Here is a 57,671-nt window from a genome sequence, read left to right on the forward strand (position 1 = left end):
TATATTTTAGTTCGTTTGTAACAACACTTTCGTTATTTTGGTTAACATACACCGTAGTTCCTAAATCTAAATCTTCACCAGCCGAAATACGATTGTCAAACGTAATTTCTACCGCTGAGGTTTCAATAGCATCAGAATCGTCTTTACACGATGATGCTAATATTAATGTGAATATTGAGAGTGAATATATTATCTTTTTCATACTTATTTTATTTTGATAATGAGTGCATCTTTGATGCCTTTATTTTGCGTGATATCGCCATCGTTGCTTTGTGTACTTCCTGCAATGACAAGTTTTTTATCATTGGTTTCTACAATTCCGAAAGCAATATCCAATTGCGATCCGCCAAAGTTTTTCTCCCACGTTAAGTTTCCTGTGTCTGTAATTTTTATCACCCAAAAATCATTCTGTCCGTAATTAGAATTTACATCAACATTATTGCTTTTTGCGCTTCCTACAATAGCAAATCCACCATCTTGTAACGGAGTAACGCCACGTGCCGATTCAAAATCGCTTCCGCCATACGTACGTTCCCAAAGCAATGCGCCATCTGTATCGCTAATTTTAAGTACCCAGAAATCTGCAGAGCCTTTCAAATTAGAAACGTTTCCGTCGGTACTTCTCGTATCACCAACTACAATATAATTTCCATCGTTGGTTTTGGCAATATCATAGCCAATTTCAATTCCAGTACCTCCATATGATTTTTGCCAAATCAAATCGCCTGTATTGCTTATTTTTACCACCCAAAAATCATAGCTTCCTTGACTATTGCTTACATCAAAATCATCACTTTCAGACGAACCTGCAATGATGAAATTGTTATCGTTGGTTTCTAAAGTCGAGTAGGAGCGATCGTTATTAGTTCCGCCAAAATAGCGACTCCAAACAATGTTTCCATTCGCGTCAAGCTTATGGCACCAATATTCGCCTACACCATGTTCAGGATTTGAAAAACTACCATTATTCGCATTTGGTTTTCCAAAACTTCCTTGTCCGCCAGAAGCGGTAATATCTAAAAATCCAGTAGTAAAATAACCGCCATCACTCGTTTGCATGATATCAAATGCTTGATCACTTCCAGAGAAACCAAAACTTTTTTCCCACTGAATATTTCCGCTAGCATCTAGTTTTACAATCCATTGATCATAAAATCCGCTGTTTGTGCTTACATCTTCATCGGCACTACGACTGTATCCAGTAATGATAAATCCGCCATCGGCAGTCGTTTTAATGGCTTCACCACGATCGTCCGCAGTTCCGCCATAGGTTTTACTCCAAAGTAAGTTTCCATCGATATCTAAACGCGCAACCCAATAATTGTTTTGTTCCGAAGTATTGTCGGTAATATCGCCATCAATACTTTCGGTAAAGCCAACAATAGCATAACCACCATCGGCAGTTATGGTAATATCTTGTGCGGTGTCTTCTTGTGTGCCACCAAGCGTTTTTACCCAGTCAATTTCTCCTTGAAAAACAATTGGATCTGTAGTATCATTTGTATCGCCTGCATTTCCATCATCCGAGGAACAACTTACTAAAAAGGCGAACACTATGAATAAAGAAAACGTATAATATGTTTTGTGTTGCATCATGAATTATTCATTGTTTTTACGGATGATAAATAATCCAGAATTGATGTCACTGATAATAATATTTTCACTTTCAAAGTACGGATATACATTCCAAGCACCTCTAAAAATGGCATCGTCATTTGCAGGATACGTATCAAAGAATCCTTCTTCCTGAATAACACTACTACCAATACTAGAAATATCTAACACGCGAATTCCCGCAGTGTAGTTTGCTAAGAAAAAAGTATCGCCTTTTGCATAACCATTATGGTCAATGGCAGCTGTTGGACCTGTATATGTCATTTGTAAGGCTGGATTGTCTAAATCTTCCAAATCAAATACAATACTGCGTGAATTATAACCAAAATTAAGTTCGTCCAATTCATCACCTAAAACAAAATAGCGTTGATCTTCTGTGAACCAACCTTGATGTGTATATCCGATGTTAGCATAGCCAATTCTAGATATTTGAATTGGATTGGCTTTATCAGAGATGTCAACAATAACAACTTCGTTTGTATTGCTCCCAATTAAAATTTCTTTTCCAATATGTTCATTGTCAGGACCGTTATAGGTAATGACTTGCGCATCGTGAGAATAGGCATCATCAGGATAACCGCCAGCAGCTACAGGATTTGTTGGGTTTTGAATGTTTACAAAATGTGGTCCGCCGTCAAAGGAAAAAATAGTATCATCAAGTGTCATGGCGCCAACGGCGTAGGCAAATCCGCTTTCTTCATTAATCACAATATTGTGCGCACTTCCAAAACCGTCATACCAAGCATCTGGTGTAAATGTTTCTGGTGGATTTGGAACGTTTCGCAAGCGTGTCAAATCGAATACTTGCATTCCGTGACTTGGTGCTTCACTTACAATAAATGCATGATTATTATATACTTTAATATCTCTCCAATTGCTAGATACAGTTTGTGTTGGCAAGTTCCCTAGGTATATTGGATTTGTAGGATCGGTAATATCTACAAAAGCAGCATTTGCATCTGTTCCAATCAGCGCATATTCACGATTGGTTTGCGGATCGGTCCAGCCCCAAGAATCATTTCCTCTTAATGCACCAAAGGTATTTAGAGAAATATGTCCCATTAAGTCATAACCATTACAAGGATATGGACCTGCAAAACCATTTTCACAAATAGAAGCATCTGGAAATGCTAATGAATTAGGAACTTCACCTGGTTGAATTGGATCTCTGTCATCATCTGCACAAGCGCAAATGGCTAGTGCTGCCACAAAGAGAAGGCATTTTTTTATCTTTTTCATATTCAATGTTTTTTTGCGTGATACAAAAACTAACTCTTTAATTTACAATTAATTTCTGAGAAGTAGTATCGTTTATTTTTACGACATACATACCTGAAGGAAATTTTGATACAGGTAGTTGAAATAGAATCTCGTTGATATTGGTATGTTCAGCAACTTTTTTTCCTAAGACATCGCGAACTTCTATTGTTTGGATCAGCATGTTTTCGCCAGCTCTAATCATGGTATGGTTTGAAGCAGGATTTGGATACATCATAAAATCGAAAGAAGGCGCTTCTACAGTACTTAAAGTGTTACTATCTCGAATTATGATTAAACCTCTGTCAATATCACTAATGATTAAATTTCCACTGGCAAAATAAGGATACACACTCCAAGCACCAAAAAAAGTGGTATTATTCGATTCTGGATGTGTGTCAAAAAAACCAATTTCAGTAACATTCATAGGATTGGTAATGTCTAAAATTCGCAATCCAGCAGTATAATTCGCTTGGTATAATTTGTTTCCTTTTACATAATAATTGTGATCAATTGCGCTAGAGTTTCCAGTGAATGAACTGATAAATTGTGGATTATCTAAATTCGCAAAATCAAATACTAAACCACGCGAATTGTATCCAAAATCAATTTCATCTTCTTCGTCTCCTAAATAAAAGTAACGATGATCTTCTGTAAGCCAACCTTGATGTGTGTATCCAACATCTGTATAATCAACTCTTGACAAGCGTACGACAGAAGATTTGTTTGAAACATCTAAAATGACAATTTCATTTTCGTTACTAGCAATCATAATTTCTTTTCCTTGATGCTCTACATCAGGACCATTGTAAACTACAATTTGTGCGTCGTGTGTGTATCCATCGGTTGAATATCCACCAGCAGAAACAGGATTCGCAGGATCAGAAAGATCTACAAAATGTGGTCCGCCACTAAAAGTATTACAACCCACGAGATACGCAAAACCAGTATCTTCATTAATTGCAATATTATGACAACTTCCTACATCGGTTAAAATGTTATCCGGAGTAAATGTTTGTGGAGGACTCGTCACATTGCGCAATCGTGTTAAATCAAACACTTGCATTCCATGACTTCCCACATTATCTGCTACAATATATGCGTAATTATTATATACTTTAATATCTCTCCAAAAACTTGTACCTGCATTGGTTGGAATGTTTCCTAAGTAAATTGGATTTACAGGATCGGAAACATCGACAAAGCAAGTTTTATCTTCAAAAGTAATTAGAGCATATTCTTTATTTGTGGTGGAATCTGTCCAGCCCCAAATATCACTTCCGTCTTCATTACTGAAGGTTGATTTTGGTACATTGGATAATAAATCATATCCGTCACAAGGAAATACACCTGCAAATCCGCCAGTACAAGGAACCATTTGGGCTATGGAAGGGGAAATACTAATAAGTGCAAGAACAAAGAGTAGGTTTCGTGCAATACGTGTCATTTTTTTGGCTAATTTTGCGTTTTTATAAGATCGAGGCTAAAAACTGCGGACTAAAATAATAATTTTAACTTAATAAATACTACTACGGCATGTTAAAAGACAAGGATGAACAGCGAACATCGTTAGCAAGTTTGGGAGAGTTTGGATTGATAGATCATTTGACAGCAAACTTCAAGATTACGCAAAAGTCTACAGTGAAAGGAATAGGTGATGATGCAGCTGTATTGGATTTTGAATCAAAAAAAGTGGTGGTTTCTACAGATTTACTGGTAGAAGGTGTACATTTTGATTTGAGTTATATGCCACTCAAACACTTAGGTTATAAAGCGGTTGTGGTGAATGTCTCTGATATTTATGCCATGAATGCGAAAGCTACGCAAGTCACGATTTCCATTGCAGTTTCCAATCGTTTTCCTTTGGAAGCTTTGGAAGAATTGTATGCAGGAATTCAACTGGCAGCCAAGATGTATAATGTAGATGTTATTGGTGGCGATACGACTTCTTCTACAAAAGGTTTGCTCATTAGTGTAACTGCTATTGGTGAGATTTCGGAAGAGAAAATTGCTTACAGAAATGGCGCTAAAGCGAATGACTTATTAGTAGTTACCGGTGATATTGGAGGTGCTTTTTTAGGATTGAAAGTGTTACAACGTGAAAAATCGGTTTTTGAGGTAAATCCGAACAGTCAACCAGATTTAGACATGTATTCGTATATCATTGAGCGTCAATTAAAGCCTGAAGCTAGAAAAGATATTCCGCCTTTATTGGAAGATTTGGAAGTGCAACCAACCTCTATGATTGATATCAGTGATGGTTTGTCGTCTGAAATCATGCATTTGTGCAAGCAATCAGGTGTTGGCTGTAATGTGTATGAAGATAAAATTCCATTAGATCCGCAAGTAATTTCTACCTGTGAAGAATTCAATTTAGATAGTACGATGGTTGCCTTAAGTGGCGGCGAAGATTATGAATTATTATTCACTATTAGTCAAGAAGACTTTCCAAAAATCAAAGCAAATCCAAATCTAACAGTGATTGGACATATGACGCAAGAAAGCGAAGGTATTCATTTGATAACAAGAGCAAACACAAAGATTCCGTTGCAAGCGCAAGGTTGGAATGCTATGGATCAATAGAAGTTTTGAATTAGAAACATATCAATACCTTAGATATTTCTAATTCAAATTCAATTTCAATTTTGAAAATTATTAAAACGCAGGATTTTTCTTTTTATGGAACGAAGTCAACGTTTCGTTGATATCTCTGAGTTGTGGTGTAAGTTGTGTAATTTTTCCTTTGTCGTCGGTAGTAGCTTCACAGTTACAAAGCATGCATTGGTATTCATTTACGTGTGCAGTAACTTTTTTGGTAACTCTGTAGCGATGACCGAATACGCTACAGTACATTTTTCCGAGTGAAAAAGTAGTTTTTATACTCATATTTTCCATTACAATAAGTAGGTTAAGTAAGTTTTCTTTTGGTTACTTCGAATATACATATTCCAATTTAAAAGTCCGATGAAAAGCTGCATTTTTTAGATGAAATGCATGTTAAGCTTAGGTGAATGGTATGTTAAAAATGATTTTTATGAAAATCAGAAGTTAAAATCTTATGTAGCAAAAATGTATTTTCTTACGTGAGTTTATCTAGACAACATATTTTTAAATCTGTTAAGATAAATTTTAGTGGGAATTGTCTAATTTCTTACAAATTTTTCTAGCGAAAATAATAAGTCTTCTTTATTTTCAATATGACTCATATGGCCATCAGGAAAAATATCAACATCGACTTCTGAGTTTTTTGTTTGATCGAGTAAATCGTCAAAATCCAATACAGGATCATGTTTTCCAATAATCATCATTTTTTTATAGGGCGAAAAATGCAACAATACTTCCCGATCTTCTCTAATTTTCATGCCTTCTAAAGCAGCGACAATTCCCTGTAAAGAAGTTGTCAAAGCCTCTTTTTTGACTTCCTTAATTTTTTGAGCAAAGATTTTTCGGTTTTTAGGCCGAAACAAATTTGCAATAGAAATACGTATAAATTGTTTGTGATTGTGTTTTACAGCTCTAATAGCACGATCGCGATTTACTTTCCGTACCTCACTATCTGCTCTTGATGTAGAATTGATTAAACATAAAGCTTTTACATAGTCAGGATACATTTCGGCGAAAGCCAATGCTACATAACCGCCCATAGAATGACCTATCAAATGCATTTTGCGTAATTTGAGTTCTTTTACGACTGCAAAAACCGTTTCTGCCATTTCTTCCATGGTGTGAATATATCCTAAACACGGTGTTTTTCCATGACCCAATAAATCTATTGTGATGACTTTGTGAGTTTTAGAAAAAACATCTATGTATGGCTGCCACATGGTACTGGTTTCTAAAAAACCGTGCAAAAAGACCAACGCATTTCCTTTGCCCGAAACTGTGTAGGCAATTTCTATATTTTTATAAGTCACAAACTGTTGCATGTCGCAAAAATATGTATCTTTCGCTAGCTGTAATACCAAAAATTAAAAATGTTATCATCCATTTTTCAAAAATTATCACCTGCTGCTGAGAAGAAGCTACTCATCTTAGCAATAGCTACTTTTATATTGGCAGGAAGTTGTATGGTGCATTTTGATACGTTACTTAAAAATGATGCAGCTCCTTTAGGAATTATTTCGTTCGAACTAGCCAAAACACTCGATTGTAGTACACAAATTTTAGACTCTTGGAAAACTACCACAGGAGCAATGCAATCGGCGGAATGGAGTTTATGGTTCGATTATATTTTTATCATTACATATACAGTTTTATTGTGCTTAGTAATTCATCGTGTGCGAAGAACTGTTTGGACAAATCGAGAAAGTTTAGCGTACAGATTCGGAATTGTCATGATTAGAGTAGTTGTTTGGGCAGGAATTTTGGACATGGTAGAAAACTTTGCGTTGCTTCAATTATTTTATGGCGATTTAGAACCGCACTGGTCTACACTTGCTTTTGTAACTGCGATGATCAAATTTATCTGTATCGGTTTAGGAATTTTATATGTTCTTATTGGTTTGCTAACTGCTGGAATTAAAAAAATCACATAATCAATGTCAAAAAATAAAGAACTTTTTGTTACTGCTTTCGCCTTATTCTCTATGTTTTTTGGTGCGGGAAATCTATTATTACCACCATTATTAGGATATCAAGCAACAGATCAATGGTTTTGGGTAACACTCGGGTTTATGATTACGGCGGTCATTATTCCGATTTTTGGAATTCTAGCGCATGCGCGATTGCAAGGAACTATGTACGACTTTGGAAAAAAAGTATCTCCCATATTTAGCACCGTATTTTGTATCATCATTTATATCATTTCAGTAGCCATTCCGTCACCGCGAACGGCAGCTGCTACACATGAAATTTCTATATTTCCCAATTTTGGAACCAGCGCCTTACTCACAAGTAGTATCTATTTTGCGTTGGTATTGGTTTTTGTGTTGAATCGTTCTAAGATTCTCAACTTTATTGGAAAATTTCTAACACCATTAATTGTGCTCATTCTATTGCTCATTATTGCAATTGGTTTGTTTATGCCGCATCAAGAAGTTGCAACTTCTATGATAGAAGGTTCGCCCATATTTACTGGATTGTTGGAAGGTTACCAAACTTTTGATGCCATAGGAGCCATTGTGATTGGTGGAGTGATTATTATTTCATTAAACTTAAAAGGAGACAATTCATTTGAGGAAAAGAAAAAACTCATTGCAAAATCGGGTTGGATTGCGGGTATTGGATTGTTTGTTATGTATGCAGGTTTGATATTGCTCGGTTCATATTTTAGTAATGAAATAGAAATTGATATGAGTAAGGGAAGCGATTATATTCGTGCAACTTTATTGCGTGGCATAAGTACAGAAACCTTAGGAAATATAGGAACTGCCTTTTTAAGTGTATTGGTTGCCTTAGCGTGTTTTACCACTGCTGTGGGAATCACCACAGGAACTGCCGATTATTTTAAAGGATTGTTTAAAGGTTCGCAAAACGCGTATATAATTACTGCAAATGTAGCATGTATATTAGGTGTTGGTGTAGGACAATTGGATTTTCACGATATCATTGTAATTGCTATTCCAATCTTAAAGTTTATTTACCCAATAGCAATTGTGTTGATCTTTTTAAATGTCATACCGCAAAAATTTGCAACACCATTAGTATTTAGAGCAGTCGTGTTGGTAACGTTTCTCTTTGGATTGGTAGACGCCATTAACTTCTTCTATCCAACCAATGAAATCATTGTTACCATACGAGAAAATGTTCCTCTAGGAACGGCTGATTTTGGTTGGGTATTACCTGCATTGGTTGTTTTTGTGTTGACAGTATTATTCTCTCAGCAGAAAAATGAGGAATATAAATCTTTAAGCTGAAATTTAGATTACTTCATTTTTAAAATAAAATTCTTACAAATTTTATGTAATTTACTATTGTCATATCGAGCGCAGTCGAGATATACACAAAACGTAAAATTTAATAGTATATCATCATAGTTTTAAACTCATGAACAAACTCATCATTGCAGGTAACGGATTTGATTTAGCCCATGGCTTGCCAACATCGTATAACAATTTTATGGATGCTTTTTGGCGGGATTTACCAGATTGGTATTTGAATGATTTAATTAAAGAGACTGTACATATAGATGAATTATTCAATGATTTTCTTTTTGGAATTCCATTTTTGAACTACAAAGAATTTATAAAAAGCATTAATTTTTATATAAATAAAAATGATTTTGAAAAGACAAATGTTGAATATGAAATTATTTATCCAGAAGACACTACTAATAAACATAAAATAAAAATCTTTGAATTTAAAAATCAATTTTTTAAAGAGTTGAATGAAATACAATCCATTCAAAACTGGGTAGATGTTGAAAATGAATATTATAAAAAACTTAAAAGTATAGTAAAAGCACCTGTAAGAAGTCGTGATCGTATTAGAATAAGAAGGAATAATGTATTAAAACTTCATAAAGAGTTTGAGCAGGTAAAACAATTATTAGAAAGATATTTACAAAAGAATGTAGTAGAGGCTTATGATTTTAGCTATGGAAATGATAATTTTATTGAAATTATAGAACCTGTTAATTACGAAGAGATGCATGAAAGTTTTATAAGAGAACTTTCATCAAAAAAAGATAAACTAGATTTTTTAGAATTAGAAGCGAAGAGAAGGGATTCTAATAATATATCAAAAAATAAAAGCCAAATTCTTAATTTTAATTATACAAATACTTTGAATAATTATGAATATAAGAGACTAGATGATAGAGGCAATTCACTAATTAAAATAAACCATATTCATGGGAAACTAGAAGAGAATATCGTATTCGGCTTTGGAGACGAAATGGATGATGACTACAAACTAATCGAAGATATGGACGATAATGAATATTTACGCTATTTTAAGTCGTTTCAATATGTGCAAAATTCCAATTACAAAGATGTATTGCGGTATATTGATTCAGAAAAGTTTCAAGTCATTATAATGGGACATTCTTGTGGTTTGTCTGATAGAACTTTACTGAATACTATTTTTGAACATGAGAATTGTCGTTCGATTAAAGTATTCTATTATAAAAATGGTGAGTATGATAATTATACAGAAATCATTCAAAATATTTCTAGACATTTTAACGATAAGAAACTCATGCGTACAAAAATCGTAGAGAAAACATTATGTGAACCTATGCCACAGATTCAGTTATCTAAGAAGAAATAGTTTCAAAATGTCAGTTCGATTTTTATGATATCAACAAACGATTTAGTAAAAAGTGAAGATAGTACCTTCTGACAAGTACATTAGAAAATATTCGTGAATTCGTGGTTAAAGGCTTTATAACTGAAAGTCTTTTTTATGAACTGTTTTTTGTCACGAATTCACGAATAGTGTGTAGATAACAATTAATTCTATAAATATTCACACCAATCGTCAGTTCGAGTGTTTTTATGGAGCAAAGCAAACATAAAAATGTATCGAGAACAGCTATGAATTTCAAATTACTTCTCGATACAATTTTTCTTCACTTCATTACGAAAAACCACTCGAAGTGACGTTAGAAAAAATCTAAAAGCGAAACGGTCTTATATCTAAAAGCATTAGCGTTCTAAAAGCATTGCAAATCTAATTTTTTACGTAAATAAACACTAACTTTTACGACCAATGTTACATCAATCTAAACTATAAAAGAAAAAATACAAATGGCAGTTCAAGATATTACAAACTATACGTATCAAGATACTTTTTCATTAAGTGTTGTGCAATTTGAAAAAGCCTGTGTTGTTAGTAAACCTGAACAAGTAGATTCATACACTATTTACTGGATTAAAGAAGGAAAAGGAACGTATCATATCGATTTTGAAGAATATACGTTTGAAGGAAATATTATTTTCTTTTTGTCGCCAGGACAAGTCTTTTCGGTAAGCTCAGAGAAAATTAAAGAAGCGTACAAACTTTCTTTTAAAAAAGATTTTTATTGCATTCAAACACACGACAAAGAGATTTCTTGTAATGGCGTGTTGTTTAATAATGTATACGATTCGCCTTATGTGATTCCAAAGCAAAAAGATATTCAGCGATTGAGTTTGTTGTTGGAAGACTTGATTGAAGAATTCAATAATGAAAACTCCGGACAGTATGATATGTTGCAAAGCTATTTGAAGCAATTCATCATTCATTCGGTACGTGTAAAGACAGCCGATTTTGTAGTGAAAGAAGAAACAGAAACCAAACTCTACAAAGATTTTAGTGTATTGGTAGAACAGAATTTCAAAAAAACGCATTCGGTTTCAGCGTATGCAGATCGTTTGGGAATTTCGCCAAAATCCATCACCAAGCATTTTCAAAAACTCGGAACAATTACACCGAGTGACTTCATTAAAAGTAGAATCATCTTAGAAGCCAAACGTCAATTATTATATTCAGAACATTCTGTAAAAGAGATTGCATTTGATTTAGGTTTTAACGATCCTGCTTATTTTACACGTTTTTTTACCAAAGCAACTCAGAAATCGCCACTTTCCTTTAAGGCGGAATATAAGAAGTAGATTTATCTAGATTGTTAGACCGCTTTCGCTATTAGATATTAGATCGCTTCGCTGTTAGATTTTAGACATGTTAGATACGTCTTTGCGAGAAACATAGTGACGTGCCAATCTGTTTCTTTTGTAATAGCATTTTCTTTGTTTTGCTTTTAAACTTGTTAGAAACCTCTTTTTTATTGTCAATATTACTTTTTTTGTGTTTGTAGGCACGAGTTTGAAACTCGCGCTACCTATAGATATTACTGTCTTTATTTTTTACAGAAAATATTATGAGAAGTTTCTCAATACTAATGCCTCACTACTCATAACTTTTTTTCACTTTTAAAATAGGTTTTACGTTTCCAGAAATGACAGTTTGAAACCCAAAACATCTCTAAAAAGTCTAAAAATCTAGCAATCTAACAGTCTCATTCCCATTTGTCCAATTCTTAGGAACTTTTGTCCATTTTTTGAAATGCCTTTCCGCCGCATCTTTGTACTGTTCAAATGAAACAACGCTTTTAATCAACATAAAATGACAAAAAGTTGAAGTTTTAAAAATTGAAAATAAAAGACCAAAAATTATGAAAAATATAGAAAACACCGTTTGCCCAAATTGTTGAGGATATCAAGAATACGACGAGCAATATCCAGAGAGACAAATCTGTGAATGCAAAAATTAAATTATAAAAAATAAAAACAAATAGATTCCTGCCTTTGCAGGAATGACAAACAAACAAAAAGACAAAATTATGAGCACAAGAATTGAAACATTAAACCCAGAAACAACTACAGGAGAAGCAAAAGAATTATTTAATGCTGTACAACAAAAATTAGGATTTATTCCAAACCTAATTAAAGTATTTGGAAATTCTCCAGCAACGTTAAAATCATACTTAAGTTTAGGCGAATTGACAGCTAGCGGAAACTTTAGCAACAAATTCAGAGAGCAATTGGCGTTGGCAATCGCAGAAGAAAATACATGTAATTACTGCTTGTCTGCACACACGGCAATCGGAAAAATGAACGGATTGACAGAAGAGCAAACAGAAGCAAGTCGTCAAGGATTGGCAAGTGATGCAAAAATTCAAGCTGGTTTACAATTTGCACAAAGCGTTACAAAGAATAGAGGACAAGTTACAGGTGAAGAAATTGCAGCAGTAAAAGCAGCAGGATACAACGACGGAGATGTTTTAGAAATTGTATTGAACGTAGTTTCTAACACATTGACAAACTATGTAAATCACATTGCAGAGACCGTAGTAGATTTTCCATCTGTAGAAGCTGGAAAGTTTACGGTAGCACAATAGCAATAATAAAGTGAATTTCCTGAGTTTTTAGGAAAAGATTCAGGAATTCACATTTAAATAACCAATAAAAAATGACCAATTATGGAAAACCAAATAAAGAATAATTTAAAACACGTTCACGAACTTTTAGCAAAAGGCGCTTTTATTGAAGCAATGGAAACATATTTACATGATGATGTAGAATTGAGAGAAGCCAATGGAACACCGAAAAAAGGAAAAAAGTTTAATGTAGATTTTGAACATGATTTTATAAACAATCAGTTAGAAGAGTTTGTAAGATATGATGTAAAAAACCTTGCCGTAAATGGAAATCATTCTTTCTATACAGCAGAAATGGAGTTGAAGTTGAAAGATGGAACTACGATGCTTTCAGAGCAAGCAGTTGCTACAGAATGGAAAGACGGGAAAATTTATAGAGAACGTTATTACCACGCATAAAAACAGTATTTAAAACTAGAATACAATTCAATAATCACACAAACATAAATTTTAAAAAGAAGAATTACAATGAAAAAATTAATCGCAATCTTAGTATTATTCGTAGGATTTTCAATGACTACGCAAGCACAAAACAAAATGATGAAGAAAAACGTGAAAACGGTTTCTTTAGAACAAACAAAAGGTGAATTCACACAAAAATCTATTACACTTTCAGAAGGAACATACGTTTTTGAAATTGCCAATACAGGAGTTGGACATGATGTAGGATTTGTATTAGCACCAAAAGGAAAAACAGATGCTGCAAACCATATTAAAAACGCATATGTAACAGAAGTAGTAAAAAATAACGCGACAGGACATTCAAAAGAAGTAAAACTTAAAAAAGGAGAGTACGTATACTTTTGCCCATTGAATCCTACGCCACAATATACCTTAATAGTAGAATAACTACTATTGTTTTTTCATGATTGATAGTGAAAAGCACGCCAATGGGCGTGCTTTTTTTGTATTCTATATTTTGATCAGCTTTTTAGTTGCCGTTTTTCCGTCTTTTGATTGTATAGTTATGAAATATACGCCACTTGCTAAATCGTCAATGGAAACATTGTTCTGTACTTGATTTTTTAACTTTACTGTCTTGATCATTTTTCCATTAATATCAACAATTGACATGCGTTCTAGCACAACTCTGTTGTTTGAAGCAATTGTAATTTCATTTTGAGCCGGATTTGGATACATGTTAATAAATGCATTCAAATCGGGGAATTCTGTAGTAGATAAAATGGTGTTTTCATAGATTTTTACATTTCTATAAAAAGAAGTAGCATCATTATAACTTCCGCCGCCAGGATAACTAAGGTATGTAAACGTATCGTTGAATAAGTCATTGTCAGCAGCAAAGAATAAATACGGTACATTTCCAGTATACAATTGTCCAATTGGAATGGCATAATGTTTATAGGTATACTTATCGCTATCTGTATATGTGTTAAAATCGAGATTAAAAATTGCCGAGCTTGTTACATTTTCAAAACCATATAATTTATAAGCTAACAATGGATTCAGTGCTAAATCATCATCAATTCCTATATAATGTATTTCGCCATCTATAGTACTCATAAAATCAAATTCAATGACTGTATTTGGAGTAATGTTGTAATTAATTTCAACAGCTTTCCATGCATTTACAGACAAATGTAAGGTTGCGCCATTATCGTACACAGCAGAAACTCCATTATCTTCTGTAGTATCATAACTTAAAATGGTTTCAGCGCTAAAATCAATGATTGGAAGTAAAGTATCACAAGCATCATTTTCATTTGGATTGGCATCTAAGTTTACATCAGGATAACCATTGCACTGATCAAGACTATCACAAACGCCATCGCCATCACTATCATTATTGATATCATTTGGACAATCGTCACAAGCATCAGGAATATTGTCTAAATCGGTATCCAATCCAGAAGTACAACCATATAAAGTAGTCAATACATTGTCAATAGACCACAAGTTATTTCTACTGGCAACGGAAGAGTTTAATGTAGCTTCCATACGTACTTTTTGTCCTTGCGTAAACATAGCGTATGTTGAAGCTGTATAATCCATCATATTTGTAAGATTGTCTACACTTCCACAATTTGTAACCATTCCAGGACCAGGATAATCATCTAAGTCAAGGATAGAGTTTCCTTTTGTGTTTGGAGTATCTCCAACAAAATCGTCAAAATTACAATACACATCATTTCCATTTCCATTAGCATCTGCCCAAATATGAAATACATTCAACCAATGTCCAACTTCATGAGCTAAATTATGATACCAAGTTTGGTACATTTCACCATGTTCACCAAAAGCCCAGGCAGACATTACATGGCCATCTAAATAAGCGTCATTTACAGAATATACATCTGGTGGAAATGTAGCGAAACCTGAAGAGTCTGAATACTCAAGAGCTTGGCGAACTACATAAATATTAAAATAATTTTCGCGTGGCCAATGATAATTTAGACGCATGAGTGAATTGTCTCCGCGTACTGTGTAAAAAGCATCTACATGTCTATCAATTCCGTTAGTAGGATTTCCTTGCGGGTCAAATTTTGCTAAAACAAATCGTAATTTTTTAGTATCAAATGCTCCACGTACGGAAAGAAAGCTATCATCAATATTTTGATCAAAAGCAGTAGTGCCTGAAAAGAAAATATTCAAAGATTCTATAGCTCTTTCTACAGCGGCATCTGAAATATTTTCAACACCATTGTTATGAATTATGTGTACAACTACTGGAATTATATAATCTGTTCCAATAGTAAGTCCTTCAACACCTGAAAAATCTTCGTTTGCTGGACTTGCTTGAAAAGTCTGTGTAAAGTCTTCCAATTCTTGAAATGCAGGATTGTTTTCTGGTCGTAATTCAGGACGTTCAGCATATAAGCGTTGTCGAACAATATCTTGCCCACACTGTTGTTGTGCATGGGAAAAAAAGATACTGCCAAGCAGGAAAATGAAGTGTAAATTTTTTTTCATATTTATGTGATAAATTCGATCTGCGCAAAAGTAGATTTTAGTAACACTAATTGATAAATTCCCTAAAACCGTTTTTGATTAGTGAATGTTTAATTGAATTTTAATAACGCAACAGAATATTCTAAAGTGAACTCTTAAAAAAAGGGGAATTCGTATGTTTTTATCCTTTAAACCTGATGTCTCAATCTACCTTAATAGTAGAATAACTACTTATGGTTTGTTCCGCAACATTGCGTTGTTCTGGTTTCTGCGCTACTATTTCCTTCTTTTATCTCTGAAGTTAAGATATACTTCTCTTCAAAATATTCGTTTTTATTATTAACGATGCTAAAATCTAACTATTCAAAAACTCTTGCAATACAGATTGTAAAAGTGCATGACTCTATTTCATATTCGTTACATCTAAAATATTTTATAACAAAAGAAGCTGTCTTTTTAGACAGCTTCTTCATAAAAATGAAAAGTGATTTTTTTGATTGAAATCAATACACAATACTAAAGAAAAACCTAGGAATTCTACTGTTCTTAAAAAATTATAATGACTTAATTTTCAATAAAAAGCTGAATGTCAAATCCGTTCAATTTTTTACGAATACCATCAATCTTTTCTTGTAATGTTGTTGGATTGATTGTTAAATCTGGAAATATCGTTGCATCAGGTTTTACAGTAAGTTTTGTATAATTTTTGTTTTCGTCGCTGCTGCAGATAGTTCTCGTTTCGGTTTTTCCTTCTTTAAATAAAAACTCCCCTTTTTCCCCGTTGGAATAAGTGTGAAGTGTACACCATTCGGAAGCAGCGTTGATGACCATCATGCCGACTTCACAAAACCTGCTGCCTACCGCTAAATGTTCTTTTAAATTATGACAAGCACGCATTTGCGTCATGATGATTTCTGCATGAGACATTTCAAACTCTCTCTTTAATGACATTCCTGCATCATATTCAATAGAAAAACGATCTGAATACAGTGTAACTTTAAGATAGCTACATTTTTTACTCATGAATTTATCAAAAGCGTGACAAGCAACTTCTAGTGGAAGTCTGTCCAAAGATTTTTCAGCGTATACTTTTTCAAAATATAGTTGCGGACGCAGGCGAACATGTACACGACTTTCTAATGATTGAATATCTGATTCTGTGTATTTTGGTTTTTCTTTCACAGGTTAAAAATAAATTAATAAGTATGAAAGATTATGTTTTTGAGATGTAATCTTTCATACTTATCGTTACGTAATTGAATTCAATATTTTTCTGATCAATTTGCTCTGAAAAATGAATAATAATTCCAGTAACAATTTCTCCTATCTTAGGATAATCCTCTATAGTAATGCTGCTTTCACTAATATATGGAGCTAGAACAATACCGTAAAAATCTTTATTAATATCTATATAAATACCATGCGGTTCTATCTTAAAGACTTTTCCAGAAATAATTTCTCCTATGTGTAATTCTTTTTTTAGTGCATTCCAGCTATTTATATTTCTTATCATTATCTAAACAATTTGACACGAAAAACCATTTAATTTTTCTTTAACAAAATCAATCTTCCTTTGCAATATTATTGGATGAATGTTTATTTTTTACCAAGATGTTCAGATAAAAGAATCCACATGTCCTGCTCTTTGATTAAAACACAAGTTCCTATTCCTTTTCCTTCCACGGATTTTTCATTGATAATACCTTTCCAAAAGAAATCAAACACATACATAGCCGTGGTTTCTTTTTTAAAAATCCACCTTGCATTTTTGATAGTGTATTCTTCATTTTTGATGAGTGAAAAGTTATGCTCAAAGGCTTTTTTTATATTTTTTTTGCCAATATGAACATCGCCATTGGAAAATATAACATTTGCATTTTCGTGAATTAAAGGCGCTACATTTTTCCAATTTTGTGTGGACAATGCTGTTTCGTAATCCTTAATGAATGCTTCAGGTTTCATTCGAATGTTTATAATTTATAAAATCGATTCTTGCTGTAAATAGTACTGAGTGATGAGAATTGAGATGTTTCAAAAGAACAAATCAATACTTTGACAAGCTCAGTGTAAAACAAATTCACAAATCAACAAAAACAGCTATCACATCGAGCGCAGTCGAGATGAATTAGCGATTCATCAAATCTTCAATTTCATCAGCTTCAATAGGAATATTACGCATCAAGTTAAATGGTTCGCCAGTTTCTTGAATTACTACGTCATCTTCTAAGCGAATTCCGAAACCTTCATCAGGAAGATAAATTCCCGGTTCTACAGTAAATACCATGTTTTTGACCATTGGTTCCGTTAAGATTCCGTAATCATGCGTATCCAATCCGATATGATGCGAAGTTCCATGCATAAAGTATTTTTTGTACGCTGGCCAATCTGGATCTTCATTTTGTACATCTGCTTTGTCAAGCAAACCTAAACCTAGCAATTCAGACGTCATGATTTTTCCAACTTCTACGTGGTAATCTGCCCAAATAGTTCCCGGAACTAACATTTTTGTCGCTTCGTCTTTTACGCGATTTACAGCATTATAGACTGCTTTTTGACGCTCAGAAAAACGACCAGAAACTGGAATAGCACGTGTCATATCGCTTGCATAATTAGCATATTCTGCACCAACATCCATTAAAATTACATCGCCAGCTTTGCATTGCTGATTGTTCTCAATATAGTGCAATACATTTGCGTTATTTCCAGAAGCTACAATCGGAGTATAGGCAAACTTTTTTGAGCGATTTCGTAAAAATTCATGCATCAATTCCGCTTCAATTTCATATTCCCAAACACCTGGCTTTACAAAGCTTAACAATCTGCGGAACCCTTTTTCGGTAATATCACAAGCTTGTTGCATTAAATCCAATTCAATCTGGTCTTTTACAGAACGCAAACGCTGTAAAATTGGATTACTCTTGGCAACACTGTGAGCAGGATATTTGTCTTTCAACCATTTTGTAAAACGGTCTTCACGAGTTTCTGTTTCTACGTTTGCACGGTAATGTTCGTTGGTGTTGATATACACGGTATCACATTGCGTCATGATTTCAAACATGATTTTTTCTAGGTCTTGCAACCAATACACCGTTTTAATTCCAGAGGTTGCTAATGCGGCTTCTTTCGTTAACTTTTCACCTTCCCAAATGGCAATATGTTCGTTGGTTTCCTTTAAAAATAAAATCTCGCGATGCTTTTCTTTAGGGCAATCTGGAAATAATACCAAAATACTTTCTTCCTGATCTACGCCACTGAGATAAAAAATGTCTCTATGTTGCTCAAAAGGCATCGTGCTATCTGCACTAATTGGATAAATATCATTCGAATTAAACACAGCCAAACTACTTGGTTTCATCTGTGCCATAAAGTTTTTTCTATTCTTGATAAATAAGTTGCGATCTATTGGATGGTATTTCATTTTGGTAATTTTAATTGATTTACCTCAAAAATAATCAAACCAAAAAGGAATCAAGTAGCCAAATGGCGTTTTTTTTGATTTGAAGATGTATCAATATGGTAATTTGGAAATGTAGTTATTTATATCTTTTATAGTGGTAATGTATACTCTGTAAAAGTTATTTTTATCATTAAGAAACACATCGCCGAAATCACTAAGACAATCATAATTAACATAGCTAGTCTAATTTTTGTAGGCGTTTCTTTATATTCTTTATAAAATATTAATCCAGATACAATAAGAGTAAAACAAGAGAATATGTAGTAGTAATTTATTAAATTATTTGATTCTCTTGTAGTGACTTTTTTTAATTTTTTACCCAAGACATAACCTTCTGCAAATACTTCACTTTTAGATGTTCCAGAATAAATAATTTGAAGTTCAAAACCAAATTTGGGATCAAAATAATCCCAGTTTATTAAAAGTTCATTATTATCGGATTTGATTCTAAAATTACTTATTTCAGGGTTCGTCTGATTTACAATCTTATAATCTAATATCTTAGCCTCACTTGATAAAAACACTTTAAATTTTTTTCTTACATCAGTTTTTCTTATTTCTAGATCCCCATCATTCCAAATGACAATATTAGAAACGTATACATTGTCGTTCACTACAAGCGAATCATTTGAGAGTAATTTAATTTTAGGAGTAGAATTTTCTTTGTCAAAAATCAAGGATGGTTCTTTTTTTAAAGCATAAACAGGTTCTCTTTCTTTGTTTGAATACTCATAGAACAAGATAGTTAGTCCAATTCCAAAAAATCCAATTATTATTGTCCAAAAAATTCCAGAATTAAGTAATTTTTTTATCATTTTTATTTATCAATAACTTTCTTGATATTACTTTCATTAAAAATAGGAAAAAACTTAATTAAATCGAAAATTATCTAATAAACAATCAGCTTTCCTTTTTTAATCTTATCGTTTGAACGAATATTGTATAAATATACGCCAGCACTCAAATCCCATTGTTGTGTTGGAATGGCTTTGTTGGTTTCCGTAAAAATAGTTCCGATTAACTTTCCTTGGATGTTGTATAAAGAGAATTTGATATCTTCATTATTTGTACTTTTTACAAACACAGCTTCGTTACTTTTTACTGGATTTGGGAAAAATGTAATCGCATCCGATGTTACTTCTTGAACACTTAATACACTTCCTAAGTTGATATTATCTATATATAACGCTTGTCCATATGCATTGACATTTCTAAACTTAACTTGTACATTTTCATTACCAATATAGCTTGTTAAATCAATAGATTCTTCACGCCATTGTGTTGCTGTAGGCACAAACTGTGCAGTTGTATTGGGCGCAGTAGCTAATACGTCTCCGTATTTACTATATACATTTGTCCACGTCATACCACAATCTGTAGAAATTTCAATTTCCAATCCGTCAGCATATGCCGCAGAATATAAAGCATAGGCAACATCAAAAGTGAGTGTAGCATCTGTGACATCTGTATTTGCCATATTGAGTGGCGCAATGATATCGCAATACGTTCCAACTTGAGAAATGACATAGTTATTTACAACCATAGAGTTGGTACTTTGTCCAAAACCGCCCACGGAATTTTCGTATGACCATGCATAATTTCCGGTAGATTCTTGTCGCCAACCTTCTGGTACAAAAGCGACTTCAAAGTCTTCTTCTAAGTTTGTATTTGACAAAGCTTCTACCGTAATACTAATAGAATCACTATCAGAAGCACCTGCGTCGTTGGTTACCGTTAGTGTCACTAAATGCGTTCCTGTAGTATTGAATGTTACTTGCGGATTTCGCAAAGAAGAGGTCGCAATATTAGCATTTTCAAAAGTCCAAGCCCAGGTTGCATTCGTATGATTTAACATTGAATAATCATCAAAACTAAAAACTTCTCCAGCACACGTTGCCGATAGTTTATCTACCATAATCTTCGCTACAGGTTTGGAAGGAGTTTCATATAAAGGACTTTCCCAAATACCTTTTCCGTAACTCGCCAAACGTATTTTTCCATCTCTATAAAATGGACGCAAGTCGTTTGCGCCAATTGTTGTTGGTAAATTGGCATTGTCTAATGTCCACGTCATAGTGTTATTTTTGTAAAATACAGACATTCCTGTAGCAACATATACGCCACCATCAGTTCCACCAATAGTTGTCAATACTTGAATAATTTGCCCATTCAACTCACTTGAAGTTTCATTGGCCCAAGAAGTTCCGCCATTGATACTTTTAAATACTTTATTGCCATTTGTACCACGCGGATAAGCCAACCAAATGGTTTGATCGTTTTCAGGATCTAAGCTAATTAAAGCTAAAGTTCCGTCGCCGCTTGGTAATGTAATTGTACTATTGGTAGCCCAAGCATCTGTAGTTTTTACCAAGTATGCGTTTCCAGAATTTGGACGTACTACAATGTACATGGTATCTGTATTGGAACGCGAAATTTCTATTCCTAATACTTCGCTATTTGCTGGAGCAGTATAAATAGCGTTAAAGCTTGCACCAGCATCTTCACTTTTAAATAGTTGATTGGAATTTCCTGTATATACATAATTATAGCAACTTGGGTGAAATTCCATTTCGGTAGATTGTGCAATCCAAGGAGCTTCATTTGGAGCAATTCCTAAAGAAGCATTTAAAACGGCGCCACTTAAGGTTGTCGGAATAAAACGACTTCCAATATTGGTAGAATAAATTTGTTCAGTTCCCGGATTTACATATCCTGAAGCTGGTTCTCCGCCGCCTAAATCTAAGAAACTTCCAAAAGGAAATCCTTCCGAATAGACATCAACACCGTTATGAAATGTTCCACCAACTAACAAATCGCGATTCCAGCCAGAGCCAAATCCCCAAAAATCAGTTCCATGCACACCATTCATTTTGAATTCTGGTTGTGAAGCAAATAAATCATTCGACTTAAAAATTCCGCCATCTGTAGTAGCCCAATATTCGTTTCCAAAAGCTTTAAACTGTTGCATGTCTACGTGCATCGGATTGTAAGTTCCGCAGCCATAATTGAAAATACAGGTAAACGTTTGTCCGCCATCATTAGATCGCCACATTCCAATTCCTCCAACCAAAACCTGATCTGCATTGGAGTTGGAAGCCATTGCAGCACAATTATAAAACCCTTGGTTAAATCCAGCTGCAGAAGTATCCGAGTTTAATAAATTTGGGTGTGTAGCTGTATATGGTGCGCCATCATAACCCATAGGATTTGTCCAAGAAACACCTGCGTCATCACTTCGGTATACGCCAATGAATCCATTATCGCCTGCTTTCGAGTCTCCAATTAAAAAAGCATATACTTTATTCGGATCTGCGTCACTTACGGCAATTTTTGCTCCAACAACACTTCGGTTTGGATCTGTAGAAGTATACCAACCTGTAGTTTGTGCAAGCCATATAAATCCTCCATCAGTAGATTTTAAAAACTGATGTGTATTGGTTGCTGTATTTCTTCTAACGACATATAGGGTATTCGGATTTCCGGGTTGTGCTTTTAAAGCATAGGTTTCGTTTACCACAACTTGCGACCAATTTAAGCCACCATCGGTAGATCGGTGAACGCCTGCTTTTCCAGCAAGTAAAACAATGTCAGGATTGTTTGGATTGATGAAAATTTCGGCTGGATTTTCGATATATCCAAATAATGGAATGTTACTATCAAAAACAACCGACCAAGAAGTTCCGCCATTTGTCGTTTTGAACAATTCACTTCCAGAACCAGCATACGCAATATCAGGATCGGTAGGATGCACTGCAATTGCACGTACACCAGCATTGGCAATTACCGCTTGTGGTGCTAAGGTTGTGACTAAATTTAAGGAAGCATTGGTCCAATTGTCGCCGCCATTGGTAGTTTTATAAATTTCTCCAGATTCGGTTCCGCAATACAAAACAGCAGGAACATTTAAGCATTGACTAATACTATAAATATTGGTTTGTGCTCCACTCAAAACCGTTCCGCCTTCACGATAGCTTTGAAAAGGTCCCATTACAGACCAATTGCCCATTTCGGAAGTTGTATTTTGAGAATTTTGAAGTGTTCTTGCAGCTTCTATGGCTTGTTCTTTTTTGGAATGATCGTAGAAACCTTCGTTGTTTAGAAACGGATTGATTGCTCTACGCCATCTTTTATAATATTGTGTATGAAATGATTTTACATATTCGTGCGTTTCATAATACTTTCTATACAATTGATCAATAGTATTTGCATTTGGATTTTCGCTGTACATAAGTTTTGCCCATTCAGGCGCATCTTTGTACAATTGGTTTGAAATACTTGGGTTTGGAGATTGTTGCGAATATCCAACGATTGCAGTAAGCAATACGAAAAAGAGTAATAGTTTTTTCATAGCACGCATTTTGTTTAAGTAATACAATAAAAATCGAGGCAAAAGTTGAGGTTTTTGAACCAAAATTCAAAGAACTGTTTGTAAATGTATGAAATTAAGATAGTTTTAGGAAAAAGGTAATCAACTTATTCTTTGAGTTTGTGCAGATATAAATATGGGATTAGCTACAGAAGTAACTAATCCCATATAAGTTTTTATGAAAATTTTAAAAGCAGTTTACAGGTTGTTCATAAACGTAAGTAGCCTTTACATGATGGTTATTTATTGAATAATAACTCTTTTAGTAATAGTTCCATTTTTGGTTATAAAATTGAATAAATACAAGCCTTCTGGTAAATTTAGATCCAAATCAAAAGCTAAAACTTTAGTATTTGTTTTTTCCTTTTGAATGGTTTTGACTAACAAACCATCTATTCTGTAAATATTTAATTCTACGGTAGAATCACCCTCTGTATCCACTTGAATATTCACTTTTCCTTTGCTTGGATTTGGTGTGATAGAAACCGTATTTTTCTTCGGATCTCTTTCAGAACATTTAGGTGCAAAAACAGTTGTTTCAAATCGTTTACAACCAGAATCTACTAAACCTGTTGGAGTTATATATAATACCCAAGAAGGATCAGTTGCAGAAATAGGACCTAATAATATGTTTGTTTCGTTTCCTGTTCCAGAATAGGATATTTGTTGATAATTAGGATATCCAACCAAATCCCATGAAACTCCATTTGTTCCCAAGACATCTACTGTAATATAGTAGTAATCGTCACTTGGATCGTTTGGTGTACCATTATCATTACAATCACTCGTAGCAATATTAGCGCTGATATTACATGTGAAATTACAAGATTCTGGAGCAAGTACCGTAACATCTACAAAACACTCAGGATCGTTGTTCAGTTTTACCCAAAACCATTCTAATTGATCAGCAACTAAATAATTATTACCAAGATTGATATTGTTTTCATCTCCATTTCCAAAGTAAATAACAGTCATATTGCTATTCAATACCATCCAAGGTTCTCCATTGGTATTGAAAACATCTAGTGTAATGTTATAGTAATCGTCACTCGGATCATTTGGCGTGCCATTGTCATTACACGAACCAACCGATGTAACAGCTTCAAGTGTACAATTACTCTCTGAGCAAGCGACAGGTACATTTACCGTAATTGTAGTGGTACAAGTATCATCTTCTTTATCAGAAATAGGAATGTCTACAGTAGTGCCATAATTTGAAATATTTCCCATAGGAACTGTTACTGTTGTACCATAAGCAACAGATTGCGTAAGTACAGAATTTGCTACCCAAAACCCAGTATTTGTATCATTACTTACGGTAAGATCAAACGACCACGTATCATCACTCGGATCATTTGGCGTACCATTATCGTCACACAGAATATTAGTTGCGTTTGCGTCTATCTTACAACACTCAGGATTGTCAAAAATAAAATCATTATTAGTTCCTGCAGTTGTATGTGTTTCATTGAGTTGTTGTATACCGTTAGTGCCAACATTAAAAGAAGCATTTACTCTAAAATCGTATCCTCCATTTTGCGATGGGAAGTCATTCGCAGTGATCGTAAAACAAAACGTATTACTAGTTAAGTTTGGGTTTAATAATGTGTTTACAACCAATCCATTTTGAAGAATATCTAAAGTAATACTGTTTATTGATCCTTGTTGTCCGTCTAAAATTGGTAATGTATATTGACCACACACATCAAAAGGTAATTCTTGGCAAGGATCTAACGGATCTAAATTGATACTTCCTTCCGTTCCAGGATCGCAACTTTCAATACAAATATCATCAACATATGCATATCCATAATGTCCTCTACGACCACAGTCAGTCATAATAAATTCTAATGTGACTACATCTCCTGCATTTCCGTCTATTTCTAACTTTGCACAGGTCCAATCTTTCCATAAAACTTTTACATTAGAAGCACAATCGGGAGAAGTTGGTATAAACTCATTAAAAAATGGATTGTTATTAGGGTTTGATATTACACAAATTCTGTCAAATTCATTTTGACTTGCATCTATAGCACGTGCAATAAAAATTGGATTTTGATTCGGATGATTTGGAAACTCTGATACCAAAGCATAGGTGAATAAAATATCTTGTGGTCCGTCTTTTTGAAGTGTGATCGTTTTTTGTAATTTATTAATTCCATAATTAGGAACACATGGATTGTCTAAAAAAGTAGGAGCTACTAATTTGGTCGGACTGTTAATTCGCGCAGCAAAATTACCTGAATTTACCCTGTTTAATTGTGCCCCACTTTGGGCAACTATAGGATCAAGTCCTTGCGTTACAATCATAAAATTATCTTCTACAGGATTGTTCATATTATCGGGAATCCAACCATAATTTCCAGGTCCGTTTACAGGTATTGCATCACATTCGCCTCCAGTGTATCCTCCAGCAGTAGTGGAATTGCTAAATGCAGATTCGCCACTGTATAAATTAAAATTTCCAGACTCAAAATCTCCATTTTCGCACATAGGTGCTGGTCTAGATTTGTACAGTTGTCTTGTTTCGGGATGTTCTTTAAAATAGTCAAATCTTAATTTCCCTTTTTTATAGGCTTTGATATGATTTTTTTGAGCTTCTTTGGAGAGTTGTTCAAAAGTTCCCTCATGCTCACCATGATTAAATTCATTGATAAGCTTCTGTAATTCCACTTTTGATAAAGGAATATCAATTTTATGATTGATATACGCTTCAATTTTTTTCTCGTTTTCCAATAGTGCTTTCTCTTTATTTTGAGCAAAAACACTATTCACATTTCCCATCAAAAAGAGGAAAATGATTCCTGTGATAATTTTTTTCATGATTAAAATAGTTTATAAAGTTTATTTCTATGCTGACGTAGTTAGGTGTTTTTAGATATCGTCTGTATTTGACTGATTTTAACTACAGAAACAAAAAAAGAAGTAAAAAGAATGCTTGTCAATTGAAGTGTGCTGTAATTCAAGGAATTAGAGCTTTAATTCCGTGAATTGAAGGAAACTTTTAGTAAAATAAAAGTGGAAGTAGCTGACAGATGTTGCATTATTATATAATATTCTTGCGAATGCGACTCATATGTCGTGACGAAATTCCCAAAAAAGAAGCCAAATAATGTAGCGGAACTTCTTTCAATAATTTTGGTTCGTTGGCAAGGAGTTTTTTATAGCGTTCTTCAGGAGTTAAGGTCAGTAAATCAATGCGGTAATCGTCAATTCTGTAAATTTGATTCTCAATTAAATTGTAATAAAAACGATGAAACGCTTCGTTATTTTCTAATAGATTTTTGAAGTTTTTTTGATCAATCACAAACAAATCGCAGTCACTAATAGCTTTAATGTTTTTCCGTGAAGGAATTTGATCTATAAAGCTTTTCAATGCCGCTGTGGCGGAATTTTTCAAAGCGAGATAGGTTGTTTTTTCTTCGCCATCAACCACAATATTATGTTGTAAAATGCCACTTTCAATAAAGCAGAAATACGGACAAATCTTGCCTTCTTCTACAAAAAGTGTATTCTTTTTTATATGCAAATGCTGGAACGCTTCCAAAATCATCTGAATTTGGTCATTCAAAGAATCATCTTTAATGAAGGTTGTTAAGTATGATTTTAAATTTGTGTTAGAAACAGACATGAACTCAATTGAAATTATCAGTCTAAAAATACAAACTATTTTAAATTTCTGGAATACTTTCTTTTCTGAAGAATTAAAAATTGATTGTTATACAGACTAAGAAAATGATAACTATTGTTAAAATAACAAGCAAAATTTTGTCAAGTTTGCAACATTGAGTAATTTCCAAGACTAAATCAAACCAATCCATGAAACCTAAAATTTTACTCCTCGCGTGTGCACTTTTTGTAGCACAATTCACTTTCGCGCAAAGCAATCCAACTTCGGCAACGAAAGTGCAAGATGCACTGAAAGAAAAAGCAAAACTTACGCAAAACTCAACTGTAAAAAACATTGAATTTACCAATATAGGACCTACTATCATGAGTGGTCGTGTGGTTGATTTAGATGTCAATCCAAACAATACAACCGAATTCTATGTGGCGTATGCTTCTGGAGGATTGTGGTATACAAACGACAACGGAACCACTTTTGAACCAGTTTTAGACAGTTCGCCAACACAAAATATTGGTGATATTGCAGTCGATTGGAAATCCAAAACAATTTGGGTAGGAACTGGAGAAAATAACTCTTCGCGTTCGTCGTATGCAGGAATCGGAATCCTAAAAAGTACGGACAATGGTAAGAATTGGTCAAATATGGGATTATTAGATTCGCATCATATCAGTCGTATCTTAATCAATCCAAACAACGGAAATGAAGTAGTAGTTGCCGTTTTAGGACATTTATATTCACCAAGTGCTGAACGTGGAATTTTCAAAACTACGGACGGCGGAAACACATGGAATAAAACACTTTTTGTAAACAACGATACGGGTATTGTAGACTTAGCAGTTTCACCAAATAATTTCAACGTGCAATATGCGTCTTCATGGGAACGCGATCGTAAAGCATGGAATTTTGTGGGGAACGGAATCAATTCGGCAATTTATAAAAGTACAGATGCTGGAAGTACATGGAAAAAAGTAAATGAAAAATCAGGTTTTCCAGTGGGCGATGGCGTAGGACGTATTGGATTGGCTGTTTACGATGATGAAACTGTATATGCATTTCATGACAGTCAATTTAGACGAGAAAAAAAGAAGAAAAAAGAAAGTGATTCCAAAGCATTGACGAAAGATGATTTCAAAACTATGTCTTCTTCAACGTTTTTAGCTTTGACAGATAAAGAATTAAACACCTATTTAAAAACTAACGGTTTCCAAGAAAAATACAGAGCTGAAAATGTAAAGCAACTCGTAAGAGCAGGAACTATCAAACCAATTGATTTAGCAAAATATCTAGAAAACGCGAATTCATTATTGTTTGATACGCCAGTCATTGGAGCGCAAATTTTTAAAACTACGGATGGTGGAAAATCATGGAAGAAAACGCATGACGATTATTTAGATGATGTTGTATATTCATACGGTTATTACTTCGGAATGATTCGCGTAAGCCCAAAAAATCAAAATCAAATTTATATTGCGGGAGTTCCTATTTTACGTTCGCAAGATGGTGGAAAAACATTCAAATCGATCAATGGACAAAACGTTCACGTAGATCATCATGCACTTTGGGTAAATCCGAACAATCCAAATCACTTAATCAATGGAAATGATGGTGGTGTAAATATTTCATACAACAATGGAGACAATTGGATTAAGTGTAATACGCCAGCTGTTGGACAGTTTTATGCAATTTATGCAGACGAGCAAACGCCGTACAAAGTATACGGAGGATTGCAAGATAATGGAGTTTGGGTTGGTCCAAATAACTACAAAGCTTCTGTAAAGTGGCATGAAGAAGGACAATATCCGTACAAAAGAATTATGGGCGGTGATGGAATGCAAGTGCAAGTAGACAAGCGCAATCCGAACATTGTATACACAGGATATCAATTTGGAAACTACTTCAGAATCAATCGTGAAAATGGTTCGCAAGAATACATTCAACCGAAGCATGAATTAGGAGAATCGCCATACAGATTCAACTGGCAAACGCCGATTCATTTATCGATTCACAATCAAGATATTTTATACTTAGGAGGAAATAAATTGCATAGATCACTGAATCAAGGTGACGAATGGGAAGCAATTTCAGGCGATTTAACACAAGGTGGAAAAAAAGGAAACGTAGCTTATGGAACCTTGACTAGTATTTCGGAATCATCTTTTCAATTCGGATTAATTTATGTGGGAAGTGATGATGGATTCGTACATATAACTAAAAATGGTGGTGGCGATTGGCAAAAGATCTCCAACAGCTTTCCGCAAGATTTATGGGTTTCGCGTGTCATTGCATCTTCGCACAAAAAAGAGCGTGTATACGTTACCTTAAACGGATATCGTTGGGACGATTTTTCAAGTTACATCTACATGTCTGATGATTACGGACAAACTTGGAAAAACATTGCCAATGGAATTCCTGCTTCGCCAGTAAATGTGATCAAAGAAGATCCTGAAAATGAAAATATACTCTATGTAGGAACAGACAATGGCGCGTATGCTTCTTTAGATATGGGGAAAACATGGCAGCCTTTCCAAAATGGATTGCCAAATGTAGCTGTACATGATATTGTAGTGCAAAAACAAGCAAAAGACTTATTATTAGGAACGCACGGACGTTCTATTTACAAAGCAAATATTGCCGTTTTACAGAAAGTGAACGATGCAATTGCAGCAAAAGATGTACATGTATTTGCTACTAAAAGCATGCGTTCACGTAGTTCTTGGGGCGCAACGTGGAGCAAATGGTTAGAAGCGCGAGTTCCTCAAAAAGAAATCTATTTCCATGCAAAAAATACAGGTAATTTTACCGTAAAAGTAATTGCAGAAAATGGTATCGTAATGAACGAAGCGAAGCTAAACATGGATGCAGGATTTAACGCTTGGAATTACGATGTAAGTGTGACAGAAAAAGCACGTAAAAAATATATGAAGAAGGCGAAAGATGCTTCCATTCCAAAAAAGAAAAACGGTGCGTATTATTTACCTAAAGGAACCTATACGATTGAAGTATCTGGAAATGGAGGAAAAGATAGTACCAAACTAGTTATTGAATAAAAAAATAATAACATAAAAAATAAAAACGTACACTGAGCGGAGTCGAAGTGTACGTTTTTTTATTTTTGAAGCATGAACAAACAAAAACTCTATTTCCTCTCCGGAACTATGTGTACGCCACTTTTGTGGGAATTGGTAATTGCAGATTTGACACAGTTTGAATGTGTTTTTATCGATACGACTTCAGCAACTTCCTTTGCAGCAATAGATGCTTTGTTAGATACAACTTTGGAAGAAAACGCTAATGTTGTTGCCTTTTCTATGGGTGCGTATGCAACGATGCATTTTGCGATTTCTCATCCGACGCGAATTCAGAAATTAATAATCATTGCAGCTTCAGGGAAAGGGTTGGATGCGAAAGAATTGCAACTGCGAAAAAGTACGATCGACTTTCTAGAGCAACACCATTACAAAGGAATTTCTACCGCAAGAGCATTGCAGTTTCTACATCCGAAAAATCATCAAAATAACGGGTTGATTCAAGTCATAAAAGACATGGATGCAGATTTAGGAAAAGAAGTTTTAATCAGACAACTCAAAGCGACATCGCAACGTATTGATGTAACTGAAAAATTAAAAAATATTCAATCAAAAATTCATGTCATTGCGTCCAAAGAAGATGCCTTAGTACATATTGATGATGTAAAACATACCCAACAACAATTTACCAAAGCAACGATGAGTATTTTAAAAAATTGCGGACATATGATACCATTAGAAATGCCTGATTTGGTGAAAGAAAGTATTGTTCGATTTTTTAAAGATTCCTAAGAAACGTTAATTTTAATGTCAATTACAAAAAACATGATTACAATTCACTTCCAACCATCATTTCATAAAGAATCACTGATTACTTTCAATGGTAATGAGATTAGCTATGAAATTTTGCCAAGACTACAAGATGTAAGTGTATTGGAAAATAAGGAAAAATTAAAGGTTGCAGAATATTTAAAATTAAAAAAGCTAAAAGCACAGAATCTTGAAGCTGAAAAAGAGCGTTTCAAAGAAAAAAAACAGCTAGAAAATCACCAATTATCTTTAAAGCTCGACATAGAAAAATTAATTCAACAAAGTATTAAGAGCCTAGTAGTAGACGATAGAATCATTTTGGATGGCATAATTATAGAATGTACTATTTCTGAAGTTGGAAAAATTGAATTTCATTCCCCTGAGGAAGCATCGGTAGCATTTAAGATTGTAGAAAATTTATTTGCCATTTTGCATGAGAGTTTTCAAGAGGTACAAATTTTGGAGCATATTCAAATTGTCCAAAAATATTTTTAAAAATATATGATTGAACCGTATTTTATATAAGAACTTTACATTTTACTCAATAAAATTCATTGTCATGAAAACAAAATTATTCCTATTAACACTTTTTATTTCCACCATAACTTTTGGGCAAAACTCAGAACTTTCCATCTTTGATAATCTAGTATCCAAAACCTGGAAAGCCGAAGGGAAATGGGGAGATGGCAGTAAATTTGTACAAGAAATTACATTCAAATATTCCTTAGATAAAAAACTCGTCATTGCAGAATCTATTGGATTTGTAGACAAAGCACAGACCAAATTAGGACCACGAAATCATGGAATTCGACAGTTTGATGCGGAAACAAAAACCATCAAGTTTTGGGAATTTGATGTCTTTGGAGGACTCACAAAAGGAACCGTATTTGCAGAAGGGAAAAACATAGTCTATCAATACAAATATGGAAACTCAGTTGTGACCGATATGTGGGAATATGTAGATGATGCAACCTATAATTTTAAAGTAGGAAATTATGAAAATGGTGAATGGAAGCAAGTGTATTTGAGTACGCAGTTTGTGGAACAAGAAGCCGATGAGATAGAAATAACAGGACAATTATTTCTTTATGAGTTTAGACACGAAATACCATATATTATGGCTAGAATTTCAATTGCAGGAATTGATAATATCACGAAATCAGATTTTGATGGACAATTTAAAATTTTAGCACCTAAAGAAAAGACAACTCTAGATATCATTATTGATCTAAATATTACAGATGACAAGCTAGCCAAGAAAAGTACCTATAGAGAACCGAAGATTATTATTACCGATGTTGAGATCCCTAGAAATGGGAAGATTGCATTGGGAAAAATTGGATTACCTGAATACAAGCGTATATCTACAGAAGAGTTTGTCCAACTAACACGAAAAGAAAAACGAGATTGCAAAGCAAACACGCATTATTTGGAAACTTTTGGTTATGAATATGCTAAAGAATTAGCGTCAAAAACAATTCTTTTAAATTGTAAAAATGGTAAGAGAATTTCTGAATTTGATTTTAATCCAAAAGAGAAAACAATTACTGTAAGTTGGAATATTATAAAAGGTTGTCAGTAAAAAGGAAATCTACTCCTTCAAAACAGCCAATACATATTCCTTATAACTCGCGCCAATAGGAACTTCTACGTTATTGAGTTCAATGTCATGTGGTGTAAAAGCCGTTACTTTTTTACTATTAATTAAATACGATCTGTGTACGCGTAAAAATGCATGTTTGGATAATTCGGCTTCTAAATCGCTAATTTTTTGTTTGGAAACGATGCTTTTTGAACTCGTATGAATCTTTACATAATCTTTGAGACTTTCAATATAACTAATATCTGAAACCGCCACTTTGTGATATTTAGTTCCGGATTTGATTTGAATCAAGGTTTCCTCTTCCGTTTTTGGTGTTGCTACGGCAATTTGTGTGGGTTTGATGTCTCGGTAAAAACGTTCCACAGCTCTAAAAAAACGATCAAACGTGATAGGTTTCAATAAATAATCAGCCACGTCCAAATCATAACTTTCTAAGGCATATTCTCTATATGCTGTTGTGAAAATCGTTTTTGGCGGATGGCGTAAGGATTTTAAAAAATCGATTCCTGTAATGGTAGGCATTTTAATATCTAAAAACAACAAATCAATTTCATGTGTGTTCAATATTTCCAAGGCTTTCATAGCATTATTACATGTCGCTACAACTTCAAAAGAAGTAATCTTCGCAATATGATTTTCCAACAATTTAATTGCCAACGGTTCGTCATCCACCAATAAACATTTAACTTTCATGCGCTGCCGTTTTTAAGGTGATGACTACTTGAAACGAATTTTCTTCCTGTTCAAGAGTAATGGTATGTGTGTTTGAATACAACAATTCCAATTGCTTCTTAATATTTTCCAATCCAATAGCGCCGCCAGCATTTTCTTTTGGCTGATTGGCAGTAGTATTAAAAACCGTAAAAGTCAAAATTTCGTCTTTTTGTTGCAAATCAATCGTGATTTTTGGACTTCCAGAATCTTCTCCAGCACCATGTTTAAAAGCATTTTCAACAATAGATAGTAAAATTAACGGTGCTACTTTTATATGAGGTGATACATTGTGTGTAAAGGAAACTTTCAAACGTTCGTCATAACGTAAACGCTCCAAAGAAATATAATTTTTAAGCAATGTAATTTCTCCCGACAAGGGCACATATTTCTGATCGCAACGATACAAGACATAATCCAAAATTTCAGACAATTTTCCGATCGATTCTGAAGTTTTGGGTGAATTAATAACAGATAAAGAATAAATATTATTCAGTGTATTAAACAAAAAATGTGGATTCAACTGCGCTTTCAAGAGCTTCAATTCTGTAGAAATTTTTTCTTTATTAAGCGATTGTTCTTTCATACGTTCTAACGAAAGTTTAATCAATAAAAAGAAAAAAGCAATGGAATAAATCGTAAAAAAGTAACCACGTATTAATTTCTTCCAATCGGTTAAAATCTCTAAAATAGGTTCTTGCTCAAATGGAGCACCTCTAAATAATGGTTCGGCTACATGCACCATTAATGTTCGTGAGAATGCACACATCACATACGCACTAAGAATAGCATAGATTGCAAATTCAATATATTTCTTGGAAAATAAAAACTTCGGAATTAGCCAATATGCTAAGAAATAAGAAACAATAATTTGTGGAATGATATGAGACGCTCTTGCAATGGCAATAACCCACCAAGGATCATAAGAAGCATCAGAAAAAATTAAAAATAGATACAAAACAATCCAAAATACGACATGTTTTAAAACACGACGGTTTTTTATATAACTGAAAATATTTTTTACAATCTGTATCATAATATATCAAATCTAATAATATTCATAAAAGTACGCATTACACTTTTGTAAAAAATGCAGATAGATATATACCCAAAAAAAACACCCAAACACCCTAAAAAAGTAGACGAAACTCATACTTAGGTAAATTTTACCTATTTGACGACTATACGCCCGTGTTCGCCTATTTAAAAATATAGTGTCGTTTTATATAACATATTTGTGGCATCAATCAAACAAAAAACGAACACACATGAAAAAAATAATCATTCTATTTGTGTACTTAGCATGCTTGTTGGCATACGGACAACAAAATAAAGCATACACAGTCAAAGGAAAAGTCGTTGACAAAACAACGCAACAAGTATTGGAATATGCTACGGTAACGATCTTAGATACCAAAACAAACAAAGTACTCGAAGGAGGAATTACCAACAGAAAAGGAAATTTTTCGCTAGATGTTGCACAAGGAACCTACAACATTAAAGTGGAATTTATTTCTTTTAAATCGTATGAATCAAAAAACGTAACAGTAAACAAAGACCTCAATCTTGGAACCATTAATTTGGAAGAAGACTTAGAAGCCTTGGGCGAAGTTGAAATTGTCGCAGAGAAATCTACCGTAGAATTGAAACTGGATAAAAAAGTATTCAATGTGGGAAAAGATTTATTAACGCAAGGCGGAACGGTCAATGATATTTTAGACAATGTTCCTTCCGTAAGTGTTGATGCTGGTGGCGGAATTAGCTTGCGCGGAAACGGAAACGTACGAATTTTGATCAACGGAAAACCATCTGCCTTAGTGGCGAATAATGGCTTGGATCAAATTCCAGGAGAAACCATTGAAAAAGTAGAAGTGATTACCAATCCTTCGGCGCGTTATGAAGCGCAAGGAACCGCAGGAATCATCAATATCATTCTCAAAAAAAACAGAAAAGGCGGTTTGAGTGGTTCGGTACAATTAACGGCAGGTGATCCACGAGATTTTAGAGCAAATCTGAATTTGACCTATAAAACAGACAAAATAAATTTATTTACCAATGTTGGATACCGAAACTCAAATTTCTTTGGAGAAGAAACAACACGCCAAGTAGTAACGAATAGTGGAATTACAACAGGTTTAACGCAATTTAACGATCAAGATAGAAATGATAATGCACATAATATCTTTTTTGGTGGCGATTACTACATCAATGAAAAAAATACCTTAACGGCTAGTTATTATCATACACTCTTAAAAAATACGGATGAAACACGCTTGAATTATTCGTATTTAGACGGAAACGGAGCTATTGACAGTACTATTTCGCGAATAGAAAATTACAAAGAGCCACAAAACTTCAACCGTTTGGAAATGAACTATGTGAAAACCTTTGACAAAAAAGGGCAGAAGCTAGAAATGGATGTGCAATATGATTTTTGGAATGATGACGAACAAGAACGCATCCGCCAGCAAAGAACGGAACCAACAACCACTGATTTTACAACTATTAACAGTGACGATGTAGAAAGCAGCAAAGACTTTTTGTTTCAAGCAAATTTTGTATCTCCGTTGACGGAAACATCACGATTAGAAACTGGAATTCGAACAGAAATTAGAAGAATTACGAGTGATTATATGGTACATATTGACGATGTATTAGTACCAGATTTAGACAACGAATTGGATTATAACGAACGTATTTATGGCGTATATGCACAATATGGAAACAAAATCGGAAAGTTTAGTTATTTGTTAGGATTGCGTGTAGAGCATTCAGATATTGGAATTGATGATGAAAAACGTTTGTTCAATGATGATAAAGACTATACAAACTTGTTTCCGACAGCACATTTTACCTATCAAGTTGCAGACAGAACCGATTTGCAATTAAGTTACAGTAGACGTATCAATAGACCTGCTTTTTGGCAATTGAATCCTTTTGGAGGATTGACAGATTTTAGAAACTTGCGTGCGGGAAATCCAGATTTGAATCCGATGTATACCAACTCGTTTGAAGCGGCTTTTCTAAAACGTTGGGGAAAATTTTCGATCAATCCTTCCGTATATTACCAACATACAACCGACTTTTTCAACTTTGTCACCAACCAAACTGCTGATGGAAATTTTGTAACGTTTCCTGTGAATTTAGACACCGAAGATCGTATCGGATTTGAATTAGCTACAACCTACAATCCATTCAAATGGTGGCGATTATCAGGAGAATTTAACTTCTTTCAATACGATCAAAAAGGAGATTTTGAAGGACAAAATTTTGATACTAAAGATGAAGCTTGGTTTACACGAATCAACTCCAGAATGCGATTCAAAAAAGGATTGTCTATGCAAGCAAGTTTCAACTATACAGGAAGAAATCAAAACGGACAAACCTTGCAAAAAGCGCAATACTTTGCCGATTTTGCCATCAGTAAAGACATTTTAAAAGACAAAGGCGCTATTACCTTAAATGTTAGAAACATCTTTGATTCGCGAATTCGTGATGTCGTTGTAACAGGTGAAAACTTCCGTTTAGAATCTGAAAGAAAAGCCATTGGAAGAAGAATTTCACTAACCTTTGTGTACAGATTCAATCGTAAAAAAGGACAGCGTGATCGATTGCCGGATTAACGATTGTTGAATTCACTAAAACGTCACATCGAGTGATTTTTCTAAATAAAATGAAGAAAAATTGTATCGAGATGTACTTTGAAGCAATCTGTTTTTGGAGTACTTCTCGATACAAAATCTTTTCAAGATAGCTTCGCTAGGTATTTTCAATCAAAATATATTTTGATTGAAAAGAATACTCGAAGTGACGATCGAATAGCAAACGTTCAGCAGCAGAGATTAACTAAAACGTCACATCGAGTGATTTTTCGAAATAGAATGAAGAAAAATTGTATCGAGATGTATTTTGAAGCAATTTGTTTTGAAGTACTTCTCGATACAAAATCTTTTCAAAATAGCTTTTGATTGAAAAGAATACTTGAAGTGACGTTTGTAATGCATTTATAATTCTATGTACCACAGTCAATTCGTGCGTATATTTATAAAATTAGTTGCTCACTAAACACTATTCGTGAATTCGTGATAAAAAATAGTTCATTAAAAAGACGTTCAGTTATAAAGTCTCTAACCACGAATACACGAATATTTTATAGTGTATTTGTTAGAAGATGATACCTTCCTTTTTACTGAAATCGTTTGGAGATGTCATAGAAATCGAACTGACGTTTACATAATTGAAGTCACTAAAAACAAATTAACAAATCAACGCTTTTGCCAACTTACCTAACAATTTGACAGCTTCTTCAATAGGTTCGGTCAATGGTTTTGAAAAACTCAATCGGATGTAATTTTTGTGAGAATCATTCATAGAGAAAATCTGTCCAGGTGCAATAATAATATGGTGTTTTTTAGCCGCTTCAAACAAGGCAACACTATCAAAACCTTCTGGAAAAGCAATCCATAAAATATAGCCGCCTGTTGGTGGAATAAAATAAATTTCTTCGGGGAAATATTCATAAATCAGCTTGCAATATCCAAGCATATTTGCGTGTAATGTATGGCGCAACTTTTTTAAATGATACGGATATCTTCCCTTAGACAAAAAACCGACCAAAGCTTGCTGAGACAACGTACTTGAACCCAAAGAATGGATTCTTTTCAAACGTGTAACGGTTTCTGTAAACTTTCCAGCAATGGCATAACCAATACGATATCCTGGCGCTAAGGTTTTAGAAAAAGAAGAACAATACAATACCAATCCTTCGGTATCAAACTGTTTGCAGGTACTTGGACGATGTTTTCCAAAATACAATTCGCCATACACATCATCTTCAATCAACGGAATTTGGTGTTTTGTAATCAGTTGTACCAATTCTTTCTTTTGTTCGGTACTCAAACTCTTTCCTGTCGGATTGTTAAAATTGGTTGTAAACAAACATGCTTTTACGGGAAACTCTTGTAAAGAACGTTTTAAAAATTTCAAATCCAAACCTGTTGTCGTGTGAATGGGCACGGGAATCACTTTCAATCCTAAATCTTTGATAATTTGATGAATTCCATAATACGTCAAACTATCAGAAATCACGATATCACCTTTCTCAGTGACAGCTTGCAAGCACAATGTCAAAGCTTCTGTGCAACCTGCCGTAATCACAATATCTTTTGTAGTATACGCTTTTCCTAATTTTATTTGTTGTCCTGCAATCAACTGTCGCAAGGTTACATTTCCTGTCGGATGATCATAATTTAAAATATCGGCGCCCAAAGCGGTCAATGCAGACTTGATACTTTTTTGCAGACTAGCAGTTGGCAATAAAGATAAATCGGGTTGCGCAGATGATAAGCGTGTATAATCATCACTGCTCAATAAATCTACGATATAAGAAATCATGGCATCTGTGGTCAATTCATGTATTGTTGGAATTTCTTCTTGGGAAGAATCCTCAAAAGATGCTGTATATTTTTTAGGTTGATACATTACGTAATAACCTGATTTTGGTCGTGCTTCAATCAAACCTTTCGATTCTAATGCATAATACGCTTGAAAAATAGTAGAAGCACTCACATTGTGTTGTTTGCTGAACATTCGCACAGACGGAAGCTTGTCTCCTAATTGCAATACACCATTCAAAATATCTTCTTCAATGTGACTTGCAATATCTTCATATAAAAAATTGACTACTTTCATAAACATCTGATATGGTATAAATATAAAAAACTGAATCTGTTTTTTGAACGAAATCTGCTTTAATTTTAGCATCATCAAAAAACAACAGAAAATGAAGACAGCAATCATTAGAAAAGAAGTGTATTCCATTACAACCGATACCGAAAAGTTAGATGTACAAATGATTCATCAATACCTGAGTCAAGAATCGTATTGGGCACAGCACATTCCACTAAAAATGGTACAACAATCTATTGATAACTCACTAAACTTCGGAATCTTTCATGAAACCACGCAAATTGGTTTTGCACGTGTAATCACAGACAAAACAACAATGGCATATTTGTGTGATGTATTTATCATAGAAAGCTATCAGAAAAAAGGCTTGTCATCTTGGTTGATGGAAACCATTATGAATCATCCAGAATTACAAGGATTACGTCTTTGGTTTTTATTAACGAGTTCTGCCGATTGGTTGTATGAAAAGCATGGATTTGTACAACCAACGCAACCAGAATTATATATGGAAAAACGAAATATAACAGACTATAGAAATGTATAAACAACTCACAACCGATAAAGAAAACATGGAACTATTGCTCCATAGTGTGCAACAATTGGCAGTACAACGTTTTCAAAACATAGATTCCATTCCAGCGGCTGCAAAACCACAAAACGTACAAAACTATTCCTTACCAGAAGAAGGATTAGGAGCTGAAGCTGTATTGGCACAATTTCAAAAAGAATACCAACATCTCATGTGCGGTTCTTCTGGACCAAGATATTGGGGCTATGTCACGGGCGGCACCACGCCAGCATCTGTTTTGGGCGATTGGTTGACAACAACTTTTGATCAAAACACCCAAAGTATTGAAGGTAGAGGCGATGTTTCTGCGATTCTAGAAAAAGAAACCATTCAGCTAATGCTCGATTTTTTAGAATTGCCCAAAAGTTTCTTTGGAGGTTTTGTGACAGGAGCAACGATGTCTAATTTTACCTGTTTAGGAGTAGCTCGCCAATGGATTGGGAAAAATCAAGGATATGATATTGCACGTACAGGATTGCAACAACCCATACAAATTGCCGCAGGAATGCCGCATTCGTCCGTGATAAAAGGAATTGCCATGTTGGGAATGGGAAGTACTAACATTCACAAAATTCCGTTGCTGGATGGGCGAGAAGCACTAGATATTGAACAACTGGAAGTGTTTCTGCAGCAAAATCCATCAGGAGAAGTCATATTATTATCCAGCGCAGGAACGGTAAACAGTGTTGATTTTGACGATTTAAAAGCAATATCTGAACTAAAAGAAAAATACAACTTCTGGTGGCATATTGATGCTGCTTTTGGCGGATTGGTCGCTTGTGTGGATCATAAAAAGCATTTAGTCGCAGGTTGGGAAAACGCAGATAGCATCACAGTAGATTGTCACAAATGGTTCAATATTCCGTATGATAATGCCGTATTTTTTATTCAAGAAAAACATCAACAACGACATATAGAAACGTTTCAAAATTCCAATGCGCCGTATTTGGGAAATCCTATGGAAAACTTTTCATATTTAAACTTTTTACCAGAAAACTCTAGACGATTTAGAGCGTTGCCCGTTTGGTTTTCGTTGATGGCGTATGGAAAAAAAGGACATCAAGAAATTGTTTCCAGAAATATAGATTTAGCCCAACAACTCACAAATTATATTGAGAACAGTACCATTTTTAAACTCGTTGTGCCAACACGTGTGAATGTAGTATGTTTTAAAGTTGTCAATTTTTCTCAGAAGCAACAAGACGCGTTCTTAAAAACACTCAATGGTAGAAGAAAAATATTTATAACAGCTTCTGTATACAAAGGCGAATCGTGTTTTAGAGCAGCATTTGTCAATTGGCAAACGACTCAAAAAGACATTGCTATTGCCATAGAAGAATTAGAAGCAATCTATCATATATGTACAGCCAATGAATAAGTTATAAATACTAGCGAAGTAGTTTCATGATAATTTTGATTTTAGTGTAGATTCTTATAGTTTTAAAGATAATCAATCTCAAGACTCATAATTGGGTTTGATTATAAAATAGATATACATTGACAACAATTTGAGAAATGACGAAATACATTCAAGTTTTTATAATTCTTCTGACACTATCTGCTTGCGGACAAAAAGAAAAAAAATGGACTGATTCAAATGGAAACGTTTTCATCGAAAAAGGGAATGAAATTTCTATAATTCCAGCTAAATACAATAAAACAGGGAAAATATATAAAGTATTTATTTATAATGAAACTTCTAAAGACATTGGAATTCTTAAAAACCTGAAAATAAAACCGAATGAGTTTAGAATTTTTAACCTAAAAGACACAGACACACTTAAATTAGATAATGGTGTGAAATTTATGTTTGGAGAAACTTATGGACTTGAAATTGAAGATAAAAAATCGCAAGTTAGTGGTCTTGGTGGAGAATTTTTAGAAAAGTATGGAGTTCCTGATGAAATTGAATGGGCTTTCGTTATAGTTCCAGTTGGAGAAGGAGATTAAGAATACAAACTATTGCCAACAAACTAAAAAATGGAAATAAAATATTTACCAAATAAAGGTTTCTTTATAAATTCTTTAAAGATAGAATGGAATGATAATCGCGATGTAGTAAGGAAACTTTTAGAAAATAAACATAAATCTGATGACCAAATAATTGATGTGTCTCACTGTTTTAATGGAGATGAAAGTATTAACATACATCAAAAAAGAGATATTTATGAAAATTTATATTCCAAAAATGATTCATTGTTCTTAAGCTATAATAAAGATAATGTATTAAATGAGTTAGAAGTTCATCACGGATTTGATATTTTAGTAGGCGATATTAGATTAAAATTTGGAAAAGAAATTATGGATTTTGTGAAGCTGTTTCAAAATAAAGGAATTGAATATATTGAAACTGAAAGCGGAAATTATTTCTTACCAGATCTTAAAATAGTAATAGCAAATAACGAATCATTTGGAGGAAATGGAACGTGTTTAGAATATTTTTATAGCGCATTTAACACGGACCATTTAATGTAATAAAGGGTATTAATTTCTAATAGAATTCAAAAACTGTAATGTCTATAGCAACAGCATCGTACAAACATCATTTCTTAATAGCGTTTGCCATTGCTATTTGGTTGTCTATCTTTTTAATCTTAATTGCGCCTTTTGATATTGCAGAATTACCTCTAAAAGCAAGATTGGAAATATTGCCTGTCTACGGTTTAATTTCATTTGTTGGATATATGCTGTTGATTCCTTTTCAGAATTGGGCATATAAAAAACTGAAGAAACGATCGATTGCTTTCGAAATACTCTTTATAGCACTGTTTAATATTATGGTATTATTAGGAAGCTATTGGTATTACAAATCGAGCATTGTGAATGGGAATTATTCGTTTATAAAATTTACATTTGAAATATACTACCCGATTTTCTTTATCCTATTGCCTGTCATCATTTTTGCCAGATGGTTTATCAATAGAAAAGCGGTGCATCCATCAACAAAAAAAATCATTCTGACAGGAGATAATAAATTAGACATTTTACAAATTAAAGAAGAAGATTTAATCTGTGTTTCTAGTGCAGACAATTATGTAGAAGTTGCGTATGTAATCAATACAGAACTTTACAAAAAACTATTGCGAACAACATTGAAAAACATGGAAGCCCAATTGCCACAATTAATGAAAGTGCATCGTTCGCATCTCATAAATCCAATTCATTTTAAAGCATGGAAGAATGCAAACACACTTTTATTAACTCAGATAGAAGTGCCCATTTCTAAGAATTACAAAAAAGAGATATTAGCTATGAATCATTCGCCACTAAAAGCCGATGATTCATCCCAATCCTAGTAAAATAGGTATATACTATGACTTTCGTTGCTACTTTTGAAATCAGTACAAACTTCATAAATCAAAAAACGATGAAACAATATGTAATCTTATTTGCAAGCTTTTTAATCTCTTTTTCAGGAATCTCACAAGACAAAAACGAAGAAGTCGCTGCTTTATTAAAAGAAATGATTTCCGAAAAAAAAGTAGCAGGTGTTGTGGCAGCGTATGCTGTTAATGGGGAAATAATTGGACAATCGGCAGCAGGATATGCAAACATAAAAACGAAAGAAAAATTCAATCTAGAAACAAAAGTCAGAATGGGATCTATAGCAAAACCCATGACAGCTTTAGCCGTGATGCAATTGGTAGAAGACGGACTTGTAGAGTTAGATGCTGCCATTCAAACCTACATTCCAGACTATCCAACACAGCCAAAAACTCAAATTACAATCCGACATTTGCTATCGCATACTTCTGGAATTGCAGGTTATAAAGATGGACGCGAATCCAATACAAAAGTTGAATATCCAACACTATATGATGCCTTAAGCCTATTTAAAGACCGAGAATTGCTGTTCGAACCAGGAACTCAGTACAGTTATACTACGTATGGATATACTGTTTTAGGCGCTGTTATAGAAAAAGTAACTGGCGGAACTTTTGAAGCATACATACAAAAAAATATTTGGGACAAGGCAGGAATGACCAATACGGGCGTTGAAAAATTTGGCGTAAAAATGGACAATAAATCTGAATTGTATACACGAAATAACGGAAGGGGAAAAGCCAAAAAAGCGAAAGAAAACAACTTAAGTAACAGAATACCTGCTGGCGGTTTTTATACCACTTCTGGTGACATGATAAAATTTGGAAATGCAGTATTGGATAATGTCTTTGTGAAAGAAAGCACCTTGAATTTAATGCGCGAACATCACAGTTTAGAAAAAGAAAACAACGCCTATGGTTTTGGCTGGTTTTTATATGCTAAAAAACCGAAAGAAGGCGCCATCATTGGTCATACAGGAGGACAAACTGGGAATACTTCGTTTCTATTTATAGTGCCTAGTAAAAAAGCAGTGAGTATCATCCTTGCAAATACTTCAAGAGCGCAGTCGAGTGTGAATCCTGTGGCGAATACGTTGTTAGGTTTATCTATAAAAAGTGCAAAGAAATAAATATCGTGTCAAGCATGAAATAAAGTGGAAGTGTAACAAAAGCTAAACTTTGATGTCTTTTTAATATCATCAATTATCAAAGACATTATTATGAAATCAAAACTACTTTTGTTACTAGCATTGGGAATCTTTACCACTTCGTGTATTTCTGTGCGTGCCAAATCCAAACAAACTGTTGTTGCCAAAGAGAAATATGTTCCTATAGATCAGGAATTATACAATACGATTGTAAAGCTAGACAAGCGTTTCTTTGATGCGTATAATACCTGCGATATGGAAACGCAAGCCGAGCTGATTTCGGAAGACATTGAGTTTTTTCATGACAAAGGCGGATTGGCAACGTCCAAAACACAAATTTTAGAATCCTTAAAAAACAATATCTGCGATAAAGTAACACGCACATTGGTTGAAGGCAGTATTGAAGTGTATCCAATCAATGGATATGGCGCTGTACAAATGGGAACACATAAATTCTTCAATAAGCAAGAACCTGATGCGAAATCCATTCCAAGTAAATTTGTGACTATCTGGAAAAATGACAATGGTACTTGGACGATGACTCGAATTGTGAGCACACATAAAAATTAAGGCTTTCTGATATTAATAGAAAATATCTGGAACTAACAATTCACACAATATTCACAACCAACTAGCCAAAAATCAAGTGCTTGAATCGGTTTTCTTTGTATCTTTAAGTGACTAAACCTACTTAAAGATGTTACATTGGAACCTATACAACACAACTATATTCGCTGGCGCTATCGGATTGCTGTTTTTGGTAGCCTATCATATATTTACGCGTAAAATCAATAACAAAACCACTCGTTATTTCTTTTGGTTTCTTGTGTTGACAGCGATTGCGATTTTGCAATACATTTCGTTTGATATTAATATTACCAAACACTACAAAGCAGTCATGCTGTTCTTTTTTCCGTTAGAATTTTTAGCGCCCGTTATTTTTACAGCGTTTACCTGTTCGTATTTGCAAAAAGAAGAACTCTTCAAAAAATACCAATATTACTTACTTATTCCGTTTATAGCATTCTTTCTAATTTATACGGTGGTGAAGGTTAATGTGTTTACAGACTATGCGATACTATCTCGAGAAACGGTTGGAAACATTCGTATGGAATGGAATGAAAATTTAGCCTTGCTATTTACTTTCGTGATTGGTATTTGGAATTATAACATCATCAAAAACTACGAAAAAAGCTTAGGCGAACTCTCTTATTCAGCTGTAATTCGTAAAACGAAATGGTTGAAAAACATCTATGTCACGCTCATTGCACTCAGTGTTTTTTGGTTGCTGACACTCTTATACATTAAAACCAATGTAAATGTGAGTGGAAATCACAACTACTATCCATTATGGATTGCGTATTTGGGATGTTATTACATATTCTACATAAAAAGTAGTCCGCATTTACACAAAATTCAAAAGGAAAGAAACGAAGAAAAAGAAGAATTCAATCTTTCAGGATTAGATGAATTTTTTGAACCGAAAGCATTACAAGTATTACAACAAAACCAATCGCAAGTAATTGCTATTCTGAGTTATTTTGCGACTTCTTTATTTGATAAAAACAAAACCAAAGAAGTACTTTGGGACATTCTAGAAAACTGTGTTTCCAAACTACAATTGGAAGATTGTGTGTTGTATTTAATAGATGAGAAAAGACAAGTATTACAACAAGAAGCTGCTTTTGGAAACAAAAAACAAGCTGGATTTGAAATTCATGAACCCAAAGAAATCTCTATTGGAAAAGGAATTGTGGGAAGTGTTGCCAAAACAGGAAATTATGAACTCATCAAAGATACCAGCAAAGACAAACGCTACCTTATTGATGACAAAGCACGATTGTCCGAATTAGCCGTTCCTATATACGTAGAAGGAATACTGAAAGGCGTATTGGATGCAGAACATTCACAACGTAATTTCTTTACTGAAAATCATCTCTATCTATTTCAACTCATCGCGAAGCTAACTGAAAAGAAGTTAATGCAGCTTCAACAGAAAAAAGGAATCAGTATCACAGATGATAATTCATATTACAAAGAAATTTGTACACTTATGGAAGAAGAAAAACGGTATCGAGATCCAGAAATAAAACTCGCTACACTTTCCAAAGAAATCAATATTAGTGCAAATTATCTTTCACAAGTAATCAATGCATTGAGCGGACATAACTTTTCTGATTTTGTCAATAGTTATCGTATCAAAGAAATAAAATCAAAACTATCGCATCCGGCTTTTGTAGAATATCCGGTTTTATCTATTGGACTCGAAGCTGGGTTCAATTCCAAATCGGCTTTTTACAATTCTTTCAAAAAACACACAGGAATGTCACCTACGGCATTTCGGGAAAAACACCCATACGAGTCCCAATTCATTTAGTTTCAATAATACGGGACACTGGAAGCCCTTGTCAATACTAGGTTTGCATCGTTATTAATTTTAAAAATAAAAATGATGAATACAAAAACTAAATTGGCATTATGGGGAATGTTACTACTACTTTCTTTCTCGAATGCAACAACAGAAAAAGGCGAAAATGCCGAAAAAGAAGCGCAACCCTATGCGGTAAAAACATTAAAAGGATATGCATCACGTCATGGACTTACTTCTGCGCAATATCAAAAAGAAGTAGATAAATATCACAAAGCTGGATATCGATTAACTTATGTTGACGGATATTATGTAAATGGAAAAGTAAAGTTTGCCGCTTTATGGAAAAAACAAAGCACAAAGGGACTCATTGCACGTCACAATCTTACAGCAAAACAATATCAAGATGAGGTAAATAAACATAACAAAAATGGCTTTCGTTTGATACATGTTGATGGATATTATGATGGAAAAAATGTACGTTATGCTGCCATTTGGAACAAACAAAATACGAGTGGATTAAGAGCGCGTCACGGACTGACAGGAACACAGTATGCTGCTGAATTCAAGAAAAACAAAAACGATGGTTATCGTTTGGTACATATCAGTGGTTATGGTGTAAAAAACAAAGCCTATTATGCAGCTATTTGGAAAAAAGGAAATGCTTCAGGGTATGTGGCGCGTCATGGATTGTCAAGCAAGCAATATCAAGAAACTGTAGTGAAATACTGGAAGCAAGGATATCGTGTGACACAAGTAGACAGCTATGATGTAAGTAACAAAACTTATTATGCTGTCATTATGGAAAAGAAATCTGGACGTTATAGTGCACGTCATGATATGAATACTAAAAACTATCAATTACAAGTAGACAATCATCACTATCAAGGATATGTGCCAATTTCTGTAAGTGGTCATGATGCAGGAAAAGATGCAGGATATGCAGCAGCTTTTAAAAATGTAACGACTTGGAAAGGGAATGATATCAATCAATTAGATGCTAAGATCAAAAAAGTAATGAAGGATTACAAGGTTCCTGCGGTTACGATTGGAATTGTAAAAGATGGAAAACTCGTGTACGCCAAAGGATATGGATACGGAAACAAGGAAAACAAAACGATTGCTGCTGCAACAAGCTCAATGCGTATTGCAAGTATTTCTAAGCCAATTACAAGTGCTGCTATCATGAAGTTGGTAGAACAAAAGAAACTCAAGTTAAGTGACAAAGTACTTGGAAAAAACAGCATTCTTGGAACGAAGTATGCAAAGCTTAGTTTGGGAAATCGTGAAAAAGCAATAACAGTGCAGCAATTACTAGAACATACGGCTGGCGGTGATACATGGGATAACAATTTAAGTCCAAAAGGTAAAGATAAATGGAGTGATCCGATGTTTCAAAAGAGAATACTAAATAGAAAACAACATATTAATTGGGTTTTAAGAAGACGCAATCCAACACATACGCCAGGAACCTATTACCAATATTCAAACTTTGGATACAATCTATTAGGAAGAATCATTGAAAAGAAAACTGGTAAAAGTTACGAAAGCTATGTACGTAACAATATTTTAAAGCAATGTGGAATTACGCAAATGGTTATTGGTGCTAATGATAAAAAAGACCGTGAATACAAAGAAGTAGTCTACTATTCAGACAGAAAACCATACGACTTACAAATGCGTAGAATGGACAGTCACGGTGGTTGGATTGCTTCTTCGGTAGACTTACTAAAATTTATGGTGCGTGTAGACGGACAAAACTCTAAAAAAGACATATTAAAAAGCAGTACTATCAATACGATGACAACAGGTTCATCAGCAAATTCCAAATATGCAAAAGGTTGGTCTGTAAGTGGAAAAACTTGGTCGCATGGTGGAAGTATGGCTGGTACAGGAACATTATTAAAGAAAATGAGCAATGGCGTAAGTTATGTAATTTTGACAAACTTTTCCAAAAAATATAAAGACGGCGAAACCTCACACCGAAGTGCCTTAAAAAAAGCAGTTGAAGATGGAATTGGAGCTATCAAATTTTGGCCAGATTTAGATTTGTTTTAGTGAAACTCAATTTTGAAAAGTCTATAGACGCATTCAAAATTGTAAGTTGAACTAACTCCGCTGCAAAGCGGAGTCTTTTTCTAGCTTAACTAAGAGTTGTTAGAAAGTTGAGATGTCTTTATATAGCGTGTCACATCGAGCGCAGTCGAGATGCTATTTATTTCAAAGTGTTCTCGACTGCGCTCGAACTGACAATTTAGTAGTAGCATTCACATGCTAATTTGCCACTGTGCGGGAAGTAATTTCTGTGCGGTGGTTTTTAGTGAAACTCAGTTTTGAAAAGTCTAAAGACGAATTCAAAATTGCAAGTTGAACTAATCCCACTGAAAAGTGGGATCTTACCTATCTTTATACTTTTGTCATTGACCTTGTCGAATCTTTTTTCAACCACGAATTCACGAATTTTTTTAGTTTGTTGTTTGAAATGTCTTTACGAGGAAGCATAACGAAGCAATCTGTGACTGCAAATAACAAAGTGTTCTTGTAAACGTCAAGCTGAACTTGATTCAGCTTCTCACATAAAGCTAAAAAGACATTCTTTACGGAAAACCTCATTGTATAGTTGTAATCTTTATCTTAAATTTAGAGTTGTAGAAAACAATAAAGAAAGATGAGCATTTCCCAAGAAGTACTAACTGCAAACTTAGTGTTGCCAATTATAAAAGATTTAGTGTTACCTAAAATACAAGCTGTATTTAAAAAATCTCCTACAACAAGTGTAAACGAGAAAAGTGTTGAAGAACAATTACACGATTACTTAACAAGACGCTACACTAAGTTTTTAACAATAGATACCTTGGTATTTGCGAATATGCAAACACAATTAGAAATTTTATATCAACCATTAACGATAAGCTGCAAAGAAGGAATTACAGGGGAAGAAGTCAATATAAAAATCGATTGTTATCCAGAAAATTTATTGCCAAATTATGCTAGAGTAATTATAGAAGATACCGCAGGAATGGGAAAATCGACCATTACTAAAAAGTTATTTCAATCTATCATTGAGCAAAAAGCAGGAATTCCTGTATTGATTGAGTTAAGTCAAATTAAAAAGAAGAACAGTATTTTAAAAGAAATACAAAGTCAAATGTCTCAGATTGGTAAACAGATCAATCAAGATATTATTCTAAAATTAATTAACGAAGGTGATTTTATTTTTCTGTTTGATGGTTATGACGAAATAGCTTTAGCTGATAGAGAATTTACGATTAGAGAATTGCATCGTTTTATAGAAAAAGCAGATGATAATTATTTTTTAATTACTTCACGACCTGAAGATTCTTTAGCTTCTTTTGGAGATTTTCAAAAGTTTAGTGTAAGTCCTTTAAAAAATGATGAAGCTTTTGAATTATTGAAAAAATATGATATGTATGGACATAAAAAAATTGCTGATAGTTTAATACAAAAATTGAAAGAAAGCGATGAAACTTTACAAGAATATCTTAACAATCCATTCCTAGTTTCCTTATTATACAAATCCTATGAGTACAAAAAAGATATCCCAGTTAAGAAAAGCCAGTTTTACGAACAAGTGTACGATGCTTTATTTGAAGCACATGATTTATCAAAAGATGGTTATTTAAAAAGAGAAAAGTATTGTAAGCTGCATAAAGACGATTTCGAACAGGTGTTGCGTGCGATTGCATATTTTTCATCTATGGCTAACAAAATAGAGTATGATAAAAATACAATCATACAATTTATTAAGAAGGCAAAAATACAAACCTCAAGTTTAAAGTTTAAGGAAAGTGATTATTTAAAGGATTTATTAAATACAGTTCCTTTATTTAAAAAAGAAGGAAATAATTTTAAATGGGCACACAAATCGTTACAAGATTATTTTGCAGCTAAATTTATTTGGGTAGATGCGAAAGAAAGTAGGATTGATATATTAAAAAAGATATATGAAGATGAAGAAAATCAACGTTTCTTTAATGTATTACTATTGTATTGTGAATTGGATCGTAAAGGTTTTGAATATACTATTTTGAAATGGTTTTTGGAAAAATTTAGAGATTATGATAATACGAGTTATAATGATTTTTCAAAAACTAAAAAACTAGTGAAAGAAAGAGTTGTGATGCATTTTAATAAAAATATTGAAATAATTAATATTAGAAAGAAAGGGTTAGAGATGCAAATATTTAATTCATTCATTAAAAGAAACCCATTGAATTATAGTTCACGCTCAATGCGAAATCTAAATGTCTCAGGACCTTATACTATGGTTATAAACTCTAGCGTAAAAAGTATTTCACTTCAAAACGTTGTAAGACTAATAAAAGAGATATTTTCAGATATAACAGAAGAAGTTAAAAGACCAGAGCGTAGAGATTGTTTTATTTTAGATTTGGAAAAAAATAAACTTCACAGACTAGATGATAATAGTATTAACTTATTGAATAGCGATGATTGTTTTCAGATAATGAATAATGTATTATGTCTTTCTAATGAAAGAAAGAAGATAATCAATTATGATAAAGCCTTAGCCAAACTAAAACAGCTCGAAAAAAACAATCCCGAAAAAGAAAAGGATGAATTGTTAGATTGGTGAAAAAAGATACTAGTATTGAGCTATGAGTATTGAGATTTTTCTAAGAAAATTATTGCTACTACAGAAACAGATTGCCACGTCGTTAACTCCTCGCAAAGACGTTTCTAAGAAGTCTAAAAAGCGAAGCGGTCTAAAAATCTAAAGCGTCAGCGTATCTAAAAAAGGTTGCTGAGCTACGCCGAAGCACCCACATGAAACAAAGCATCACCCTGATTCACAACAGCTTGATTATTAATACAAAACACAAAACCATCATACGGTGCTTTGACTTCTTTGCAGTAATCCGCAAACGTATCCGTTACAAAACCAAGAACTTCCCCTTTTTTAATAGAACTTCCATTCATAATTTGCGGGACAAACATGCCAGCAGTTGGTGCGCGTAACCATTTACGAGCGGATAAAAATTCACTTTCCTCACGTTCAATCAACATAGGATCAATCTTATCAATCATGCCTGCATATTTCATGACATTCATAATTCCTTGAATTCCTTCTTTAATCGCATATTCATCAAAACGCATGCTTTCGCCACCTTCATACACAATAATCGGAATCTTTCGGTTATACGCAGTCTTTCGAAACGATTTCTCAATCAACGAAGTCGCAAAATAAAAAGGCGCATTAAACACTTGTGCTAGCGTTTTACTCTCAGGCATGCTTTCTGTATAACGTATCTGTGGATGATTATGTCGTTGTGCGCCGCCAGTATGTAAATCAATTCCAAAATCTACTTGTGGAAGCACTTTATTCGTGACTTCATAGGCAATTCTGGACGCTAACGAACCATTTTTAATTCCGGGGAAACTACGATTTACATCTTTTCCATCGGGCACTTGACGTGAAAAGTGGATAAATCCAAAAATATTCAGCAACGGCAATACAATCACAGCGCCGTTTTTAATCTTATAACAACCTTCAAACAGCATTCTGCGAATAATTTCTACACCATTAATCTCATCGCCGTGCAAACCACCTTGCACCAACAATGTCGGACCAGGTTTTTCAGCATTAAACACATACACAGGAATATCTATCAAAGTTCCAGTCGGCAAGCGATCAATTGGAATTTTAATCCATTTGGCTTCGCCAGGTTGTACACTTTCTCCGTGAATTGTAATTGTTTTATTTTCCGAATTTTCGAGCATTCTTTTCAACATATTTAATAATCTCTCCAGCCACATTCACTTTCGTATGCGCTTCAATTCCTTCCAAACCAGCAGATGAATTAGCTTCAATCACCAATGGTCCACGTTTCGAACGAATAATATCTACACCACAAACAGGCAAACCTAACACTTTGGCAGTATGAATCGCAATCTTCTTTTCGTAATTCGTCAACGTTACTGATTCTGTCGTTCCGCCACGATGTACATTACTTCTAAAATCTTCATCGCCACTCGTACGCATCATTGCGGCCACAATTTTATTTCCTACAATATACACACGAATATCTTGTCCGTTAGCTTCTTCAATAAACTCTTGCATAATAATATTGACATTCATATTATACAAAGATTCAATAATTGATTTTGCCGATTTTTTGCTATCAGCAATCATCACGCCGAGTCCTTGCGTACCTTCTTGAAGCTTAATAATAATAGGCGCACCACCAAGCAATTCAATATGTCCTTTAATATTAGAAGTGTCTTTGGCAAATAGTGTTTTTGGAATAGGAATACGCTTTCGCGCTAAAATTTGCATTGTGCGCAATTTATTTCGGGAACGAATAATACCTAAAGACTTTGCAGTGGTAAACGTACCATTCATTTCAAACTGCTTTACAATGGCAGAACCATGTCGCGTCACCGAAGTACCAATACGCGGAATAATTGCATGCGCGCCAGTTGTAATATTTTCGGAGCCAAAATAAATTTGTGGTTTTGCTTCATCGCCAAGAAGTACAGCACATTTTGTATGATCAATAATGCGTACATTATGTCCTTTTTTTGCAGCTTCATGATACAACCTATTCGTAGAATAAATTCGGGAGCTAATAGATAGAATGTAGATATTCATTGCAAGCGGAATCAAGTAAGATTGTCTAAAAATAAGTAAACTTTCTTAGTTTAAAAATCTGCAATGCTGAAAAAATCATAAATTGTAGACGTATGGTATGTTTTACAGGCAAAATAACGCTAAAAGTGTATGATTTCAATATATTACATACGAATTGATAACCTTAGGTCGTTATCAATAGGATATTTTAATAAAAACAAAAGGAAGTAAGTTGATGAAAAAATATATAGGTGTATTGGCAATTGTAGGAATGTTGTTTTTATCGTGTAAATCTGATGAAGATTGTTGTACACCAAACTTGCCCGAAGTAAATCTGATTATAAAATTTAAGTTCGATCCAACGCAAGAACGTTTAAATAACTTAGGAGAACCTGCTACAATTCCTGTCGGGAATGCAGCGCAATCTCCAATATTCAGCCGAATGAGTGCCAATTATATAGAATTTGCGTCAAGCGCGAATACACTTTTAGGGAATGGAGAAATAATTTATAATGGTCCAGAAACGACACAAGGAGGCGCATTGGCGATTGATTTTCAAGCTGCACAATTTGCAGGAAATGAGGAAGTTTTTCTAACAATTCCATTAGAAGAAGTAGCGCAAGGAACCTACAATTGGGTACGTGTTTCGTTGGCGTATCAAGAAGGAAGCATCAATCTGTTGCGAAACGGAAATGACATCACCGGAACATTGGCAAGTTTTGTTGGATACAATACCTATATCACTGGTTTTGATGTCAACGGAAGTCTTTTTAACATCAACGAAAACAAAGCACAAGGATTTTGGGCTTTTGAAGCTTTAGGGTTTACCACACAAGGACAAGCGCCAGCTGGAGCAACTACTGTGCCCAATCCGTTATTCAATACATCACCTATTCCGCAAGGTTCATGTGTAGTTACTGGGCAATTTGCAAATGCATTTACCATTACAGGAAACGAAACTGAAGACATAGAAGTGACCTTATCCTTCTCCGTAAACAACAGTTTTGAATGGACAGAAATCAACGCAGACGGAAAATATGAACCTGCAATTGGTGAGCTGCCAATTGATATGGGACTCAGAGGATTAATTCCTTCAATTTCCAATTAACACTAAACACGATATTTTTAAAAAGAAGAGTTTAAAGTAAATAAACGCTCTTAACTTTAAAGAGGAATGCGGTTTTTATTAAAAAGCATGCCTAATTAATCAATCACTACAAATACCATGTTATTTCATTAGTTTTTCACAATGATTGACACTTCTTTTACATTTTTTTGACATTACTTGCAGAAGGACAATTTAGCTTTACCCACAAATTCAAATTATGCTAAAGTCTACTTCATTATTTATACTATTACTAATTTCTTCAATTGCTTTTTCGCAGGAAAACTTAAATGATGATCTCAAAATATTTCTCGATTGTAACATTTGTGATCATACCTACATTAAACAAAATCTTGGCAATGTTCAATTTGTGAGAGATCAAGGTTTAGGTGACGTTCATTTATTTTTTGTGACACAAGCAAACGGAAGTGGCGGACGCTTATATGAAATTGATTTTATTGGCAAAAACAAGTTTGAAAACATCAACTATAAAGTAGAATTCTCTACCAATACAGACATGACCAGCGATGCGGTGAGAAGTGAAATTTTAAAACATATAAAATTGGGACTTGTTCGGTTTTGGATAGAAAATGGAAATACAGCCAATATCGCAGTTTCTGTTCCTAGTCCAGAAAATGAAGTAGAAGTCATAGAAAATGATGCTTGGAATTTTTGGGTATTCAGGCTTGGTGCTGCAGGTTATTTTAATGGAGAAGAAACCAATAAATCGAGTAATTTAAATTTTAATATATCAGCCAAAAGAGTCACAGAGAAAAACAAATTCTCAATAAGAGCTAGTTTTAGTGAAAACAAATCAACCTTTACATTTGATGGAGAAGATATTGTAGCCATTAACAACAATAAATCTTTAAATGTAAGTGATGTTTTGAGTATAAATAGTCATTGGTCTTATGGTTTTTTTGGAGATATTGGCACTTCAACCTATCGTAATTATAAATTATTTTGGAGGTTTAGACCAGCGATAGAATATAACTTTTTTAAGTATGAAGAATCTGCAAAAAAGCAACTCATTCTATCGTATCGAAATGGATTAATTTTTAACGATTATATTGAACGATCTGTATTTGGTGAAGAGAAAGAACTCTTATTTGAACATGTTATTTTATTAGGCGGAAGTGTGCGTCAAGAATGGGGGAACATCAATGGAGAAGTGTCTTTTAATCAGTACTTACACGACACAAGACTGAATTCTTTAGGCTTTTATTTAGGAGCTAATATTAGAGTATTTAAAGGTTTTAGTTTTAACGTTGGAGGAAATTATAGAATCACCAGAAATCAAATCAATCTTCCAGCTGGAGACGTGTCACTAGAAGAATTATTACTCCAACAACAACAATTGCAATCGGGCTATAATTATTGGGCTACCATTGGTTTTAGTTATTCATTTGGATCAATTTACAATTCTATTGTGAATCCTAGATTCAATTTTTAATTAAATCGATTCTAAATAAACTTCAAAACAACTACTAAAACTTGTAGAGGTTCTTGTTGCTCCGTATATTTGTGTAACAAATAATTAATCACAATTATAATGAGCGGAATTTTAAATTCTTCGATTGGAAGAAAGTTTGCAATGGCACTTTCGGCACTCTTCCTAATGTTTTTCTTATTACAACATTTTGCAATCAATATTCTTTCTGTATTTAGTCCAGATGCTTTCAATGAAGCGTCACACTTTATGGGAACGTTTTGGGCAGTACAATTTATTTTGCAACCAATTCTAATTATTGGAATCGTTTTTCACTTTACGATGGGAATCATCTTAGAGTTGAAAAATCGCAAAGCACGTCAAGTTAAATATGCAAAAAACAATGGAAATGCCAATTCTTCTTGGATGAGTAGAAACATGATTTGGACAGGTCTTTTGATTGAAGCTTTCCTTATCGTACACATGTCTCAACTTTGGTGGCACGAAATGATGGTAAAATATATCAATCCTGTTACAGAAGATCCGACACGTTACTATCCTGAACTTGTAGAACATTTTCAAAGCCCAGTAATCGTAGGAATCTATGTAGTTGCATTTGTATTCTTAGCATTGCACTTACTACATGGTTTTAATTCTGCATTCCAATCAATTGGAGCGAATAATAAATACACAAAATCACTAAAAGGTATAAGCAAAGTATATTCTATTGGAATTCCTGTAGGATTTATTTTTATCGCATTATATCACCATTTAGCACACTAAAAAACTTATCAGAACTATGGCTTTAGATTCAAAAATACCTCAAGGACCACTGGCAGATAAGTGGACAAAACATAAAAATACAATCGATCTTGTAAACCCAGCAAACAAACGTCTTATTGATGTTATTGTAGTGGGAACAGGACTCGCAGGCGGATCTGCGGCAGCGACACTAGCTGAATTAGGATACAATGTAAAAGCATTTTGCTTTCAAGATTCTCCACGTCGTGCGCACTCAATTGCAGCACAAGGAGGAATCAACGCAGCGAAAAACTATCAAGGAGATGGTGATTCAACTTACCGATTATTCTATGATACTGTAAAAGGTGGAGATTATCGTTCTCGTGAAGCAAACGTATATCGTTTGGCTGAGGTTTCTGCAAACATTATTGACCAATGTGTAGCGCAAGGAGTTCCTTTTGCACGTGAATATGGAGGTTTATTAGACAACCGTTCATTTGGAGGTGTATTAGTATCAAGAACATTCTATGCAGCTGGTCAAACAGGACAACAATTATTATTAGGAGCATATTCTGCGATGAACCGTCAAATAGGTCGTGGAAAAATAAAAATGTACAACCGTCATGAAATGCTTGACGTTGTAAAAGTTGACGGAAAAGCAAGAGGAATCATTACACGTAACTTAATCACTGGAGAAATTGAGCGTCATTCAGCGCATGCAGTAGTATTAGGAACTGGTGGTTATGGAAATGTATTCTTCTTATCCACAAATGCGATGGGAAGTAATGTAACAGCTGCTTGGAAAGCTCACAAACGTGGTGCATACTTTGCAAACCCTTGTTATACACAAATTCACCCAACCTGTATTCCTGTTTCTGGAGATCATCAATCAAAACTAACATTGATGTCAGAATCATTGCGTAACGATGGTCGTATTTGGGTGCCAAAACACAAAAAAGATGTAGAGGCAATTCGTGCTAAGAGCTTAAGGCCAACAGAAATTGCTGAAGAAGATAGAGATTATTACTTAGAGCGTCGTTATCCTGCGTTTGGTAACTTAGTACCACGTGATGTTGCTTCGCGTGCAGCCAAAGAACGTTGTGATGCCGGTTATGGTGTCAATGCAACAGGAGAAGCTGTATACTTAGACTTTGCTTCTGCAATTCAACGTTATGGGAAAGAGCAAGCATACATTAAAGGTATGGATGTAAACGATGCAGCTTTGGTAAAGAAATTAGGTCAAGAAGTAGTGAAAACTAAATATGGAAACCTATTTCAAATGTACTACAAGATTGTAGATGAGGATCCATATGAAACACCAATGATGATTTATCCTGCAGTTCACTATACTATGGGAGGTGTTTGGGTTGATTATAACTTAATGACAACAGTTCCTGGACTCTACTGTATTGGTGAAGCAAACTTCTCCGATCACGGAGCTAACAGACTTGGA

Annotated in this window: 47 protein-coding genes (2 of these 47 only partly in view); 27 read left to right on the top strand and 20 right to left on the bottom strand. The window is 34.1% G+C overall.

The annotated features are described in order from the left end of the window. The 4 genes in view from Q0845_RS00995 to Q0845_RS01010 are tightly spaced (at most 37 nt apart) and all read right to left on the bottom strand, a layout consistent with a single transcriptional unit that may run on beyond the window. On the bottom strand, nt 1-202 hold the beginning of the coding sequence (locus Q0845_RS00995; RefSeq protein WP_298507778.1) for an MbnP family protein. 557 nt of this gene lie to the left of the window's left edge; only the first 202 of its 759 coding nucleotides appear in the window; its start codon is at nt 200-202; its stop codon lies off the left edge, out of view. A 2-nt stretch (nt 203-204) separates the two neighbouring features. Continuing rightward, complete coding sequence (locus Q0845_RS01000) at nt 205-1,596, bottom strand: hypothetical protein (protein WP_298507780.1); 1,392 nt, start codon at nt 1,594-1,596, stop codon at nt 205-207. A gap of 3 nt (nt 1,597-1,599) precedes the next feature. Beyond that, entirely contained in the window at nt 1,600-2,853 is a 1,254-nt protein-coding gene (locus Q0845_RS01005) for a choice-of-anchor B family protein (RefSeq protein ID WP_298507783.1), read from the bottom strand. Between the two features lie 37 nt (nt 2,854-2,890). Then, nucleotides 2,891-4,318 (bottom strand): choice-of-anchor B family protein, encoded by a 1,428-nt coding sequence (locus tag Q0845_RS01010; RefSeq protein WP_298507786.1) that lies wholly within the window; start codon nt 4,316-4,318, stop codon nt 2,891-2,893. Nucleotides 4,319-4,407: 89 nt separating this feature from the next. On the opposite strand from Q0845_RS01010, the gene thiL reads away from it, so the two are divergent. Further along, nucleotides 4,408-5,454 carry a thiamine-phosphate kinase gene (gene thiL, locus Q0845_RS01015; RefSeq protein ID WP_298507789.1) on the top strand — a complete coding sequence of 349 codons (1,047 nt, stop codon included), beginning with the start codon at nt 4,408-4,410 and terminating at the stop codon, nt 5,452-5,454. A 72-nt stretch (nt 5,455-5,526) separates the two neighbouring features. Here thiL and Q0845_RS01020 read toward each other — a convergent pair whose 3' ends face one another. Both Q0845_RS01020 and Q0845_RS01025 read right to left on the bottom strand, forming a co-directional pair. Further along, nucleotides 5,527-5,757 (bottom strand): hypothetical protein, encoded by a 231-nt coding sequence (locus Q0845_RS01020; RefSeq protein ID WP_298507791.1) that lies wholly within the window; start codon nt 5,755-5,757, stop codon nt 5,527-5,529. Nucleotides 5,758-6,014: 257 nt separating this feature from the next. Beyond that, entirely contained in the window at nt 6,015-6,797 is a 783-nt protein-coding gene (locus Q0845_RS01025) for an alpha/beta hydrolase (RefSeq protein WP_298507793.1), read from the bottom strand. Between the two features lie 48 nt (nt 6,798-6,845). On the opposite strand from Q0845_RS01025, the gene Q0845_RS01030 reads away from it, so the two are divergent. The 7 genes from Q0845_RS01030 to Q0845_RS01060 all read left to right on the top strand — a co-directional run bounded on the left by Q0845_RS01030 (nt 6,846) and on the right by Q0845_RS01060 (nt 13,579). Then, a complete protein-coding gene (locus tag Q0845_RS01030) occupies nt 6,846-7,406 on the top strand; it encodes a hypothetical protein (protein WP_298507796.1) in 561 nt (186 codons plus the stop codon). 3 nt (nt 7,407-7,409) lie between these two features. Continuing rightward, nucleotides 7,410-8,726, top strand: a complete 1,317-nt coding sequence (gene brnQ / locus Q0845_RS01035; protein WP_298507799.1) for a branched-chain amino acid transport system II carrier protein — start codon at nt 7,410-7,412, stop codon at nt 8,724-8,726. A gap of 130 nt (nt 8,727-8,856) precedes the next feature. Next, nucleotides 8,857-10,080: an AbiH family protein gene (locus tag Q0845_RS01040; protein WP_298507802.1), complete on the top strand. Its 1,224-nt coding sequence runs from the start codon at nt 8,857-8,859 to the stop codon at nt 10,078-10,080. Between the two features lie 479 nt (nt 10,081-10,559). Next, nucleotides 10,560-11,405: a helix-turn-helix domain-containing protein gene (locus Q0845_RS01045; protein WP_298507805.1), complete on the top strand. Its 846-nt coding sequence runs from the start codon at nt 10,560-10,562 to the stop codon at nt 11,403-11,405. 728 nt (nt 11,406-12,133) lie between these two features. Next, nucleotides 12,134-12,691 carry a carboxymuconolactone decarboxylase family protein gene (locus Q0845_RS01050; RefSeq protein WP_298507808.1) on the top strand — a complete coding sequence of 186 codons (558 nt, stop codon included), beginning with the start codon at nt 12,134-12,136 and terminating at the stop codon, nt 12,689-12,691. Between the two features lie 81 nt (nt 12,692-12,772). After that, entirely contained in the window at nt 12,773-13,129 is a 357-nt protein-coding gene (locus tag Q0845_RS01055; protein ID WP_298507812.1) for a hypothetical protein, read from the top strand. A 69-nt stretch (nt 13,130-13,198) separates the two neighbouring features. Beyond that, the gene (locus Q0845_RS01060) at nt 13,199-13,579 is read left to right on the top strand and encodes a cupredoxin domain-containing protein (protein ID WP_298507815.1); all 381 of its coding nucleotides are present in this window, start codon (nt 13,199-13,201) and stop codon (nt 13,577-13,579) included. A 63-nt stretch (nt 13,580-13,642) separates the two neighbouring features. Here the strand turns inward: Q0845_RS01060 and Q0845_RS01065 are convergent, their stop codons facing one another. From Q0845_RS01065 to Q0845_RS01105, 9 genes are all read right to left on the bottom strand, one after another. Continuing rightward, nucleotides 13,643-15,658 (bottom strand): T9SS type A sorting domain-containing protein, encoded by a 2,016-nt coding sequence (locus tag Q0845_RS01065; protein WP_298507818.1) that lies wholly within the window; start codon nt 15,656-15,658, stop codon nt 13,643-13,645. 543 nt (nt 15,659-16,201) lie between these two features. Next, entirely contained in the window at nt 16,202-16,819 is a 618-nt protein-coding gene (locus Q0845_RS01070; protein ID WP_298507821.1) for a hypothetical protein, read from the bottom strand. A gap of 31 nt (nt 16,820-16,850) precedes the next feature. Further along, entirely contained in the window at nt 16,851-17,150 is a 300-nt protein-coding gene (locus Q0845_RS01075; RefSeq protein WP_298507824.1) for a S1 RNA-binding domain-containing protein, read from the bottom strand. An 83-nt stretch (nt 17,151-17,233) separates the two neighbouring features. Next, complete coding sequence (locus tag Q0845_RS01080) at nt 17,234-17,599, bottom strand: nuclear transport factor 2 family protein (protein ID WP_298507826.1); 366 nt, start codon at nt 17,597-17,599, stop codon at nt 17,234-17,236. A gap of 163 nt (nt 17,600-17,762) precedes the next feature. Beyond that, on the bottom strand, nt 17,763-19,055 hold the full coding sequence (locus Q0845_RS01085; protein WP_298507829.1) for an aminopeptidase P family protein: 1,293 nt from the start codon (nt 19,053-19,055) through the stop codon (nt 17,763-17,765). Between the two features lie 128 nt (nt 19,056-19,183). After that, nucleotides 19,184-19,909: a hypothetical protein gene (locus tag Q0845_RS01090; protein ID WP_298507831.1), complete on the bottom strand. Its 726-nt coding sequence runs from the start codon at nt 19,907-19,909 to the stop codon at nt 19,184-19,186. Between the two features lie 74 nt (nt 19,910-19,983). Beyond that, nucleotides 19,984-23,442, bottom strand: a complete 3,459-nt coding sequence (locus tag Q0845_RS01095) for a T9SS type A sorting domain-containing protein (protein WP_298507834.1) — start codon at nt 23,440-23,442, stop codon at nt 19,984-19,986. Nucleotides 23,443-23,703: 261 nt separating this feature from the next. Further along, nucleotides 23,704-26,283, bottom strand: coding sequence for a T9SS type A sorting domain-containing protein (locus tag Q0845_RS01100; protein ID WP_298507837.1), 2,580 nt, complete (start codon nt 26,281-26,283; stop codon nt 23,704-23,706). A gap of 223 nt (nt 26,284-26,506) precedes the next feature. Continuing rightward, nucleotides 26,507-27,091 carry a Crp/Fnr family transcriptional regulator gene (locus Q0845_RS01105; protein ID WP_298507840.1) on the bottom strand — a complete coding sequence of 195 codons (585 nt, stop codon included), beginning with the start codon at nt 27,089-27,091 and terminating at the stop codon, nt 26,507-26,509. A 188-nt stretch (nt 27,092-27,279) separates the two neighbouring features. Between Q0845_RS01105 and Q0845_RS01110 the strand changes: the two genes are divergently transcribed. The 4 genes from Q0845_RS01110 (at nt 27,280) to Q0845_RS01125 (ending at nt 32,506) form a co-directional block, all read left to right on the top strand. After that, nucleotides 27,280-30,135 (top strand): glycosyl hydrolase, encoded by a 2,856-nt coding sequence (locus tag Q0845_RS01110; protein WP_298507843.1) that lies wholly within the window; start codon nt 27,280-27,282, stop codon nt 30,133-30,135. Nucleotides 30,136-30,207: 72 nt separating this feature from the next. Beyond that, complete coding sequence (locus Q0845_RS01115; RefSeq protein ID WP_298507846.1) at nt 30,208-30,906, top strand: alpha/beta hydrolase; 699 nt, start codon at nt 30,208-30,210, stop codon at nt 30,904-30,906. Between the two features lie 33 nt (nt 30,907-30,939). Then, nucleotides 30,940-31,419 (top strand): hypothetical protein, encoded by a 480-nt coding sequence (locus Q0845_RS01120; RefSeq protein ID WP_298507849.1) that lies wholly within the window; start codon nt 30,940-30,942, stop codon nt 31,417-31,419. Nucleotides 31,420-31,483: 64 nt separating this feature from the next. Beyond that, nucleotides 31,484-32,506 carry a hypothetical protein gene (locus Q0845_RS01125; protein ID WP_298507851.1) on the top strand — a complete coding sequence of 341 codons (1,023 nt, stop codon included), beginning with the start codon at nt 31,484-31,486 and terminating at the stop codon, nt 32,504-32,506. 9 nt (nt 32,507-32,515) lie between these two features. Here the strand turns inward: Q0845_RS01125 and Q0845_RS01130 are convergent, their stop codons facing one another. Continuing rightward, the gene (locus Q0845_RS01130) at nt 32,516-33,220 is read right to left on the bottom strand and encodes a response regulator (RefSeq protein WP_298507853.1); all 705 of its coding nucleotides are present in this window, start codon (nt 33,218-33,220) and stop codon (nt 32,516-32,518) included. Further along, nucleotides 33,210-34,274, bottom strand: a complete 1,065-nt coding sequence (locus tag Q0845_RS01135; protein WP_298507856.1) for a sensor histidine kinase — start codon at nt 34,272-34,274, stop codon at nt 33,210-33,212. Before Q0845_RS01135 ends, Q0845_RS01130 begins: the two co-directional genes overlap by 11 nt. Nucleotides 34,275-34,506: 232 nt before the next feature. Here Q0845_RS01135 and Q0845_RS01140 point away from each other — a divergent pair, with 232 nt between their 5' ends. Further along, nucleotides 34,507-36,861, top strand: coding sequence for a TonB-dependent receptor (locus Q0845_RS01140; RefSeq protein WP_298507859.1), 2,355 nt, complete (start codon nt 34,507-34,509; stop codon nt 36,859-36,861). 634 nt (nt 36,862-37,495) lie between these two features. Here Q0845_RS01140 and Q0845_RS01145 read toward each other — a convergent pair. Continuing rightward, nucleotides 37,496-38,929 carry a PLP-dependent aminotransferase family protein gene (locus Q0845_RS01145; RefSeq protein ID WP_298507861.1) on the bottom strand — a complete coding sequence of 478 codons (1,434 nt, stop codon included), beginning with the start codon at nt 38,927-38,929 and terminating at the stop codon, nt 37,496-37,498. A gap of 91 nt (nt 38,930-39,020) precedes the next feature. On the opposite strand from Q0845_RS01145, the gene Q0845_RS01150 reads away from it, so the two are divergent. From Q0845_RS01150 to Q0845_RS01195, 10 genes are all read left to right on the top strand, one after another. Further along, nucleotides 39,021-39,470: a GNAT family N-acetyltransferase gene (locus Q0845_RS01150; RefSeq protein ID WP_298507864.1), complete on the top strand. Its 450-nt coding sequence runs from the start codon at nt 39,021-39,023 to the stop codon at nt 39,468-39,470. Beyond that, nucleotides 39,463-40,872 (top strand): pyridoxal-dependent decarboxylase, encoded by a 1,410-nt coding sequence (locus Q0845_RS01155; RefSeq protein ID WP_298507866.1) that lies wholly within the window; start codon nt 39,463-39,465, stop codon nt 40,870-40,872. The genes Q0845_RS01150 and Q0845_RS01155 overlap by 8 nt, the downstream gene beginning before the upstream one ends. Nucleotides 40,873-41,009: 137 nt before the next feature. After that, a complete protein-coding gene (locus tag Q0845_RS01160; RefSeq protein ID WP_298507868.1) occupies nt 41,010-41,444 on the top strand; it encodes a hypothetical protein in 435 nt (144 codons plus the stop codon). Between the two features lie 30 nt (nt 41,445-41,474). After that, nucleotides 41,475-41,969 carry a hypothetical protein gene (locus Q0845_RS01165; protein WP_298507870.1) on the top strand — a complete coding sequence of 165 codons (495 nt, stop codon included), beginning with the start codon at nt 41,475-41,477 and terminating at the stop codon, nt 41,967-41,969. Nucleotides 41,970-42,007: 38 nt separating this feature from the next. Next, complete coding sequence (locus tag Q0845_RS01170) at nt 42,008-42,790, top strand: LytTR family DNA-binding domain-containing protein (protein WP_298507873.1); 783 nt, start codon at nt 42,008-42,010, stop codon at nt 42,788-42,790. A 71-nt stretch (nt 42,791-42,861) separates the two neighbouring features. Then, entirely contained in the window at nt 42,862-43,947 is a 1,086-nt protein-coding gene (locus tag Q0845_RS01175) for a serine hydrolase (protein WP_298507875.1), read from the top strand. Between the two features lie 90 nt (nt 43,948-44,037). Then, nucleotides 44,038-44,535 carry a nuclear transport factor 2 family protein gene (locus Q0845_RS01180; protein ID WP_298507878.1) on the top strand — a complete coding sequence of 166 codons (498 nt, stop codon included), beginning with the start codon at nt 44,038-44,040 and terminating at the stop codon, nt 44,533-44,535. A gap of 127 nt (nt 44,536-44,662) precedes the next feature. Beyond that, nucleotides 44,663-46,342 (top strand): helix-turn-helix domain-containing protein, encoded by a 1,680-nt coding sequence (locus tag Q0845_RS01185; RefSeq protein ID WP_298507880.1) that lies wholly within the window; start codon nt 44,663-44,665, stop codon nt 46,340-46,342. 72 nt (nt 46,343-46,414) lie between these two features. After that, nucleotides 46,415-48,391, top strand: a complete 1,977-nt coding sequence (locus tag Q0845_RS01190; RefSeq protein WP_298507883.1) for a serine hydrolase — start codon at nt 46,415-46,417, stop codon at nt 48,389-48,391. Between the two features lie 610 nt (nt 48,392-49,001). Beyond that, nucleotides 49,002-50,948 carry an NACHT domain-containing NTPase gene (locus tag Q0845_RS01195; protein WP_298507886.1) on the top strand — a complete coding sequence of 649 codons (1,947 nt, stop codon included), beginning with the start codon at nt 49,002-49,004 and terminating at the stop codon, nt 50,946-50,948. Between the two features lie 173 nt (nt 50,949-51,121). Here Q0845_RS01195 and Q0845_RS01200 read toward each other — a convergent pair whose 3' ends face one another. Beyond that, a complete protein-coding gene (locus Q0845_RS01200; RefSeq protein WP_298507889.1) occupies nt 51,122-52,093 on the bottom strand; it encodes a succinylglutamate desuccinylase/aspartoacylase family protein in 972 nt (323 codons plus the stop codon). Further along, on the bottom strand, nt 52,071-52,964 hold the full coding sequence (locus Q0845_RS01205) for a RimK family alpha-L-glutamate ligase (RefSeq protein WP_298507892.1): 894 nt from the start codon (nt 52,962-52,964) through the stop codon (nt 52,071-52,073). Before Q0845_RS01205 ends, Q0845_RS01200 begins: the two co-directional genes overlap by 23 nt. Before the next feature lie 214 nt (nt 52,965-53,178). On the opposite strand from Q0845_RS01205, the gene Q0845_RS01210 reads away from it, so the two are divergent. The 4 genes from Q0845_RS01210 to Q0845_RS01225 all read left to right on the top strand — a co-directional run. Then, on the top strand, nt 53,179-54,051 hold the full coding sequence (locus Q0845_RS01210; protein WP_298507895.1) for a hypothetical protein: 873 nt from the start codon (nt 53,179-53,181) through the stop codon (nt 54,049-54,051). A 217-nt stretch (nt 54,052-54,268) separates the two neighbouring features. Further along, complete coding sequence (locus tag Q0845_RS01215; RefSeq protein ID WP_298507898.1) at nt 54,269-55,501, top strand: hypothetical protein; 1,233 nt, start codon at nt 54,269-54,271, stop codon at nt 55,499-55,501. A gap of 99 nt (nt 55,502-55,600) precedes the next feature. Continuing rightward, nucleotides 55,601-56,260: a succinate dehydrogenase cytochrome b subunit gene (locus tag Q0845_RS01220; RefSeq protein ID WP_298507901.1), complete on the top strand. Its 660-nt coding sequence runs from the start codon at nt 55,601-55,603 to the stop codon at nt 56,258-56,260. Nucleotides 56,261-56,276: 16 nt separating this feature from the next. Next, a protein-coding gene (locus tag Q0845_RS01225) for a fumarate reductase/succinate dehydrogenase flavoprotein subunit (protein WP_298507904.1) crosses the window boundary here: on the top strand, nt 56,277-57,671 show its 5' portion. 618 nt of this gene lie beyond the right edge of the window; only the first 1,395 of its 2,013 coding nucleotides appear in the window; the start codon lies at nt 56,277-56,279; its stop codon lies off the right edge, out of view.

Origin of the sequence: uncultured Kordia sp. (assembly GCF_947489565.1) — a bacterium.
Lineage (GTDB): Bacteria > Bacteroidota > Bacteroidia > Flavobacteriales > Flavobacteriaceae > Kordia.

What these genes read in the sequence shown, in the direction of transcription:
- Q0845_RS01075 (WP_298507824.1), bottom strand. Translation starts at nt 17,150, where the DNA reads ATGATAAGAAATATAAATAGCTGGAATGCACTAAAAAAAGAATTACAC.
- Q0845_RS01040 (WP_298507802.1), top strand. Translation starts at nt 8,857, where the DNA reads ATGAACAAACTCATCATTGCAGGTAACGGATTTGATTTAGCCCATGGC.
- Q0845_RS01135 (WP_298507856.1), bottom strand. Translation starts at nt 34,274, where the DNA reads ATGATACAGATTGTAAAAAATATTTTCAGTTATATAAAAAACCGTCGT.
- Q0845_RS01060 (WP_298507815.1), top strand. Translation starts at nt 13,199, where the DNA reads ATGAAAAAATTAATCGCAATCTTAGTATTATTCGTAGGATTTTCAATG.
- Q0845_RS01180 (WP_298507878.1), top strand. Translation starts at nt 44,038, where the DNA reads ATGAAATCAAAACTACTTTTGTTACTAGCATTGGGAATCTTTACCACT.
- Q0845_RS01080 (WP_298507826.1), bottom strand. Translation starts at nt 17,599, where the DNA reads ATGAAACCTGAAGCATTCATTAAGGATTACGAAACAGCATTGTCCACA.
- Q0845_RS01145 (WP_298507861.1), bottom strand. Translation starts at nt 38,929, where the DNA reads ATGAAAGTAGTCAATTTTTTATATGAAGATATTGCAAGTCACATTGAA.
- Q0845_RS01125 (WP_298507851.1), top strand. Translation starts at nt 31,484, where the DNA reads ATGAAAACAAAATTATTCCTATTAACACTTTTTATTTCCACCATAACT.
- Q0845_RS01030 (WP_298507796.1), top strand. Translation starts at nt 6,846, where the DNA reads ATGTTATCATCCATTTTTCAAAAATTATCACCTGCTGCTGAGAAGAAG.
- brnQ (WP_298507799.1), top strand. Translation starts at nt 7,410, where the DNA reads ATGTCAAAAAATAAAGAACTTTTTGTTACTGCTTTCGCCTTATTCTCT.
- Q0845_RS01045 (WP_298507805.1), top strand. Translation starts at nt 10,560, where the DNA reads ATGGCAGTTCAAGATATTACAAACTATACGTATCAAGATACTTTTTCA.
- Q0845_RS01170 (WP_298507873.1), top strand. Translation starts at nt 42,008, where the DNA reads ATGTCTATAGCAACAGCATCGTACAAACATCATTTCTTAATAGCGTTT.
- Q0845_RS01210 (WP_298507895.1), top strand. Translation starts at nt 53,179, where the DNA reads ATGAAAAAATATATAGGTGTATTGGCAATTGTAGGAATGTTGTTTTTA.
- Q0845_RS01140 (WP_298507859.1), top strand. Translation starts at nt 34,507, where the DNA reads ATGAAAAAAATAATCATTCTATTTGTGTACTTAGCATGCTTGTTGGCA.
- Q0845_RS01020 (WP_298507791.1), bottom strand. Translation starts at nt 5,757, where the DNA reads ATGAGTATAAAAACTACTTTTTCACTCGGAAAAATGTACTGTAGCGTA.
- Q0845_RS01105 (WP_298507840.1), bottom strand. Translation starts at nt 27,091, where the DNA reads ATGTCTGTTTCTAACACAAATTTAAAATCATACTTAACAACCTTCATT.
- Q0845_RS01110 (WP_298507843.1), top strand. Translation starts at nt 27,280, where the DNA reads ATGAAACCTAAAATTTTACTCCTCGCGTGTGCACTTTTTGTAGCACAA.
- Q0845_RS01130 (WP_298507853.1), bottom strand. Translation starts at nt 33,220, where the DNA reads ATGAAAGTTAAATGTTTATTGGTGGATGACGAACCGTTGGCAATTAAA.
- Q0845_RS01150 (WP_298507864.1), top strand. Translation starts at nt 39,021, where the DNA reads ATGAAGACAGCAATCATTAGAAAAGAAGTGTATTCCATTACAACCGAT.
- Q0845_RS01000 (WP_298507780.1), bottom strand. Translation starts at nt 1,596, where the DNA reads ATGATGCAACACAAAACATATTATACGTTTTCTTTATTCATAGTGTTC.
- thiL (WP_298507789.1), top strand. Translation starts at nt 4,408, where the DNA reads ATGTTAAAAGACAAGGATGAACAGCGAACATCGTTAGCAAGTTTGGGA.
- Q0845_RS01155 (WP_298507866.1), top strand. Translation starts at nt 39,463, where the DNA reads ATGTATAAACAACTCACAACCGATAAAGAAAACATGGAACTATTGCTC.
- Q0845_RS01160 (WP_298507868.1), top strand. Translation starts at nt 41,010, where the DNA reads ATGACGAAATACATTCAAGTTTTTATAATTCTTCTGACACTATCTGCT.
- Q0845_RS01205 (WP_298507892.1), bottom strand. Translation starts at nt 52,964, where the DNA reads ATGAATATCTACATTCTATCTATTAGCTCCCGAATTTATTCTACGAAT.
- Q0845_RS01165 (WP_298507870.1), top strand. Translation starts at nt 41,475, where the DNA reads ATGGAAATAAAATATTTACCAAATAAAGGTTTCTTTATAAATTCTTTA.
- Q0845_RS01120 (WP_298507849.1), top strand. Translation starts at nt 30,940, where the DNA reads ATGATTACAATTCACTTCCAACCATCATTTCATAAAGAATCACTGATT.
- Q0845_RS01090 (WP_298507831.1), bottom strand. Translation starts at nt 19,909, where the DNA reads ATGATAAAAAAATTACTTAATTCTGGAATTTTTTGGACAATAATAATT.
- Q0845_RS01175 (WP_298507875.1), top strand. Translation starts at nt 42,862, where the DNA reads ATGAAACAATATGTAATCTTATTTGCAAGCTTTTTAATCTCTTTTTCA.
- Q0845_RS01100 (WP_298507837.1), bottom strand. Translation starts at nt 26,283, where the DNA reads ATGAAAAAAATTATCACAGGAATCATTTTCCTCTTTTTGATGGGAAAT.
- Q0845_RS01010 (WP_298507786.1), bottom strand. Translation starts at nt 4,318, where the DNA reads ATGACACGTATTGCACGAAACCTACTCTTTGTTCTTGCACTTATTAGT.
- Q0845_RS01055 (WP_298507812.1), top strand. Translation starts at nt 12,773, where the DNA reads ATGGAAAACCAAATAAAGAATAATTTAAAACACGTTCACGAACTTTTA.
- Q0845_RS01050 (WP_298507808.1), top strand. Translation starts at nt 12,134, where the DNA reads ATGAGCACAAGAATTGAAACATTAAACCCAGAAACAACTACAGGAGAA.
- Q0845_RS01190 (WP_298507883.1), top strand. Translation starts at nt 46,415, where the DNA reads ATGATGAATACAAAAACTAAATTGGCATTATGGGGAATGTTACTACTA.
- Q0845_RS01065 (WP_298507818.1), bottom strand. Translation starts at nt 15,658, where the DNA reads ATGAAAAAAAATTTACACTTCATTTTCCTGCTTGGCAGTATCTTTTTT.
- Q0845_RS01185 (WP_298507880.1), top strand. Translation starts at nt 44,663, where the DNA reads ATGTTACATTGGAACCTATACAACACAACTATATTCGCTGGCGCTATC.
- Q0845_RS01200 (WP_298507889.1), bottom strand. Translation starts at nt 52,093, where the DNA reads ATGCTCGAAAATTCGGAAAATAAAACAATTACAATTCACGGAGAAAGT.
- Q0845_RS01025 (WP_298507793.1), bottom strand. Translation starts at nt 6,797, where the DNA reads ATGCAACAGTTTGTGACTTATAAAAATATAGAAATTGCCTACACAGTT.
- Q0845_RS01095 (WP_298507834.1), bottom strand. Translation starts at nt 23,442, where the DNA reads ATGAAAAAACTATTACTCTTTTTCGTATTGCTTACTGCAATCGTTGGA.
- Q0845_RS01005 (WP_298507783.1), bottom strand. Translation starts at nt 2,853, where the DNA reads ATGAAAAAGATAAAAAAATGCCTTCTCTTTGTGGCAGCACTAGCCATT.
- Q0845_RS01220 (WP_298507901.1), top strand. Translation starts at nt 55,601, where the DNA reads ATGAGCGGAATTTTAAATTCTTCGATTGGAAGAAAGTTTGCAATGGCA.
- Q0845_RS01215 (WP_298507898.1), top strand. Translation starts at nt 54,269, where the DNA reads ATGCTAAAGTCTACTTCATTATTTATACTATTACTAATTTCTTCAATT.
- Q0845_RS01195 (WP_298507886.1), top strand. Translation starts at nt 49,002, where the DNA reads ATGAGCATTTCCCAAGAAGTACTAACTGCAAACTTAGTGTTGCCAATT.
- Q0845_RS01115 (WP_298507846.1), top strand. Translation starts at nt 30,208, where the DNA reads ATGAACAAACAAAAACTCTATTTCCTCTCCGGAACTATGTGTACGCCA.
- Q0845_RS01085 (WP_298507829.1), bottom strand. Translation starts at nt 19,055, where the DNA reads ATGAAATACCATCCAATAGATCGCAACTTATTTATCAAGAATAGAAAA.